The sequence below is a fragment of the Chromatiales bacterium genome (assembly GCA_020445605.1).
In the GTDB taxonomy this organism is placed as follows: domain Bacteria; phylum Pseudomonadota; class Gammaproteobacteria; order JAGRGH01; family JAGRGH01; genus JAGRGH01.
The window spans coordinates 1-56303 of record JAGRGH010000047.1 but is presented as its reverse complement, the minus strand read 5'-3'; the positions used below and the strand labels follow the sequence as shown (position 1 = coordinate 56303).

Below are 56303 nucleotides of genomic sequence, written 5' to 3'. Positions count from 1 at the left end.
TTCCGCCCGCTGCCGCGGGCCGCGCGCGGGTGATCGCGCGCGAGTCCGCCGTGGTCTGCGGCCGGCCGTGGTTCGACGGCGTGTTCGAGTATCTCGATCCGCGCGTGCGCGTCAGCTGGCAGATCGCCGAGGGCGAGTGGGCCGCGCCCGCTGCCTGCCTGTGTGAACTAACCGGGCCCGCGGCGAGTCTGTTGACCGGCGAGCGCACGGCGCTGAATTTCCTGCAAACCCTGTCGGCGACGGCGACCGTGACCGCCCGCTATGTCGAGCGGGTCGCCGGCACCGGCGCGCGCATCCTCGATACCCGCAAGACCGTCCCCTGCCTGCGTACGGCACAGAAATACGCCGTGCGGGTCGGCGGCGGCAGCAACCATCGCATGCGCCTGGACGACGCCATCCTGATCAAGGAAAACCACATCGCCGCGAGCGGCTCCATCGAAGCGGCCCTGGGTCGGGCGCTGGCGCACGGTCACGGGCTGGAGGTCGAGATCGAGGTGGAGTCCGTTGCCGATCTCGAGCGCGCGCTGGCCGCGGGTGCGGCGCGCGTGCTGCTGGACAATTTCAGTCTCGCCGATCTGCGCGCGGCCGTGGAACTGAACGCCGGGCGTGCGCGGCTGGAAGCGTCCGGTGGGGTGTCGCTGGACAATGTCCGCGAGATCGCGCTGACGGGCGTCGATGACATCTCGGTCGGCGCGTTGACCAAGAACGTCTCGGCGGTCGATCTGTCGATGCGTTTCCTGCCGGCGTGAGCGCGCGGCTCGAACCGGCCTATTCGCGTCGCGGCGGCACCGGCATCGGAAACGGTGTGACGTTGGATGTGGTGTCGCCCGCATCGCCGATGCGCGCGACGCCGGCTTTCTTGACCTCGTCGATGCGTACGACCGCGTGCATGGGCACCAGCGTGCGGTCGACACCGCTGAACTCGCGCTTGAGCTGTTCCTCGTGCGGATCGACCACGACGCGATCGGTCTCGCTGAAGCGCAGCCCCTCGATCGCGACAAAGCCGAACAGCTCGGCGCCCGTCACGCGGCTGGCATAGACTTCATAGACCTTGCCCTGGTTGTGGAAGATCACACGAAAAACGGGTTTCTTCGGCATCGGTCGGATTCAGGTCGACAGTCGCTGTCTGGCAGGCGGGACGGGGCGGCCGGGCATCCGGCTGCGCATGCAGGCCCGGCGTTCGGCGCCCTGAAGAATACCACCGCGGGCCGTGCGCGCGGATTCACCCTGATCGAGGTGATCGTCGCGATCGCGCTGTTTGCGACGCTCATGGTGATCGTCGGCAGCGGGCTTGCGCTGGCCATTCGTTCCGCCGAGCGGGTGGACACCCGCGCCGCGCGCAGCGAGGACCTGCGCATCGTCCAGCAGCTCGTGCGCCGGCAGCTCGCGCAGACGATGATCGCCTGGCGGACCGACGCCGACGACGGCCAGGTCTTCGCGTTCGAGGGGCGGCCCGATTCGATCGAGTTCGTTGCGCCGATGCTCACGCATCTCGATCTCGGCGGGCTGTACCGCCAGCGCCTGTGGCTCGTCGACGGTGACCATGGCGTCGAACTGCACATGGCCTGGCAGCCGCATTTCGCCTCCGACGCGAGCCTTAAGTTCGGCGACGACGACACGGATCAACCGTGGGATGCCGTCGTCATGGTCGAGTCCCTCGATGCCGGGCGCCTGGAGTACTACGGTCCGAAAGACCCGGGTGACGAGGATTCGGTCTGGCAGGACGAATGGCTGGAACGCGCCGAGCTGCCGCTCGCGGTGCGTGTGCAGCTGGGCGCCGACGGCGGTCCATGGCCCGAGGTCTACGTGGCGCTCGCCGGACGCGCGGTTTCATCCGTGCGGCCCGGCGCGAGCTTTCCGCGGCCCGGCGACCGCCAGCCGATCCCGCAGACCGACAGCGATGGGGGGACGCGCCGGTGAGCGACCGACTCGCGGAGCGCGGGGTGGCACTGCTGGCGGTGGTCTGGACCGTCGCGCTGTTGACCGTGCTGGCCGCCGCGTTTACCTCGACCACGCGCACCGAGACCCGGCTTGCGCGCAACGTCGTCGAACAGGCCCAGGCGCGTGCCGTTGCCCAGGCGGCGCTGAATTACGTTGCCTTCGACCTGCTGCGACCGGTCGACCAGCGGCGCTTTCCAGCCGATGGCACGGCCGTGCCTTGGACCTTTGCCGGGTTTGAGACCGTGCTGCGCATCAACGATGTGGCTGGGCGGATCGATCTGAACGCCGCGGACCGGGAAACGCTCAGTGGTGTGTTCGAGCAGGCCGGCGTCGAGGCGGGCGATCTCGATCGCGTGCTCGACGAGATCGAGGACTGGCGGGATGTCGATGACCTGCGGCGGCTCAGCGGCGCCGAGGATGAGGACTACCGTGCGGTCGGCCGGATGGCCGGCGCGAAGGATGCGCCCTTCGAGTCCGTCGACGAGCTGCAGCAGCTGCTGTCCGTGGATGCGCGGCTGGTCGCGCGGGTGCGCGACGCGCTGACCGTGTACTCGGGCAGTGCGAAGGTCTCCGCGAGTGTGGTCTCTCCCGGTGCGCTGCACGCGCTGCCCGGCGTCGACCACGAGCTGATCGACCAGTACCTCGAAGAGCGCGCAGCGGCGCACCGTGACGGGATCGAGGCGCCGCAGGTTCCCGTGGCCGGTCTGGGTTTGTCGGGTGCGGAAGGCAGAGCTTATATTGTGGAGATCAGCGCCCGTTCTCCGGGCGGCGTCAAGGGTTCGCTTGCGGTTACGCTGATGCCCGGTACCATCGACGGCTTCCTGCGCACGATCGAGTGGCGCGAACAAGGCATCTGAATGCACACCAGCGCCCGATCTGACCGACCCTCTGGCACGCGCGAAGCCGCGCGCCGCGAAACCGCAGTGACCGGAGTGAGCCGCCCATGGCATTAGGCGCGGGAGCCATCGGTCAAGCGCTGGGCGGACGCAATTCGACGCTCGCGCGCCTGTGGGGCTGGTGGCGCGAAGGCCTGGCCGGTTGCATTCCCGCAGCCGTGCGCACGCGCATCGCGGCGGGCGATGCACCGCTCGCGGTTCGCCGCAGCGGGGACGGCTGGCAGATCAACGGCGAGGCGGGCGATCCGCTGCGGACTGAAGAACTCGCGCTGCACCTCATCGAGCGAACCGCCGGTCGCCCGCGTGCGACCGTGCTTCAGCTGGAATCCGGCGAGGTTCTGGTCACCCGTGTGGTGCTGCCGCGCGCGGCCGAAGAGAACCTGCGCGAAGTGCTGGGCTTTGAAATGGAACGCCGCACGCCGTTTCGCGCCGAGCAGGTCTATTTCGACTACGTCGCCGAAACCGGCGAAGCCGACGCCCAGCATGTCGCCGCGCGCCTGTTCACAACGGCGCGTGCGGGTGTCGATGCGGCCATTGCGGAACTCGGCCGCGGGCATGTGGAGATCGCCGGGGTCAGCGTGGACGGTGCACCGCGCTCGCTCAACCTTCTGCCGGTCGAAAAGCGTCCGCGCGGGCGCTCGTCCGCGGGGCTGAATCTGCTGCTGGGGCTGGTGCTTCTGGGGCTTGTCGCCGCGGCGCTCGCCTTGCCGGTGCATCAGCAGGGCAAGGCGCTCGATGCCCAGGCGGCGCAGCTTGCGAAGGCACGCGAGCAGGCCGATGCGGTCATCAAGCTGCGCGAGGAGGCGAGTATTCTCGAGCGCGCGCAGCGGTTTGCAATCGAGCGACGCATTGCGGTTCCGCATGTCCCCGACCTGCTGCTCGAAGTGACGCACCTGTTGCCGGATTCCACCTGGGTGCAGCAGATCAGCTACGAGAAGGGCAGGCTCGAACTGCGCGGCGAATCCAGCGAGGCCTACGCGCTGATTCCGCTGCTCGAGGCCTCGCCGCTGTTCGAAGACGTCAAGTTTCGCTCGACCGTCACCCAGAACACGCGCACGAGTCGCGAGCGCTTCCATATCGAAATGCGCGCGCGCATGGGCGGCGAGCTGGCGCCGCCGGATGCGCCTGGTGCAACAGGCGACCCGCCAGGAGAAGGCCGTTGAAGTCGCGCATGGGACGGATCCTGCATTGTGGTGCCGCGCTGGCGCTGCTGCTGCTGCTGGTCGCGGCCGTGTATATCGTCGTCTACGATCCGCTGGTGACCGAGTATCGGGTCAATTCGCAACGCATCGACCAGCGCGCGCGCCAGATCGCCGCGACCCAGGGTGTGATCGATTCGGGGCCGGCGGTGCAGGCGCGCGTCGAGCGGCTGCGTGCCGATACCAGCTTCGCAACGCTTTATCTGCCGGACGCCTCGGATGTGCTCGCCGCGAACCGGTTGCAGCAGCAGGTCAAGGAAATCGTCGAGGCCGCCGGCGGCACCCTGCTGTCCTCGCAGAAGCTGCCGACCCGCGCCGAGTCGCCGTTCGAGGCCGTCGCCGTGCGCGTCAACATCAGCGGTGATACCGAGGCCGTCGCCTCCGTGCTGCACAGCATCGAGAGTCAGGCCGAGCCGCTGCTGATCCTTGACGAGTTGCAATTGCAGTCGCGAAACCGTCGGCAGACCCGGCGTGTGGACAACAAGCGCGTGGTCGAAAGCATCACGGACGTGACGGCGACCTTCGACATCACCGGCTATCGGCGCGAGGTGCCGTGACGTGAAACGCGCGCGTTCCACGAATCCGCTCACGGCGGCCCTGCTGGTCCTGATTGCCGTCGCGTGCGCGGTTACGCTCTACCACGTACTATGGCCGGTGCGTGCGCCGACCTTGCCGCCGACGCCACCAGAGGTCGAGGTGACACAGTCGGACGCGCCGATTCCCATCGCCGGGCTGGGCGTGCCGCCATTCGATCACTACGCGGAAATCGTCGATCGTACGGTGTTTCGTGAGGATCGCCGCAAGCCGCCGCCCGAGCAGACCGAGGTCAGCGAGGAGCCTGACGACGAACCGCCACCGCTCGAACCGCCGGCCTACGATCTCATCGGTGTGGTCACCACTCCGGATCGAAATCTTGCCCTGCTGCGGCCGCGATCGGGCGGCGACGTGGTACGCCTGCCGGTCGGTGCGGAACTGGAAGGCTGGCGGATCACGAACATCGACAACACGAACCTCAGCGTCGAAAATGCCGGCCGTACACTGAACATGGAGATCGACCGCACGTCGAAGCCGTCGGCGCCGGCGCGTCCCGCGTCGCGGGCCGCACCTGCGGTCCCCGGGGCCGCCAAGCCCGCCAGCGTCCCGGCCGGAATGCCGGCCAATCCGGCGGCGCCGAATGCCGCGGCGGAGGTGCGTCGGCGGGCACAGGCCGCCGCGCGCGCCGGACGCCGTAGCGCGAACCCGGCAGCCCCAACGGTCGAGCGCGAGTTTCGCTATCGCAAGTCGCCGTGGGCCGTGCAGGAAGAGGCTGCACGCAAAACCAAGTCGCAGTCCGATGGCGCATCCGACGCGGGCGGCTGACCGTGACCGGCGCGGGCTTGAACCACCGCCGCGGCCGACGTTCGAACTGGTACCGGTCTCAAGACGTGCGCACTGACAAGAACATCAATCGGGAACCCGAAAGCGTGATTGCAAAGCTCACTTCCGCCGTGCGTGCGCTCGGCGTCGCCGGCCTGGTCTCGATTGTCGGGGCCTGTGCCACGCCACCCGCGTCCGAAGGGCCGGCGGCCCCGCTGCCGCGCGAGCTGACCGGCACGACGGCGCCGCCGCCGGGACTGCCGGCGAGCGTTGACCTGTCCGACCGGGCTCTCGCTGCGGGTGATGATGAGTCTCGCGAGACACAGCTGTTTCCGGGCTCGGGCCGGTTTACCGCCGACCCGAAGGGCCCGCCCGGGCCGGGTCGTGATGCCGGCGGTGGCAAGGTCACGCTGAACTTCCAGAACACCGATGTGCGCGAGGTCGTGCAGTCGGTGCTCGGCGACATCCTGCAGGAGAACTTCGTGATCGACCCGGGGGTCGTCGGCGCGGTGTCGATCACCACGGGACGGCCGATCGCGCGCAACGACCTGCTGACCGTGTTCGAGGACCTGCTGCGTTTCTACGGCGTGGCCCTGGTCGCCGATGGCAAGCTCTACAAGGTCGTCATGCTGGACAAGGCCGTCGCGGGCAATCTGCGCCCGCAGGCCGGCGCGAACCTGTCAGCGATCGGCTACAGCGTGCGCGTGGTACCGCTGGCGTTCATCAGCGCCACGGAGATGGAAAAGCTGCTCAAGCCGTTCGCGCCGCCGTCCGGGATCCTGTCGGTCGACCCGGCGCGAAATCTACTGATGCTGGCCGGTACGGCGCGTGATCTGGCGCGCATGCAGGAGACGATCGACGTCTTCGACGTGAACTGGCTGGCGGGCATGTCGGTCGGCATCTTCCCGGTTCGCTTCGCCGACCCGCAGACCCTGGTCGGCGAGCTAGACAAGGTGCTCGGCGCGGGCTCGGAATCGCCGGTGTCCGGGCTGTTCCAGTTCCTGCCGATCGAGCGGCTGGAATCGGTGCTCGTCATCACCCCGCAGCCCGCGTACCTGGAACAGGCGCGCATCTGGATCGACCGGCTCGACTCGGGCGCCGGAGAGGTGCTCGGCGAACAGCGCCTGTACGTCTATCAGGTGCAGAACAGCGAGGCGGCGCATCTGGCCGATCTGCTGCAGGACGTCTTCGAGGTTTCGGGCGGCAGTTCGTCGAGTTCGACGCCGGCCGCACGCACGGCGCCGAATCGCCAGCAGACCAGCGTGAGCTCGACCAGCAAAGACAAAAAGGACGAAAAGAAAAACGACAAGACCACCCAGAACCGGCGTACGACCCGTGCGTCTGCGGATGGCGACAAGACCGGTGCGATCGACCGCGAACAGGTCCGGGTCATCGCCGACGAAGACAACAACGTGCTGCTGATCCTCGCCTCGCCGCGCGATTACCGCATCATCGAGGAGACGCTCAAGCGTCTGGATGTGCCGCGTCGCCAGGTGCTGATCGAGGCGACGATCGCCGAGGTCAGCCTGACCGGCAATCTCGAGTACGGCGTGCAGTGGTACTTCAAGAACAGCGGCATCAAGGCCTTCGGCGATGCTTACACCGGCACCGGTGCGGTGTCCGGCAACGTCGATTCGCTGTCCATCGGCCAGACCGGCGCGGCCATCGCCAACGGCTTCAGCTATGCGCTGACCGATGCCGGTGGCGTGGTCAGTGCGTTCCTGCAGGCGCTGGCGCGCGATTCGAAGGTGCGCATCCTGCAGGCGCCGCACCTGATGGTGCTCGACAACGAATCGGGCAACATCCGGGTCGGCAATCAGCAGCCGGTGTTCACCTCGACCACCCAGAACCTCGACCAGACCGGTGGTGTGACGAACAACATCGTCACCAACCAGATCCAGTTCAAGGACACCGGCATCTCCCTGGATGTCACCCCGCGCATCAACGCCGGCGGGCTGATCACCATGGAACTGACCCAGGAGGTCACCGACGTCGGCCAGATCGACACGGCCACGGGGCAGCGCTCATTCCTGCAGCGCACGATCGAGAGCGTGATCGCGGTGCAGTCGGGCCAGACCATCGTGCTCGGCGGCCTGATCCAGGACAACCAGACGCGTGGCAAGAGTGGCGTGCCGCTCCTGTACCGGCTGCCGGTGATCGGCAACCTGTTCGGATCGACCAACGACAGCCTGTCGCGCACCGAACTCATCGTGCTGATCACCCCGCGGATCATTCGCGACTCCGACGAGGCGAACAAGGTCACCGAGGAGATGCGCCAGCGCCTCAACCAGGCCTTCGGCATCTACGATTCCACGCTGCCGCAGATTCGCAACCTGACCCGCGAATCGTCGCCGTGACGGACGGCGCCGGGCGTCGGCTGATGGCTTACGACGCCCTGGCGGTGTCCACGCGGTAGTCCGCGCCGATCACAAAGCCAAAGGTCGAGCCACGGCCCGGGGCCGAGTCGATCGCAAGTTTCGCGCCGTAGCGATCGAGCACATGCTTGACGATCGCGAGCCCCAGTCCGGTTCCACCCGCCTCGCGCGAGCGGCCGGCGTCCACGCGGTAGAAACGCTCGGTGAGCCGGGCGTGGTGTGCCGCCGGGATGCCGGGCCCCGAATCCTTCACGCTGAACCGCACGCCGTCGCCGGTGGTCGCGAGACGGATCTCGATCGCGCCGCCGGCCGGTGTGTAGCGCACCGCGTTGACGAGCAGATTCGCCAGTGCAGCGCGCAACTCGTCGACGAAGCCGACGATCCGCACGCCGGATTCGATCCTTGCGTCGATGGCGTGCCCGCCCTCGCGGCGGCTGAGTTCGGTTGCCTCGTCCACGCAGGCGCGCGCGAGGCCCGACAGGTCCACCGGCTCGCCGGCCTCGCTCGCGTCGCGTGCGCGTTCGAGCCGGGCCAGCAGCAGCAGATCCTCGACGATGCGCGTCATGCGCTCGGTCTGGCGTTCCATCCAGCCCAGCGGCCGGGCCCAGGCGGGGTCTTCCGACGCCTGCATGCGCAGTTGTTCGATCGAGCCGGACAGCACGGTCAGCGGTGTGCGCAGCTCGTGCGAGGCGTTCGCGACGAAGTCGCGCTGTAACTGCTCGCTCCTGCGCTGCGCGGTGATGTCGCGGGCGGTCAGCAGGAAGGCGCGCTTGCCGTAGGGCACGGCGCGCAGCGCCAGCGCCGGGCGATCGAGTGTCGCGTCCACGGTGACCGGCTGGTTGAAATTTCGCTGTTGCAGATAGCGCGTGAACTCGGGCGCGCGCACGAGGTTTGCGATGGACTGGCCGGTGTCCTCGCCATGCAGGGCCAGGAGTTTCTTCGCGGCGGGATTCGACCACTGGATTTCGAACCGGTCGTTGAGCTCGAGCAGCGCGTAGGGCAGCGCGCGCACGGACTGGTTCAGGCGCTTGAGTCGCTTGCCGAGCTTGCGCTTGCGCTCGCGCGAGCGGCGCTCGCGCACGTCGACGCGGTAGAACACGAAACCCCACACGCCAAACGGATCGGGCGGCGGGGTGCGTCCCTCGCGACTGAGCCAGCGCAGCAGCCGGGCGAGGTTGTAGGCGTGCCAGACGAGGTAGGCAAGCCCGCCGACCGCCAGCGGCAACAGCCCGAGATCGTGGGTCTGGCCGATGATCAGCAGCGCCGCGCTCGCGAGCACGACCAGCCATAGTTCACTGCGCCATGGTGAGAGATGGCCCATGGCAGATCAGGCGGACATCGCGGCGGTGGTCGTGCTCAGCCCGCCGGCGAGAACCGGTACCCGGCGCCGCGAACCGTCTGTACCAGACTGTCGGCGCCGGTCGGCTCCAGTGCCTTGCGCAGCCGGCGGATGTGCACGTCGACGGTACGTTCCTCGACATACACGTTCGTGCCCCAGACCGAATCGAGCAGCTGCGTGCGGCTGTAGACGCGGTCAGGATGCTGCATGAAATGACGCAGCAACCGGAACTCGGTCGGTCCCAGATCCACGCCCTCGTCGGAGGCGGTGACGCGGTGGCTGGCGAGGTCCATGCGCACCGGGCCGATCTGCAGCACCTCGGTACCGCCGCCGCCGGTGCCGCGGCGCAGGTTCGCGCGCATGCGCGCGAGCAGTTCGCGCATCGAGAACGGCTTGGTCACATAGTCGTCGGCGCCATTGTCGAGCCCGCGCACGCGGTCGGTTTCCTCGCCGCGCGCCGTGAGCATGATCACCGGTGTTTCGGCCAGCCGCGGCTCGCGGCGCATCCGCCGCAGCAGCTCGACCCCGTTCAGGTCCGGCAGCATCCAGTCGAGCAGCACGAGATCCGGTGTCGTGTCGGCCATGCGGGCCCAGGCGCTGAGGCCGTCGGGCGCGGAGTCGACGGTATAACCCGCGGACTCGAGCGAAAACACCAGCATTTCGCGCAGGTCCGGCTCGTCGTCGACGACGAGCACCCGTGCGCCGGCGTCGTGCTCAAGGGTTCGCGAGTTCGCGTTCGAGCTCATCGATGGAGATATGCCGGACATCGCGGCCTCGCACGAGATAGATCACGTATTCGCAGATGTTCTTCGAGTGGTCGCCGATCCGCTCCAGCGAGCGCACCACCCAGATCAGCTGCTGGTAGGCGTCGGCGGCGGACGGCTCGGTCTTGATCTCGTCGCCGAGTTCGCCGAGCAGCGCGGCATAGCGGCTGTCGACGGCCTTGTCCTTTTTGGCCGCGGCGATCGCCGCGTCGACGTCCATGCGCACGAAGGCGTCCAGTGCGTCGCGCAGGCTCTCTCGCACCATCGCGCCGAGTTCGTTGATGTGCTCGATCAGCCGCTCGAAATGCGGCACCGTGGTTGCCGCGAGGCGGATCGCCATCTTCGCGATCTTCTCGGATTCGTCGCCGATGCGCTCGATGTCCGTGATCGTCTTGATGATGGCCATGACCATGCGCAGGTCGCCCGCGGCCGGCTGGCGCCGCGCGAGGATGTAGGTGCAATCCTCGTCGATGCTGACCTCCTGGGCGTTGACCCGGTGGTCGGTGCGTACGACGTAATCGGCGAGTTCGGTGTTGCGCTCGTTGAGTGCCGTCAGGGCGTCGCTGATCTGGCGCTCGGCGAGCCCACCCATCGCCAGCGCGCGCGAGCGCAGGCTTTCGAGTTCCTGATCGTAGCGATGGAGGATGTGGCGGCCAAGATTCATGCGGTTGGTGACCATGGAGTTCAGTGCCGGGCAGGGTAACCGAGGAAACGTTACATCTATATTACAGCCGGGGATCGGGTTTGCCTGTTCTGTCATCTGTCCGTCACCGGCGCAGCGGCGCGGTTTTTCCGGCCGGAGCGCCCGGCGCCTGGTGTCACACGGCTGTCACAACGCAGGGGTAGTCTTTCCGCCCGTCAACCGTCCCTGTTTGATTGGAGAATCTACTGTGTTGAAGAAGATCACCTTGGCCGTCGCGGCGCTGACCGCGGCCACCGCCGGGTCCGCCGCCCTGGCGCGCGACACCATCAATATCGTCGGTTCGTCGACGGTGTATCCGTTTTCCACGGTCGTCGCCGAGCGCTTCGGCCGCACCACCAAGTTCCCGGCGCCGAAGGTCGAGTCGACCGGTTCCGGTGGTGGCCTGAAGCTGTTCTGCGCCGGTGTCGGCGTCGAGCATCCGGACATCACCAACGCCTCGCGCCGCATCAAGTCTTCCGAAGTGAAGACCTGCGCCCAGAACGGGGTCAAGGAAGTCATCGAGGTCAAGGTCGGCTATGACGGCATCGCGATTGCGAACTCCAAGCAGCATCCGCGCTACAGCCTGACCCGCAAGGAGCTGTACCTGGCCCTGGCGAAGGAGATTCCGGATCCGAAACAGGGTGACGAGCCGTATGATGCCGGCCGCTTCATCCCGAACCCGCACAAGACCTGGAAGGACGTGAACCCGGCTCTGCCGGCGGAGAAGATCGAGGTGCTCGGTCCGCCGCCGACCTCCGGCACCCGTGACGCTTTCGTGGAACTCGTGCTCGAGCATGGCTGCGAACAGAAGAAGTGGGTCAAGGCCCTGGCGAAATCCGACAAGAAGCTGTTCAAGGAAAAGTGCTTCACGGTGCGTGAAGACGGCGCCTACATCGAGGCCGGTGAGAACGACAACCTAATCGTCGACAAGCTCGCGGCCAATCCGTCGGCGCTCGGCATCTTCGGTTTCAGCTTCCTCGACCAGAACCTGGACAAGGTGCAGGGCTCGCTGATCGAAGGCGTGGCGCCGGAATTCGACTCGATAGCCGATGGCAGCTACCCGGTCTCGCGTCCGCTGTACTTCTACGTGAAGAAGGCACACATCGGCGCCGTGCCCGGCATTGAGGAATACGTCGCCGAGTTCACCAGCGAGAAGGCCTGGGGCCCGGAGGGCTACCTCTCCGAGAAGGGTCTGATCCCGATGCCGGACGCCGAGCGCAAGAAGTTCTCGGCCGACGCCAAGTCGCTTGCGCCGCTGTCCATGTAAGGTGCGGGGAGCGCACGGGTTGTAATCTGACCCGTCACGAAACGGGCGGCCGGGACCCAACCCCCGGCCGCCCTTTTTCGCTCAACCGGTTAGCCATCCAATGCCCATTTCCACCCTGCTTCTCGTCATCGTCGGGCTGGCCGTGCTGGCGTTCGCCCTGGGGCGGCGGCGCGCCTTCGCCGTGGCCGGCGGTCGGCGCAGCCGGCTGCATTCGCTGCCCGCGCATTACGGCTGGATGGTGGCGCTGTGGGCGCTGTTGCCGGCCTTGCTGATTACCCTGATCTGGGCATTCGTCGGCGAGCGCGTGATCACCCAGATGGTGGTCGGCGATCTTCCAGCCGAAACGCGCGCGCTGGAGCCGTCGCGGCTCGGTCTGGTCCTGAACGACATCCGCAACGTGGCGACCGGCCGAATCACCTCGGCGACGCCCGATGCGATGACGCTGGAGGCGGCCGACAACTATCGGTCCCTGCAGTCCGGCGGCCAGATCATCCTGAGCGTGACCGTATTCGCGGTCATGATCCTTGGTGCGGCCCTGGCCTGGCGCCGCATCGATCCGCGGCTTCGTGCGCGGCAGTCCGTCGAATGGATCGTGCGCAGCCTGCTGATTGCCTGTTCATTGATTGCGATCCTGACGACGATCGGCATCGTGCTGTCGGTGCTGTTCGAGTCCATCCGCTTTTTCAATCTGGTGCCAGTCACCAATTTCGTGTTCGGCCTGGAGTGGAGCCCGCAGACGGCGATTCGCGAGGACCAGGTCGGCTCGTCCGGCGCGTTTGGCGCCATACCGCTGTTTGCCGGCACATTGCTGATTTCGGCGATCGCCATGCTGGTCGCGGCCCCGACCGGGTTGCTGGCGGCCATTTATCTTTCGGAATACGCCAGCGCGCGGGCACGCGCGATCTTCAAACCCGTGCTGGAGATCCTGGCCGGCGTGCCGACCGTGGTCTATGGCTTTTTTGCCGCCCTGGTCGTGGCCCCCACGATTCGGGGGTTCGGCGAGAGCATCGGTCTTGACGTCGCATCCGAAAGCGCGCTGGCGGCCGGACTGGTCATGGGCATCATGATCATTCCGTTTGTCTCGTCGCTGTCCGACGACGTCATCACCGCCGTTCCACAGGCGATGCGCGACGGCTCGCTCGCGCTCGGCGCCACGCGATCGGAAACCATTCGCCGCGTCGTCCTGCCGGCCGCCCTGCCCGGCGTCGCCGGCGGCATGTTGCTGGCGGTCTCGCGCGCGATCGGCGAGACCATGATCGTGGTCATGGCCGCGGGCCTGTCGGCGAACCTGACGGCGAACCCGCTCGAGGCGGTGACGACGGTAACGGTCCAGATCGTGACCTTGCTGGTCGGCGACCAGGAATTCGACAGCGCCAAGACCCTTGCGGCCTTCGCGCTCGGGCTGATGCTGTTCGTCGTCACGCTGATGCTGAACGTGATCGCCCTGCATATCGTGCGCAAATATCGGGAACAGTATGAGTAACAGCGAGAAGGCGCCGGCGATTGAACGCGTCAAGGCCGGCCTGCGCCGGCGTTACGCGGCGGAGCGTCGGTTCCGTCTGTATGGCCAGTTCGCCGTACTTTTCGCGCTTGCCGTGCTCTCGCTGCTGTTTGTCAGCATCTTCAGCAATGGCTATCAGGCGTTCGTGCAGACGCACCTGCGACTGGACATCACGGTCGATGAGGCGAAGATCGACCGCGACAATCTTCGCCGAAGCGATTTCGGCGGCATGGTCAAGGACGCCGTGCGAGACCTGTTCCCCGAGGTCACCTCGCGGCGCGACCGTCGGCAGTTGGCCAGCCTCGCGAGCCCCGGCGCGGAGTTCATGCTGGGCGACCTTGTGCGCGCCGACCCGTCCCTGGTCGGCACCACGCAGACGCTGTGGGTGCCGGTCGATGATGACTTCGACATGCTTGCCAAGGGCTACATCGATCGCAATGTCGCCGAGGGCGACCGGCGGCTGAACGATCAGCAGATCGCCTGGTTCGACAAGCTCGTCGCCGACGGCCGCATCGACAAGCGGTTCAACACCACGTTCTTCAACGCGGGCGATTCGCGCGAACCGGAGCTGTCCGGCATTCGTGGCGCGCTGACGGGTTCGATCCTGATGCTGCTGGTCACGCTGGTGCTATCGTTCCCGATCGGCGTTGCCGCGGCGATCTACCTTGAGGAGTTCGCGCCGCAGAACCGGTTCACCGACTTCATCGAGGTCAACATCAACAACCTCGCGGCCGTGCCGTCGATCGTGTTCGGTCTGCTCGGCCTTGCCGTGTTCATCAACTTCTTCGGCCTGCCGCGTTCCGCACCGATCGTCGGCGGCTTGGTGCTGACGCTCATGACCCTGCCGACGATCATCATCGCGAGCCGTGCGGCGCTGAAGGCCGTGCCGCCGTCGATCCGCGAGGCTGCGCTGGGCGTCGGCGCATCCAAGGTGCAGGCGATCTTTCATCACGTTCTGCCGCTGGCCTTGCCCGGCATGCTGACCGGCACGATCATCGGCATGGCGCAGGCGCTCGGCGAGAGCGCGCCGCTGCTCATGATCGGCATGATCGCGTTCGTCGTCGATATCCCCGGCGGCGTGTTCGATCCGGCGACGGCGCTGCCCGTGCAGATATACCTCTGGTCCGACAGCCCCGAGCGCGCGTTCGTCGAGCGCACCTCGGCCGCCATCATGGTGCTGCTCGGATTCCTGATCCTGATGAACGCTGCGGCCGTGATGCTGCGCAAACGTTTCGAGCGCCGCTGGTAGACCCGGCCGCTGCATTCCTTGGCGGAAATTGCCCATGACTACGATGACAGACGAAGTGCTTGATGACGCGCGGACCGCGAGCGAGGTCGACGACCCGATCGAGGTGCGCGGCCATGCCGTGGTCGATCGCGAGAGCCGCAAGACGGTCGGCACGGTGACCGTGCCGCATCCGCGCATGACCTGCCGCAACGTGCAGGTCTATTACGGCGACAAGCATGCGATCAAGGACGTGTCGATCGACATCGGTCAGCACGAGGTGCTGGCGATGATCGGCCCGTCCGGCTGCGGCAAGTCGACCTTCCTGCGCTGCCTGAACCGCATGAACGACACGGTGGCCAGCGCGCGGGTCGAGGGCGACATCAAGCTCGACGGCATGGACATTCACACCAGGGAAGTGGATGTCGTCACCCTGCGTGCCCAGGTCGGCATGGTGTTCCAGAAGCCGAACCCGTTCCCGAAATCGATCTACGAGAATGTCGCCTACGGACCACGCATTCACGGCCTGTCCGACAGCAAGGCGGAACTCGACGAGATCGTCGAGCAGAGCCTGCAGCGCGCCGGGCTCTGGGACGAGGTCAAGGATCGCCTGAATCACCCGGGCACGGGCCTGTCCGGCGGCCAGCAGCAGCGTCTGTGCATCGCGCGCACGATTGCCGTGCGCCCCGAGGTCATCCTGATGGACGAGCCGTGTTCGGCGCTCGATCCGATCGCGACTGCGCGCATCGAGGAACTGATCGACGAACTGCGTGAGAACTTCTCGATCGTGATCGTCACGCACTCCATGCAGCAGGCCGCGCGCGTATCGCAGCGTACGGCGTATTTCCATCTCGGCGACCTGATCGAGGTTGGCACGACCGACCAGATCTTCACGAACCCGCGCCATCGCCTGACGGAAGACTACATCACCGGCCGGTTCGGCTAGGCGATCGAACGTACCGCGGAGGCGGTATGCATCCGAAACTTGAAGGGCACACCGTTGCCCGCTACGACAGCGAGCTGTCGCGGCTGTTCGAATGGTTCCTGGAGATGGGCGGCTTCACGCTGCATCTCGTCGGTCGCGTGATCGGCGCCATGGAACACCTCAACGCCGAAGAGGCGCGCTCGGCGATGGTCGACGACGCGCAGATCAACGCGCTCGAACGTTCCGTGGACGAGGAGATCGCCAAGCTTCTCGCGCGCCGCGCGCCGCTCGCACACGATCTGCGCGTGGTGCTGGCCATCTCCAAGGCCGCATCCGACCTCGAACGCATCGGTGACGAGTGCAAGCGCATCGGCGAAGTCGTCGTCCACATCGTAGAAGGCAAGAACGGCGCTGAACCAAGCGCTTCGCTGCTCTACGACACCAAGCGCATGGGTGCGATGGTCTCCACCATGCTGCGTGGATCGCTCGAGGTGTTCGACAAGCTCGACGCCGACAAGGCCGCTGCGGTGCTGGTCGAGCAGCATGCGCTCGAAGAGCAGTTCGACGCCTCGCTGCGCCGGCTTGCGACCTTCATGCTCGAGGACGTGCGTTCGATCGGTCTGGTGATCGACGTGTTGCTGGTGACCAAGGCGCTCGAACGCATCGGCGACTATTCGAAAAACGTCGCCCAGCAGGTCATCTATCTCGGCCGCGGCGAGGACGTGCGACATCGCAGCCCGGCAAATGCCGGCCGATGAGCGAGGCGGACGCGGCAACCGCGCGCGAATGGTCACAGCTCAGCGACGACGAGCGGCTCAGACTGCGAATCGACTACGGCGCGTATCTCGACACCCTGCCGCCCACCTGTTCACTGGACGAAAAGCACACGCGCTTCGGCAACTGGCTGGCCGAGCGCGACATTCACTACTCTACATCTGACTAGGGCCTGTTCACACTACGCGTGGCGCAGCGACGGCGGCCGTTTTTTTGGCCAACAAGGCGCTGTGAGCGCGGTGTACTTGACGTACATAAGCGAGCAGCAACACCGTTGGGCGGAAAAACGGCCCCGTCCCTTCGGGTCGCGCCCCAAAATGCGTCATGCGGCGTCGCTCGTCGTTCATTTAGACTCACTAAACTTCTCTCCTCGCGCCTTGCCTGACACATTTTGGGGCAGCAACGCTGCGTCACGCGTAGTGTAAACAGGCCCTAACCAAGAGGTCGTTCATGCCTGTGCGAACCGCGATCAACGGCTTTGGGCGCATGGGGCGGCTCGCCCTGCGCGCGGCCTGGGACACGCCGGAGCTGGAGTTCGTTCATGTCAACGAACCGTCCTGTGATGCCGCTGGCAGCGCCCACCTGCTGAAGTTCGACTCCATTCACGGCCGCTGGGCGCGTGAAACCACTGCGACGGGTGACGCCATGGTCGTCGACGGTCGAACGCTCAGCTACAGTCGACTGCGCACCCCCGCCGAGGTGCGCTGGGCCGATGCCGGTGTGGAACTCGTGATCGAGGCCTCCGGGGCGTTCCGCAGCGTCGAGTCGCTGGCGCCGTATTTCGACCAGGGCGTGCGCAAGGTCGTGGTCGCGGCGCCCGTGAAGGGCGCGCTGAACATCGTGATGGGCGTCAACCACGACCGTTACGACGAGCGGCGCGATGACATCGTCACGGCTGCATCGTGCACCACGAACTGTCTGGCGCCGGTCGTCAAGGTCATGCACGAGCGGCTCGGCATCGTGCATGGTGCGATGACGACGATCCACAACATCACCAATACCCAGCGCATCGTCGATATCGGGCATCGTGACCTGCGCCGCGCGCGCGCCTGTGGCGAATCGCTGATTCCGACGACAACCGGTTCCGCCAAGGCCATCGTCGACATCTTTCCGGAACTCGCAGGCAAGCTGAACGGGCTCGCCGTGCGGGTGCCGCTGCTCAACGCATCCCTGACCGATTTCGTGTTCGAGAGCGCGCGGCCGACCACGCCCGAGGTGGTCAACGGGTACCTGAAGACGGCTGCCGAAGGTGAGCTCGCCGGCATCCTCGGTTACGAGGAGCGTCCACTGGTGTCGGTGGACTATCGTGACGATCCGCGCTCGTCGGTCATTGACGCGCTGTCGACCATGGTCATAGATTCCACCCAGGTGAAGGTCCTGGCCTGGTACGACAACGAGTGGGGATATGCCAACCGCCTTGCTGAACTCGCGCGCCTGGTGGCCCGGCAGATGACATGAACGGCGCCGCGCGGTCCTATGCCGTCGTCACCGGCGGCTACTGGGCGTTCACGGTCACCGACGGCGCGCTGCGCATGCTCGTCGTGCTGCATTTCCATCGCCTCGGCTACTCGCCGTTCGAAGTGGCGATGCTGTTCCTGTTCTACGAGTTCTTCGGCGTGGTCACGAACCTCGTCGGCGGCTGGCTGGGCGCGCGCATCGGGCTGAACCGCACCATGCATCTGGGCATGGCCTTACAGGTCGTCGCACTCGGGATGCTGGTCGTGCCGGCCGCGTGGCTCACGGTGCCCTACGTGATGGCGGCCCAGGCGTTGTCGGGCATCGCCAAGGACCTCAACAAGATGAGCGCCAAGGCGAGCGTCAAACTCATGGCGCCGGCCGGCGGCGACTCGCCGCTGCTGCGCTGGGTCGCGGTGCTGACCGGCTCGAAGAATGCGCTCAAGGGCGTGGGCTTCTTCGTCGGCGGCGCGCTGCTCGCGGCGATCGGATTTCGCGGCGCAGTGATTGCGCTGGCTGCGCTGGTGGCCGTCGCGCTCGTCGCCACCAGCTGGATGTTGCCTGGCGATCTCGGGCGGATGTCCGGCAAGCCGAAGTTCCGCGAGCTGTTTTCAAAATCGGCGGCGATCAACCAACTCAGTGCCGCGCGGTTTTTCCTGTTCGGCGCGCGCGATGTCTGGTTCGTGGTCGCCCTGCCGGTGTTCCTGTCGGCCGTGCTGGGCTGGAGTTTCACGGGCGTGGGTGCGTTTCTCGCGTCCTGGGTGATCGGCTACGGCGTCGTGCAGGCGCTGGCGCCGACGCTGCTGCGTCGCGGCGGACGCCAACCCGGCGGGGCTGCGGCGCGAGTCTGGGCGCTGGCCCTGATTCTCGTGCCGGTCGCGATGGCGGCCGCGCTCGGGACCAGGGCCGATCCGGCTACTGTGATGATCAGTGGGCTCGCTGCGTTCGGTGTGGTGTTTGCGATCAACTCGGCCCTGCACTCGTATCTGATCCTGGCGTATTCAGACCGCCACGGCGTGTCCATGAACGTCGGGTTCTATTACATGGCGAACGCCGGGGGTCGGCTCGCCGGCACCGTGCTGTCGGGCTGGGTCTACCAGCAGTTCGGCATGGTGGGCTGCCTGTGGGTGTCCGCGGCGTTTGTCCTCGTCACCTTGCTGCTGTCATTGCGGCTGCCGGCCGTCACGACTGCGTGAGTTGTTTCCGCCCATGAACGCAGGGCCGGCGATGCCGGCCCTGGGTGCCGCCGTTTGGACGGGGCTTACATCGCCAGCGGAATCGAGTGGATCGGCGTGGCCTTGCGCGGCGGCGTGAAAAAGGCCTTTTGCACAAATGGCATGCTCAACGGCTCGCGGCGGTTGAACGGCAGCAGCACCAGCATTCTGGCCATGATGCAGTAGCTGAACAGTACGCGCCCGAGCGTGCCGATCGCAGGAACCCAGAGAAACCAGCTCATGAAATCCGGAACGGTCATCAGCAGCACCATGAGGTAGCCGGTGCGAATCTGAACCGTCATGCTGGCGCGGCCGCGATCGCGAACCAGAAAGTGCAGCAACTGGGCGACGGCGATGGCGAGCGTGATCGGAAACGCCGGGTAGACGTTCAGCACGGTCAGCCAGAGGGTCGTGGTCGACGCAACCCAGTACCACCAGGCCACGCTCTTGTATTCCAGCATCAGGATGGAGTTGCTGTCGGTCTTGCAGCTCGCTCCCGGGTGGGTCTCGAGTTTCAGCAGGTCGGATTGGACGGCGGTCAGGGTCTGCATGGCGGTCTCCTCGTGTTCGGGTGAGTGCGATCGCGGTTGTGATCGCGTTGAGGAACAGCCTAGGCCGGTCGCGTCGGCGCCAATACTCACAAACCCGTAGCAGCGCACTACACAATCCGTAGCAAGCCACTACAGATTTTCGAGTACGGGGTGCTCCGCGTGTCCGCCGTTGGCTCGTGCGGGTCCCGCTCAGTTGGACCTCGGGCTCCAGAATCGCTCGAAGCTCTCCGGCGAAAAGCCGGTCAGTCGGCGCTGGCCGTGGACGAACAGGGGCAGGCCGCGGCCGCCGAGCCGTTCGAAGCGCCGGCGTGCGTCGGCGGATGCCTCGACATCGAGTTCCGTGTACGCAATGCCGTGTTCGCGCAGGTAGCGCTTGGCCGTCTGGCAGTGGCCGCACCAGGGCGCGCTGAACAGTAGCAGCTCCCCGGCGGCGAGATTCGCCAGCCCCGGGTCGATCGGCGCGGTCTCGACGATGGGCGGTGCCGTGTAGGTGTTGATCGGTCGCAGTTTCACCGGCTCGGCCGTCTCCCGCGCCGGTGGCCGGTCGCCGAAATGGACCTTGCCCTGGTCATCGGTCCATTTATAGATCGTGCCCGCGAACGCGGGCGCCGGCGTGACGCATAGCACGAACACCGTCAGCGCCGCCAAGGCCCGAAATGCGTCTTTCAGATTCATACTGCCGCCGTGCGTCCTGCCTGGCGGGGAAGCGTAGCGCGACTGGCGGAGCGGTGCCGTCTGCAATGGCCCGGTTGCTGGTGGCGACGCCCGGGCCGGGCCGGTATCATCGCCCGTCCGGATACCGTCCCCCCTGGGAGAGTCCCCGCCGCGCGCGGGGCGCCGAAGGCGCAACGTCCGCCCGGAATCGCTCAGGCCACCGGACCTCGGGGGAATCATCCGGCTCTGGAGAGCGGCCGTCATTGCGCGGCCCACCGAAGGGGGCGGCCGCGTTGCGGCCGGTACACTCTCAGGTCCAGGACAGAGGGGCGGCGTGGGTGCATCCCCGCACGGGTGCGTCCACGCCGCCCCTTTTTCGTGCTGGCCCTGGGGCCGGCGCGGGAAACCGATTTCGCCACCGAGAACGACGCTGATGGGCAAAAAGACGCCACTCCACGACACGCATGTCGCCGCCGGGGCGCGCATGGTCGACTTCGGCGGCTGGGACATGCCGCTGCACTACGGCTCCCAGCTCGAGGAACACCACGCCGTGCGGCGCGATGCCGGCATGTTCGACGTCTCGCACATGACTGTCGTCGACATGCGCGGGCAGGGCGTCGCGAGCTACCTGCGCCGCCTGCTCGCCAACGATGTGGCCAAGCTGCCCAAGGGCAAGGCGCTGTACTCGTGCATGCTCGACGAGAACGCCGGCGTGATCGACGATCTGATCACCTATCACGTCGAGGACCGGTTCTTTCGCACGGTCGTGAATGCCGCGACGCGCGACAAGGACCTCGCCTGGTTGCAGCAGCAGACCGACGGCTACGACGTCGAGATCAAGGAGCGTCCGGATCTGGCGATGGTCGCCGTACAGGGCCCGAACGCGCGTGAAAAGGCCACCGCGGCGCTCGGCGACCGCGCGGCGGTCATTGCCGACTCGCTCAAGCCGTTCACGGCCGTGGCCCTGGGCGACCGCTTCGTCGCACGTACCGGCTATACCGGCGAGGACGGTTACGAAATCATCCTGCCGGCCGCCGAGGCTCCGGTGTTCTGGGGGCATCTCGCCAAGGCCGGCGTCGCACCCTGCGGGCTTGGCGCGCGCGACACGCTGCGCCTGGAGGCCGGCATGAATCTCTATGGCACCGACATGGACGAGCGTTATACGCCGCTGCAATCCGGCCTCGGCTGGACGGTGGCCTGGGAACCGGAAGACCGCGATTTTGTCGGCCGCGCCAGGCTCGCCGCACAGAAGGCCGCCGGCAGCCCGCACCGGTTCGTCGGGCTGGTGCTCGAGGGGCGTGGCGTGCTGCGCAATCACCTGAAGCTGTTCGTCGGCGATCAGGAAGTCGGCGAGATCACCTCCGGCGGTTTTTCGCCGACACTGGAGCGATCCATCGCGATGGCGCGCATCGACGCCGATGCGGACAACGCTGCCCTGCAGGTGGACCTGCGCGGCAAACGCCTTCCAGTGCGCGTCGTGCGTCCGCCGTTCGTGCGCAACGGCAAAGCCCGCATTGAACTGTAGTCTCTTGTTTGGTTTCGTTGCGCTGGCAATCCGGGACGGATTGATCAGAGCTTCCCTGATATCTGTCGAGGCGTGTGAACCATGAGTGATATTCCCAACGATCTGCGCTACACCGAATCGCATGAATGGCTGCGTGTCGAAGACGACGGCACCATCACCGTCGGCGTCACCGACCATGCGCAGGCCGCGCTCGGTGATCTCGTGTATGTGGAACTGCCCGAGGTCGGCGCCGATTTCGCCGCCGGTGCCGAGTGCGCGGTGGTCGAGTCCGTAAAGGCGGCCTCGGATGTGTATTGCCCGCTGACCGGTGAGATCGTCGCCGTCAACGAAACCCTGAACGATGCGCCGGAGACGGTGAACCAGGATCCATACGGCGACGGCTGGCTGTTTCGCATCCGCGTCGCGGACGCCGATGCGGTCAACGATCTGCTCGATGCCGAGGCCTACGGCGAGGTCGCCGAAGCCGACTCGCACTAGCCAGCCGTCGAGGTTCTGCCGGGACGGCGCGATCGCGTCTTCCCGCAGAGTTCTTCTCCAAGCTGTCAGCACTGCGACCCACGGAGTTCGCTGCATGCCATTCATTCCGCATACCGAAGCCGAAGTCCGGGCGATGCTCGATACCGTCGGCGCCGCCTCGATCGACGATCTGTTCGACGAGATTCCACGTGAGCTGCGCTGCGGGCCGCTGGACGCCGTGCCACCGGCGGCCACGGAAATGGAAATCATGCGCGAGATGCAGTCGCGCGCGCGCCGTGACGGCCAGCCGATGCTGTTTCTCGGTGCCGGCGCCTACGAACACCACATCCCCGCAGCGGTCTGGCAGATCGCCACGCGCGGCGAGTTCTACAGTGCCTACACGCCGTATCAGGCCGAGGCCAGCCAGGGCACGCTGCAGGTCATCTACGAATTCCAGTCGATGATGACGCAGCTCACAGCGCTGCAGGCCGCGAACGCGTCGCTCTACGACGGTGCGTCGGCGCTGGCCGAGGCCGTGCTGATGGCAGTGCGCGCCAACCGCAAGTCGAAATCCCGTCGCGTACTGATGCCGCGCACCGTGCACCCGTTGTGGCGGCGCGCCGTGCATTCGATCGTGCACAACCAGGACATCGAACTCGTCGAGCTGGACTACGACCGCAGCACTGGCCGCGTCGACCCGGCAACCGTGTCCGCGTACGCCGGGCAGGACTTCGCGGCACTCGTGGTTCCGCAGCCGAACGTCTTCGGCATGCTTGAAGAGGTCGACGCGCTGACCGATCTCGCGCATGCCAACGGCTGGCTCGCGATAGCCGCCGTCAATCCCGTTGCCATGGCGCTGATCGAGGCGCCGGGCCACTGGGGCGAGACCGGTGCCGACATCGCCGTCGGCGAGGGTCAGCCGCTCGGTGTGCCGCTGTCGTCCGGTGGTCCGTATTACGGCTTCATGTGCACGAAGCTCGACCACGTCCGGCAGATGCCCGGGCGCATCGTCGGGCGCACGGTCGATCTCGATGGCAAGCCCGGATTCACGCTGACGCTCCAGGCGCGCGAACAGCACATCCGGCGTTCGAAGGCCACGTCCAACATCTGCACGAACCAGGGTCTGGCGGTGACCGCATCGACGATCCACATGTCGCTGCTCGGCGCCGAGGGACTGCGCCGGGTGGCTGCCGTGTCCCACGCGAATGCCGCCGCGCTGGTCGAGCGACTCACCAGCATTGACGGGGTCGAATCCGTATTCGACGGGCCGTCCTTCCATGAACGCGTCCTGCGCCTGCCGGTCGAGGTCGATTCCGCCCTGCGCGCACTGGCCGCCGACAACGTCATCGGCGGTTTTGCGCTCGGCGCCGACTACCCGGAACTGGCCGACTGCGTGCTCGTGTGCGCGACGGAAACGCGCACGCCGGCCGATATCGAACACTACGGCGAACTGCTCGGTCGCATCGTTTCGCGCTAGCCACCCGCCGTTCTAATGAAGCTGTGACCGATCAAGCGAATTCAGGAGATAAACATGGCCAAGATCACGCTGCACGGTAACGAGATCAACACCAATGGCGATCTGCCCGCCGTCGGTTCAACGGCGCCCGGCTTCTCGCTGGTCGACAAGAATCTGAATAATGTCGGCCTCAAGGAATTCCCCGGCAAGAAGAAGCTGCTGAACATCGTGCCCAGCCTGGACACGGGCGTGTGCGCGACGTCCACGAAGCGCTTCGATGCCGAGGCGCCGAAACACACCGATACGGTGTTCATGATCATTTCGTCCGACCTGCCGTTTGCCCAGGCGCGTTTCTGCGGTGCCGAGCACACGGCGAACGTGGTAACGCTGTCGCTGATGCGTGACCGCAGGTTCGCCAAGGATTACGGCGTGCTGATCACCGATGGCGCGTTGGCCGGTATCACCGCGCGTGCGGTCGTGGTGCTGGATGCCAACGACAAGGTTCTCTATACCGAAATGGTTCCGGAAATCGGCCAGGAACCCGATTACGACAAGGCCCTTGCCGCGCTGTAAGCCAAAGAAAATCACATCAGGTGCAAACAACGTGCTGATCTTCGAGCAATCCGTCGACGGCCGCCGCGCGAGTGCGCAGGCGCCGGCGGCAACGGTCAAAACGCCGGATCTTCCCGAGCGCTTCTTGCGCAAGCGGCCGCCGGCGCTGCCCGCGGTGTCCGAAATGCAGGCGGTGCGCCACTACACCCGGCTGTCACAGAAGAACTTCTCGATCGATACCGAGTTCTATCCGCTCGGCTCGTGCACGATGAAGTACAACCCGCGTGCCTGCAACGCCGCGGCCCTCCTGCCCGGCATGATCGACCGGCACCCGCTGGCGCCGGTCACGCACAGCCAGGGCTATATGGGCTGTGTTTATGAACTGCAACAGATGCTGATTGCGGTGACCGGCATGCGCGCGGTGTCGCTGGCGCCGGCCGCCGGTGCGCAGGGCGAGTTTGCCGGCGTTGCGATGATCCGCGCCTATCACGACGCACGCGGTGACGAGGCACGCACGGAGATCCTGGTGCCGGATGCCGCGCACGGAACGAATCCCGCGACGGCGGTGATGTGCGGCTACAAGGTGCGCGAAATCCCGACCGACGCCAACGGCGATGTCGAACTCGAAGCGCTGCGCGCGGCCGTGGGGCCGCAGACCGCCGGAATCATGCTCACCAATCCGTCCACACTCGGCGTGTTCGAACGGCGCATCAAGGAGATTGCGCGCATCGTCCACGAGGCCGGCGGGCTGTTGTATTACGACGGCGCGAACCTCAACGCGATTCTGGGCAAGACGCGTCCGGGCGACATGGGCTTCGACGTCGTGCACATCAATCTGCACAAGACGTTTTCGACCCCGCATGGCGGCGGCGGACCGGGCGCCGGGCCGGTCGGCGTCAGCGAGCGACTGAAACCGTTCCTGCCGGTGCCCATGGTCGGCCGTGGTGATGACGGCGAGTACCACTGGATCACCGAGGCCCAGCGGCCGCAGACGATCGGCCGGCTGCTGGCGTTCGCCGGCAACGCCGGCGTGCTGCTGCGCGCCTATGTCTATGCGCGCATGCTCGGCCGCGAGGGCATGCCGCGCGTCGCCGAATATGCGACGTTGAACGCGAACTACATGCTCAAGCGCATGCAACAGGCCGGATTCACGGCGGCTTTTGCCGGCCGGCGTGCCACCCACGAGTTCATCATCACGCTCAAACGTGAGGCGAAGGAACTCGACGCCACGGCCATGGACTTCGCCAAGCGTCTGCTGGACTACGGCATGCATGCGCCGACGACGTATTTCCCGCTGCTCGTGCCGGAGTGTCTGCTGATCGAGCCGACCGAGACCGAATCCAAGGACGTGCTGGATCGCTTCGTGGACGCGATGAGCGCGATTCGCGCCGAGGCGCAGGCCGACGTGCAGCAGCTCAAACTCGCCCCGCACACCCTGCCGGTGCGCAGGCTCGACGACGTGAAGGCCGCGCGCGAACTCGACATCGCCTGGCGGCCCGCTGAACCGGCCGCGACGCCAGTCGCCGCTGCCGCGGGGGCCTAGACACCCATGTCCGCGCTGATCTGCGGGTCTTTTGCATTCGACTCGATCATGGTGTTTCCGGATCGGTTCCGCAATCACATCCTGCCGGACCAGGTGCACATGCTGAACGTCTCGTTCATGGTGCCGAAGATGCGCCGCGAATTCGGCGGTTGTGCGGGCAACATTGCCTACAACCTGAAGCTGCTCGGCGGCGAAGGCAAGCCCATGGGCACCGTGGGCACCGACTTTGCACCGTACGCGCAGTGGCTGGACGCCAACGGTGTGGTGCGTGACCACGTGACCGAGGTCGATGGTTTTTATACGGCGCAGGCCTTCATCACCACCGATCAGGACGACAACCAGATCACCGCGTTTCATCCGGGTGCAATGGGCGAGGCGCACCGCAACGCGGTGCCGACCGATGCCGGCATCACGCTCGGCATGGTTTCGCCCGATGGTCGTCAGGGCATGCTCGATCACACGCGCCAGTTTGCCGAGGCCGGCATTCCGTTCGTGTTCGATCCGGGCCAGGGCCTGCCGATGTTCAACGGCACCGAACTGCTGTGGTTCATCAAGCACGCGAACTACATCGCCGTGAACGACTACGAGGCGAGCCTGCTCGCCGAGCGTACGGATCTGTCTCTCGCGCAGATCGCCGCGCGCTGCGAGGCGATGATCGTCACGCGCGGCGGCGAGGGCTCGACGATCTACGCCGGAAAAAAGGTGTTGCAGATTCCGGTCGCGCCGATCCGCAATGCCGCCGATCCGACCGGCTGCGGCGATGCCTATCGCGCAGGTCTCATCTACGGGCTCATGAACGGCATGGACTGGGAAACCACCGGTCGCATCGCCGCGCTCATCGGTGCGATCAAGTTCGAGAGCCCCGGCACGCAGAATCATCGTTTCACCCGCGATGAGTTTCACGATCGCTTCGTCGAGGCCTTCGAATACAGCTTCTGATCAACTGCCTGGGGAAGCTCTGATCAATCCGTCCCGGATCGCCAGCGCAGCGAAAACGAAAAAGTGTGATTTTTCGTTTTCTTTCATTTTCAACGGCGTGCAGCCGTCGTTGTGGCGGCACTTCCCTGTGCCGCGGGAAGCTCTGACAATTCAGAGTTTCCTTAGATTGTGGCCCGGGCGATCTCCCGGCCCTTCGCATCTGAACGGTTGCTGATCGTGGAGCCAGCGGAGGCCAGAACACCGGAGACCGCGCGGCATTCCGGGCGCTGGCGTGCGTTCTTCTGGGAGCGACATCCAAAGTACTGGCTGATCGGCAGCGTACTGTTCCTCGGGCGCCTGTCCGCGCTGTTGCCGTTTCGCTTGATGCTGGCCCTGGGCTGGCCGCTGGGCATGGCGTTTTATGTGCTCAATCCGCGCCTGCGGCGGGTGGCAACCCTGGACATCGCGCGCTGCTTTCCGTGCCTCACGCCGCGCCAGCGAACGCGCCGCGTGCGCGCGAGTTTTCGCGAACTCGGTTATTCGATCATGGAGACGCAGCTCGCCTGGTATGGAAACCTGCGTGCGTTCTGGGACAAGCGCGTGGTCGTGGACGGACTCGAACACTGGCAGGCGGCGCTTGCGACCGGCCGCGGCCTGATCCTGCTCTCAAGCCACTTCGGTTCGCTGGATCTCAACGCCGCGCTCGCGGGGCAGTTGGCGCCCGCCGGGCGGCGTTCGATCGGCAGCTACCGGGCGCCGGCCGATGCCGTCGTGGACCGCTTTCTGCGCAGCGTTCGCGCTCGTTATGGCGGCCCGCTGTATGCAACTGAATACCTCCGCCCGCTGCTGCGCGAACTCAAGTCCGGGGCGGCGTTGTGGTATGCCCCGGATCTGGACGCGCCGTTTCGCGTGAATGTATTCGTGGACTTCTTCGGCGCCCCGGCTTCAACGAGCACCATCACCGGCCGGCTCGCGCAGAGCAGCGGCGCCCTCGTCGTGCCCATGGCGCACTATCGCGAGCAGCGGGGTCGGCGTTATCGCGTGAAGTTCTGGCCGGCGCTGGAGCGGTTCCCGAGTGGCGATGAGGTGGCCGATGCACGAGCCGTCAATGCCGCCGTCGAGCGCATCATCGAGCCGTACCCGGAGCGCTACTGGTGGATGCTCAAACGCTTCAAGCGCCTGCCCGACGGCACCAAACGCGACTATTCGCGCGAGCGCCTTGCGGATGAATGACCTGGTGAATGGGGTGTCGGCTGGTATTCATTCGTCGTCATGCTGTGAGCACCACTGACGGCCCTTGTCGGTCAAGCGGTATTTCTGCGAGCGGCTGTTCGGTTTTTCCGGGATGGTCATCTCGATCAGACCATCCGCCAGGGCCGGCTTGAGGTAGCGATCGCGGAACGACTTGCGGTCCGAGAGACCCAACGCGGCTTGCAGCGCCTCGCGGCTCATCTTGCCCCGGATCACCTTCAACAGCGCGTCGACTTGGGGGTTGACATGGGGGTCGGCTTGGGGGGTGGCGTTGGTCACGGCGTCCAGGATCATGCGCAACATGAAGGCGACGAAGGGGGCGCAGTCGGTCCGGCGCGTGCTGTCCTGGATGGCCCGGTAATACTCGTCCTGGTGCGCGTGGATCAGGCTTTCGACCGGGAGTTCCGCGAACAGCCGGTTCCAGCGGGCCAGGATCAGGCTTTGCCACAACCGCCCCATGCGGCCATTGCCGTCGGCAAACGGATGGATGAATTCGAACTCGTAGTGGAACACCGAACTGGCGATCAGCGGATGCGCGTCGGTCGCCGTGAGCCAGTCGAACAGATCGGCCATCAATCGCGGCACCCGCTCGGCGGGCGGGGCCATGTGCACCACGCGACTGCCCGCCATCACCCCCACACCGCCGCGCCGATAAGCCCCGGCCTCGTCGATCAGGCCGGCCATCAACAGCCGATGCGCGGCCAGCAGGTCCTTTTCCGCGCCGGGCATCCAGGTCTCGAAGCGGTCGTAAGCGTCCAGCGCGTTGCGCACCTCCTGGACTTCCCTCGGCGGGGCGATGACCCGCTTGCCCTCCAGAATCGCGGTGATCTGCGCCTCGCTCAGGGTATTGCCCTCGATGGCCAACGAGCCGTGAATGCTGCGGATACGGTTGATGCGCCGCAGCCGTAAGGCTCTCGCCTGATCGGTGAGCAAGGTCAACCGCCCTAGGCCAAAGCTGATCGCGGCGACCCGGTTCAAGATTTCGGGGGTGATGGTGTAGGGCGGTTGGTAGGTGGATTTCGTCATGCCGCCCTCACAGATACTTTTTCATCACTGCCTCTTTGCGGCCGGGCGCAGCTGTTCGACGAAGTCGCTGAGCGAATCGACCGGCGCCAGGCATGCGCGGCCGGTGCACACATACGCGGTCACTTCGTCGCGCGGCGTGCGCGCGACGATCAGCTCGGGCAGATCGGCGGCATCGTCCGGGATCGCGAATGCGAGCCGCCGCGGGTGATACCCCTCGAAGGCATGATGCAGCCAGGGGAGCATTGCGGCCTGCGCACCGCGGATCACGCAGAGCGTCGGCGGATACAGCAGTTCCTCGAGCGCGTTCAGCAGCGCGTTGTGCGCATGCGGCGTCTGCTCCATGCCTTCCCAGCCGGCCCTGATCGCGCGTTCGGCCGCATCGGTAAAACGCTGATCGCCCACCAGATGCCCCAGGCGCGCGAGCGCAAACGCCGCCACGCCATTGCCGGCCGGCGTCGCGTCGTCGGTGAACGGCTTGGGCCGCTGGATCAATTGTTCGTGATCGTGTGCGGTGAAAAAGAACCCGCCGCTGGCCGGGTCCTCGAACCGTGCGATCAAGGTCTCGGCCAGCGCGATGGCGAACGTCAGCCAGTCGTCGCGCCAGCGCACCTGCAACAGTTCCAGGACGGCGTCGAGCAGAAACGCGTGGTCGTCGAGGTAGGCCGGCAGGCGAACCTCGCCGTCTTTCGCGGTCGCGTACAGGCGGCCGTCGCGCCACATCCGTGCGTGCAGGAATTCGAGCGCGGCGCTCGCCGCGTCGATCCATTCGCGCTCGCCGAACACGCGCGCCGCACGCGCCAGGCCGCGGATCGCCAGCGCATTCCAGGCCGTCAGAATCTTGTCGTCGAGCCCGGGACGCACGCGCGCGGCGCGGGCCTCTAGCAGTCGTTCGCAGGCTGAATCGATCCGGGACTGGACGTCCTGCACCGTGAGTCCGAAGCGCTGGGCGAGGCTGTCGAGCGAAGTGAACACGTGCGCATGCCAGTGGCCTTCGAAGTTCGCGTCGCGGTCGAAGCCGAAGCGCGCGGCGACGAGTGCGAAGTCATCGCCGAGCAGCTGCGCGAGTTCAGCGCGGGACCAGACATAGAACCGGCCTTCTTCGCCCTCGCTGTCGGCGTCGAGCGCGGAATGGAACGCGCCGTCGGGGCCCTGCATCTCGGTCAGCATCCAGCCGATGGTCGCGCGCACCGTGCGCTCGAACAGCGGCTCGCGGGTCAGCGCCCAGGCGTCCGCGTAGAGCGCGAGCAGCAGGCCGTTGTCGTAGAGCATCTTTTCGAAGTGCGGGATCATCCACAGGTCGTCGACGGAATAACGGCAGAAGCCGCCGCCGATCTGGTCGTTCATGCCGCCTTCGGCCATGCGCACTAGGGTCGTCAGGGCCATCGCCAGCGATTTGCGGTCGGCCTCGCCGCGGTCGCGGGTGTGGGCGTGAAAGCGCAGCAGGCTGTCGATGCTCATCGGGTGCGGAAACTTCGGTGCGCGGCCAAAGCCGCCGTGGCGTGCATCGAAGCTGGATTCCAGCGCGCGGCGGTTGGCGTCCATCGGTCCGGCATTCGGCGCGCCGGCGAGCGGCTCGGCGCCCAGCGCGATCGCATCCAGCGCCGCCTGCACGGAGCGGTTCTGGCGCTCGATGTCGCCGCGCCGCTCGCGCCAGATTTCGTCGATGTTCAGCATCAGGTCGCGAAACGACGGCAGGCCATGTCGCGACTCGGACGGAAAATACGTGCCGGCAAAAAACGGCAGGTGATCGTCGGGGCTCAGGAACACCGTCAGCGGCCAGCCGCCCGCGCGACGCGCGAGCAGGTGGTGGGCGGTCTGGTAGATCTTGTCGAGGTCCGGGCGTTCCTCGCGGTCGACCTTGATGTTCACGAACAACCGGTTCATGAGCGCGGCGGTGTCGTCATCCTCGAACGACTCGTGCGCCATGACATGGCACCAGTGGCAGGCCGAGTAGCCGATCGACAGCAGGATCGGGCGCCCCTCGGCGCGGGCGCGTTTCAGCGCCTCCGAGCCCCACTCATACCAGTCGACCGGGTTGTCGGCGTGCTGGCGCAGGTACGGACTCGTGGCGTGCTGCAGGCGATTCATGGGCGGATGGCTGGGGGGCGCGGCGGGCGCGCATTGTTACACGCGGGGGCCGATCCGGCGTCGGCTATACTTTCGCGCCCGTTCACCCGACCCGCCCGATGTCCGCCACCGACCGAGCTCCGCTGCGCCTGAAACCCCGCGAGGACCGCCGCCTGCGCGCCGGCCACCTGTGGGTCTATTCCAACGAGGTCGATACCCAGGCGACCCCGCTGACGGCGCTTGCGCCCGGCGATCCGGTGGACATCATCGCGGCCTCCGGTCGCTGGCTCGGCTGGGGCTATGCGAACCCGCACACCCTGCTGGCCGCGCGCGTGCTCGGCCGCGAACGCTCCGGCCGGCTCGACCCGGCCTGGCTCGAGGCGCGCATCCGCCAGGCCCTGGCACTGCGCGTGCGCCGGTATGAAGGCACTGCCTACCGGCTGGTGTTCGGCGAATCCGACGGTCTGCCGGGCCTGGTCGTGGACCGCTACGGGGCCGTGCTGGTCGTGCAGATCACCACGGCCGGGATGGAGCGCGTGCGCGAACTGGTCTTCGATGCCCTCGAAGCGGTGCTCGCGCCCGCGGCAATCGTCGTGCGCGGCGATTCCGGCCTGCGCGCGCTCGAGCACCTCGACGAAACCAGCGGCGTGGTGCGCGGAAAGCTTGCGGAACCGGTCGTGATCGAAGAGCACGGCGTGCGGCACGCGATCGACGTGCTGCATGGTCAGAAGACCGGCTGGTTCTTCGATCAGCGCGACAACCGGGCCGCGATGCTGCCGTATGCGCGGGATGCGCGCGTGCTGGATGTGTGCAGCTATATCGGCGCCTGGGGGCTCGGCCTCGCGCAGGCCGGTGCGCGCGAGGCGCTGCTGGTCGACAGCTCCGCCGTGGCGCTCGGTCAGGCGCGCGTGGGCGCGGCCGCGAACGGGCTCGACGAACGAGTGTCGTTCGTGCAGTCCGACGCGTTTGACGCGCTGCAGTCGTTCGCAGCGGACGGCCAGTCGTTCGACATCGTCGTGCTCGATCCGCCGGCGTTCATCAAGCGTCGGAAGGACGCGAAGGCCGGCACGGCCGCCTATGCGCGACTCGCCCAGGCGGGGCTTCGCGTGCTCGCGCCCGGCGGCATTCTGGTGAACTGTTCGTGTTCCTATCACCTGCCGGCCGATGAACTGCTTGCACTGACGCAGAACGCCGCGCAGCGCGCGGAGCGCACGCTGCAATGCATCCATCGCGGCGGCCAGGGCGCGGATCATCCCGTGCATCCGGCGATGCCAGAAACCGCCTATCTGAAGTGTTTCGCACTGCGCGCCCTGGACCTCGCCTGAGCGCCGATGCTGTTTCCGAACTTCGATCCCGTTGCGTTTCACCTCGGGCCGCTGGCGGTGCGCTGGTACGGGCTCATGTATCTGCTCGGCTTCGTGGGTTTCTGGCTGCTGGGACGCCGGCGTGCGCGGCAGGGTTTCCGCGGCATTTCCGCGCCCATGGTCGACGACCTGATCGTCTGGGGCGGGTTCGGCGTGATCCTCGGCGGTCGCATCGGTCATGCGCTGTTCTATGGTTTCGACCGCGTGCGCGACGACCCGCTGTCGCTGCTGCGCATCTGGGAAGGCGGCATGTCGTTTCACGGCGGGCTGCTCGGTGTCATCGTTGCGATGGCCCTGTATGCGCGCGTGCGCCGGATCGAATTCTTTCGCGTCGCGGACTTCGTCGCACCGCTGGTGCCGATCGGGCTGTTTGCGGGCCGCATCGGCAACTTCATCAATGGCGAACTGTGGGGGCGGGTGTCCGACCTGCCCTGGGCCATGGTGTTTCCGTACGCCGGGCGCGAACCGCGACATCCGTCCATGCTCTATGAGGCGCTGCTCGAGGGCGTGCTGCTGTTCGCCGTGCTGTGGCTGTATTCGCGCCGGCCGCGTGCGCTGGGTTCGGTCAGCGGCCTGTTCCTGATCGGCTACGGGCTGTCGCGGTTCCTGGTCGAATTCGTGCGCGAACCGGATCGCCACATCGGCTTCCTGGCATTTGACTGGCTGACCATGGGCCAGTTGCTGTCGTTGCCGATGATCGTTTTCGGGCTCGCATTGATGTGGCTGGCGCAGCGTCGGCCCGCCACGGTGGCCGGCGCGTGAAGCAGTACCTCGACCTCATGCGCCATGTGCGCGACCACGGCACGCGCAAGGAAGACCGCACGGGCACCGGCACGCTGAGTGTGTTCGGTCACCAGATGCGCTTCGATCTGGCCGATGGGTTTCCGTGTGTGACGACCAAGAAGCTGCACCTGCGTTCGATCATCCACGAGCTGCTGTGGTTCCTGCGTGGCGACACCAACGTCCGGTATCTGAACGACAACGGCGTGACGATCTGGGACGAGTGGGCCGATGGGCAGGGCAACCTCGGGCCGGTCTATGGTTATCAGTGGCGGTCCTGGCCCGCGCCGGACGGCCGGCACATCGACCAGATCAGCGACGTCGTCGAGTCCATCCGCCGCAATCCGGATTCGCGCCGGCTCATGGTCAGCGCGTGGAACGTCGCCGATGTCGAACGCATGGCACTGCCGCCGTGCCATGCGCTGTTCCAGTTCTATGTCGCCGGCGGGCGGCTGTCCTGTCAGCTGTATCAGCGCAGTGCCGACATCTTCCTGGGCGTGCCGTTCAACATCGCCTCGTATGCGCTGCTGACCATGATGATCGCGCAGGTCACCGGTCTGGAACCGGGTGATTTCGTGCACACCTTCGGTGACGCACACCTGTATCTGAACCATCTCGATCAGGTCGAAACCCAGCTCGCGCGCGAGCCGTTCGCACTGCCGACGATGCGCATCGATCCGTCCGTGCGCAGTCTGTTTGATTTCCGGTTCGAGCACTTCACGCTCGAGCGCTATCAGTGCCATCCGGCGATCAAGGCGCCGGTGGCCGTATAACTCCAGCATCAGGGAGCCAGCAATGGATCTGAAACTTGTCCACGCCGTGATCGCCGCCGCCTCGGTGCTGCTGTTCGTGATACGCGGGCTTTATCTCATCGCGAGCATGGGGCGTGCACGCGGCTTCGCGATGCGCGCACTGCCGCCGATCGTCGACACGCTGCTGCTCGCGAGCGGCATCTGGCTCGCCGTGAAGATCGGCTTTGATCCGGCGCGTGACACCTGGCTGGATGCAAAGCTCGCCGGTGTCGTCGCCTACATCGTGCTGGGCATTCTGGCCTTCCGCGGACGTACCCGCGGCGCGCGTGTAACGGCCTTTGTTCTGGCGCTCGTTGCCGTTGCCTACGTCTACCTGACCGCAATGCACCGGACGCCGCTGCCGCTGGTATGAGCGAACGTTTGCCGCGGGTCGGATTCGTCAGCCTGGGCTGTCCGAAGGCGCTCGTCGATTCCGAGCGCATCCTGACGCAGTTGCGCACGGATGGTTATGAGATCGCGCCGGACTACGCCTCGGCCGATCTCGTCGTCGTCAATACCTGCGGCTTCATCGATGCGGCGAAGGCCGAGTCGCTGGAGGCCATCGGCGAGGCGCTCGAGGAGAACGGCCGCGTCATCGTCACGGGTTGTCTGGGTGCGCATGCCGACGAAGTGCTGGGCGCGCATCCGAATGTGCTCGCAGTGACCGGGCCGCATGCGACCGACGCGGTCGTCAGTGCGGTGCGCCTGAACCTGCCGCCGCCAGCGCCGGACGCATTCACGTCACTCGTTCCCGCGCAGGGCATCAAGCTCACGCCGCGACATTACGCGTATCTGAAGATCTCCGAGGGCTGCAATCATCGCTGCAGCTTCTGCATCATTCCGCAGCTGCGCGGCGATCTGGTCAGCCGGCGCATCGACGATGTCATGGTCGAGGCCGAGCGACTCGTCGCCGCGGGCGTGAAGGAACTGCTCGTCATTTCGCAGGACACCAGCGCATACGGCGTGGACCGGCGCTATGAACGCGCGTTTCATGCCGGGCGGCCGCTGCGCACCAATCTGCATGACCTGTGCGATGCGCTCGGCGGTCTCGGCGTGTGGGTGCGACTGCACTATGTCTATCCGTATCCGCACGTCGACGACATCATTCCGCTCATGGCCGCCGGCCGCGTGCTGCCGTATCTGGACATCCCGTTCCAGCATGCCAGCGCGCGCATCCTCAAGGCGATGAAGCGTCCGGCGGCTGCCGAGAACACGCTCGCGCGCATCGCCGCATGGCGCAGGCAGGTGCCCGAGCTCACGCTGCGTTCGACCTTCATCGTCGGCTTTCCGGGCGAGACCGACGCCGAGTTCGAGGAACTGCTCGCGTTTCTGCGCGAGGCGCGGATCGATCGCCTTGGCTGCTTCGAGTATTCGCCGGTCGAGGGTGCGCCCGCGAACATGCTCGCGAACCCCGTGCCGGACGAGATCAAGCGCGAACGCTATGATCGGCTCATGCAGTTGCAGGCGCAGATCAGCGCCGCGCGGCTCGGCGAGCGGATCGGCTCGGAGATCGAGGTGCTGATCGACGACTGCGATGCCGAGGCCGCGATCGGCCGTGGCCCGGGCGATGCGCCGGAGATCGACGGTCGTGTTTACCTGCCGGGCTACGAGGCTGCGCCCGGCAGCGTGGTGCGCGCGCGCATCATCGATGCCGATGCGTACGATCTTTTCGCCGAACCGATCAACTGAACGCGGGGACGAACATGGCGAGGGTCAAGGTCTACTCCACCGGACAATGCCCGATGTGCGCACGCACGAAGGCGCTGCTCGCGAAATGGAACATCGGATTCGATGAAGTGCGCGTCGACGGGGATCGTTCGGCATTGCGCGAGTTTGCGAAGATCACCAACGGCGCGCGCACGGTGCCGCAAATCACCATCGACGGGCGCTGGATCGGCGGCTTCAGCGAACTGACCGAACTGCACATGGGTGGCGAGCTCGACGCGCTGGTCGGCGCGTGATCGAAGGCCTGCGCCTGCTGACGATTGATCTGGACGACACCCTGTGGCCCTGCTGGCCGACCATCGAGGCCGCAGAGCAGAGCCTGAAACGCTGGATCGGGCAACACGCCCCGCGTGCCGCGCATGACTACGATCCGCTCGCGATGCGCACCGGTCGGCGGCTGATCGTTCGCGACTGTCCGCATCTGGCGCACGATCTCACCGCACTGCGGCTCGAGGCGTTGACCCGTCTGTTCGCCGCGCATGGCTATGACGCGGAGCTTGCAAGCGCCGCATCCGAACACTTCGTCAACGAGCGTCAGAAGGTCGATCCGTATCCCGAGGTCATCGACACCCTGCGTGCGCTGCGTCGGCATGTCGTGCTTGCGTCGGTGACCAATGGCAACGCGGCAATCGAACGTACGCCGCTGGCCGGGCTGTTCGAGCTTTCGCTGACTGCGGCGGAGGTCGGCGCCATGCGTCCTGATCCGGCGCTGTTCAACGCCGCGCTCACGCATTTCGGCGTAAGTCCAGACGAGGCCGCGCATGTCGGTGACGATCCGGTGCTCGATGTCGGCGCGGCGCGTGCCGTCGGCATGCGCGCGATCTGGCTGGACCGGTTCGGGCGCGACTGGCCCGCGGAGCACATCGCGCCGGACGCGCGTGTCACGACGCTTGCCGACCTGCTGCCCTGACTTCCGCGCAGGCCGCCACCCGATTCCATTGACCGCCGCACGGGCGCGGTCGTAGCCTCTGCCGATCGGGGCCGGTCGGTTCAAATCACCATGAGTGCCAGGAAGATTCTTGTTGTGGTCGGTGCGACCGGCGCACAGGGCGGCGGTCTCGCGCACGCCGTGCTGTCCGATCCGCAGTCCGGTTATCTGGTGCGTGCACTGACGCGCAAGCCGGATTCCGCGCGCGCACAGGCACTTGCCGCACAGGGCGCGCAGATCGTCGCGGCCGATCTGGACGACGCAAACTCGCTGCGTGCGGCGTTTGCAGGCGCCGATGCGGCATTCTGCGTGACGAACTTCTGGGAGCACTTCTCGCCCGAGCGCGAGATCGCGCAGGTCAGGAACATGGCCGAGGCCGCGGTGTTCGCCGGGCTCCGGCATGTCGTCTGGTCGACGCTCGAAGACACCCGCCGCTGGATGTCACTCGACGACCCGCGCATGCCCACGCTCATGGGCCATTACAAGGTGCCGCACTTCGACGGCAAGGGGGAGGCCGACGCGGTGTTCGCCGCGCTGGGCGTGCCGACCACCCGTCTTCTGACCTCGTTCTACTGGGACAACCTGATCCATTTCGGCATGGGGCCGAAGCGCAACGCCGCCGGACGACTGGTGTTCGCGCTGCCGATGGGCGATGCGCGCCTGCCGGGAATCGCGGCCGCGGACATCGGCCGCTGCGTCCTCGGCCTTCTGCGCCGTGGCGACGATTTCGTCGGGCGCATGGTGGGTATTGCCGGCGAGATGCCCACCGGGGCGGAAATGGCCGGTGTTCTGGCCGATGGACTCGGCGAGCCCGTCGACTATCAGGCGATGGAGCCGGCGGCCTATCGCGCGCTCGGATTCCCCGGCGCCGAGGACCTCGGCAACATGTTCCAGTTCAAGCGCGACTTCAATGCCGGTTTCTGCGCCGCCCGCGATCCGCAGCTGGCGCGCGTGCTGAACCCGGAGCTGAAAAGCTTTCGGGACTGGGTGGCCGAAAACGCCGGCGCGCTGCGTTGAGTGAGTCGTCTCGGTCCGGACCCGTACGATAGTTACCCGATGGCGCGCGCCAACCCGGTGTGCGCCGCACCCTACCCAACCAATAGGAGTTTGCTTCGTATGAATCGCAGAGGTTTTGTGCGCATGGCGTTTGCCGGGGCCGCCGCCGGAATCGTGTTGCCGCGTCAGGTGCTGGCCGAGGGCATGCCAGGCATGGCCGGTGGCGTCTATTACACCAAGGATGCCCCGGGCCGCTGGAGCAAGAAGGTCGCCGGCCATCTGCCGCAGATCGAGGCGCAGAAGGGTGCCGCCGGGGTTACGATCCAGGTGGTCACGCCGCACGAGATGAAGGGCTTCGAGCACTACATCGTCAAGCACACGGTCCTGAATCAGGACTTCGGCTTTGTAAACGAGACGATGTTCGATCCGAACAAGGACACGACGCCGCTGTCGCGCTACGAACTCGGCGCTTACAGCGGCCGCATCTACGTGCTCAGCATGTGCAACAAGCACGACGTCTGGCTGAACGCAGCGGACGTCTGAGCTGCGGAAACGCGAACGCCGCCCGCAGGGGCGGCGTTCAGGTCTGGATGGGTTGCGTTTTCCGGTCGAGCGCTGTTTGCGGGCGGACGCGCCAGCGTGGTCAGTTCGCGCGCCATCGCCTCAGCAGGGGTAACGAAAGCGCAATCAGTGTCAGGCTCGCCGGTGCCGGAACACTCGCGAAGCGGATGCGCCAGACGTTCTGGCTGCTTTGTTCCGAGATGTACAGATCGCCCGTGGCGGGATCGATCGCCAGTCCGGCCGGTTCGTTGAAACCCGTCGCAACGACCTGCTCGTTGCCGTTGGCGTCATAACGCAGCACGCGGCTCAGGCCGATGCCAGGATCCTCCGTTACATACAGCCAGCCGCCGAATCCGAATTCCAGATTGTCGGGGTGAAACAGCGTCGAGCCGGGCGCGAGCGCGAACACGCTGGTCGTCCCGTTCCCCGCGACCCTGAGAATGCGGTCGTTCAGCGTTTCCGAGACATACAGGGCCGGGGTGGCCGCGCCGCCAAAGTCTCCGAACGCCATGCCTTCGGGTCGCTGGAGCCCCGCGCCTGCGCCGACCAGTATCGTGGGGGTCGCGTTGTTTCCGGCCAGTTCCAGTTTCAGCAGGCGGCCGTTGCTGAGGTCTTCGCTGATGAGCAGGTCGCCCGCGTTGCCGTACGCATTTGAACCGGTCAGCGTAACCAGGCCCTCGACGTTGCTGGTCGGCGTGGCACCCGTGGAAATACTGGTTGCTGTCGCCGACTGCGGGGTGTTCGAGCCGTCATAGGTCACGTCCATGCGATATACGCGACCGGTGGTCTGTGCGGGTGTGAGTTCCACCGTGAAATGAAACGCGCCCGACGGGTGCGAATCGATCTGGTCCACGCCGGAGATGTTGCTGATCAGGCGCACCACGGTGCCCGTCGTCTTGTCGATGTACGACACACCGCCGTTGCCGATGACCTCGAGCGCGGCGAACAGGTTGCCGTGGCTGTCGAACGTGAGTCCGTCGACCCGCAGCAGGTTCAGCGGATCGTGCGCGACCAGCTCCAGCGTGCCGAGCGCGGTGTCGGCGAGCATCGGCACCGCGCGGCTCGAAGCGGAAATCAGGGCGGCGAGCGCGAACACGAGGCCCGCACCGGCACGTTTCAGGGATTGGCGGCCTGGCGTCTGGTGCATGGTTGAGGCTGAGTGCGTCGGATCACGACGGCGAAGCTGGAATGTAAGCGCAAACGGCGCTGGCGTCGCGGACCTGGTTCGCGATTGTCTACGGTGTCCCTTGAGCAGCCAGGCGTGGCCGCAGCCAGTCGACCGCGTCGGCCAGATCCCGGTCGAGTTTCCACGGCGGATTGATCACGAGCACGCCGCCGCCGGTTAGGCCGCGCGCCGAACCGGCCGCGCGCGGCTCGAGCTGGATGCGCAGCGGCGAGCCGGGTGCGGCGCGCTCGACCGCGCGCAGCATGCGTTCGACGGGTGCGCCCGCGAGGACCGGGTACCAGAGCAGGTACACCCCGGTCGCGAAACGCTTGAGTGCGTCCTCCAGCGCCCGCGGCACGTCCTGATAATCGCGATCCAGTTCATAGCTCGGGTCGATCATCACCAGTGCGCGCCGCTCCAGCGGCGGCAGCCGTGCGCGCAGCCCGGCGAGCCCGTCGGACTGCTCGATCTGCACGCGTCGGTGTGCCGGTGGTGCCGCGCCAAGCCGTGCGCAATCGTCCGGATGCAGTTCGTAGAGCGCCATGCGATCTTCGCCACGCAGCAGGCGTGCGGCGATCGCGGGCGAGCCCGGATACCAGCGCAGCTCGCCGTCGCGGTTTTCCGCGTGAATGCACTTGAGGTAGCGCGCGACGGCCGCTGGCGCGTCCTGCGCCTGCCAGATTCGTTCGACTCCGCTCGCCGCCTCGCCGGTCTTGCGGGCCTGCTCACTGGCGAGGTCGTAGCGGCCGGCCCCGGCGTGGGTTTCTAGATACAGCAGCGGCCTGGGTTTCTCGACCAGGCGCGCAAGCGTCGCGGCCAGCGCGACGTGCTTGAGCACATCGGCATGGTTGCCGGCATGAAACGCGTGGCGGTAGCCGAGCATGCGTTCTAGAACATCCAGTGATGCAGCAGGCCGGCCGCAGCGCAGGCCGCGAGCACGGGCATGATGCCGATTTTCCAGCGCCACAGGGCCAGGAACGCCGCAACCGAGATGGCCAGCGCGAACCATTCGAACCGGCCGCTGAACGGCGCATCGGTGCCCGCATCCGGCCACAGCACGTGCCAGGCGAAGAACACGGCGAGGTTCAGGATCACGCCGACGACGGCCGCGGTGATCGCGGTGAGCGGCGCGGTGAACTTGATGTCGTGGCGCGTCGCCTCGACCGCCGGTGCGCCGATCAGGATGAACAGAAACGACGGCAGGAACGTGAACAGCGTCGCGACCGCCGCGCCCGCCATGCCGGCCGCGGCCAGCAGGTCCGGCCCGAACAGCGCCTTGGTCCAGCCGCCGACGAAGCCGACGAACGCGACGACCATGATCAGCGGTCCGGGCGTGGTCTCGCCGAGCGCCAGCCCGTCGATCATCTGCGGACCGGTCAGCCACTGATAGGTCTCCACGCCGCCCTGGTAGACATACGGCAGCACCGCATACGCGCCGCCGAAGGTCACCAGCGCCGCCTTGGTGAAGAACCAGCCCATCTGCGTGAGCGTGCCGTCCACGCCCCAGCGCAGGTACAGCGCCGCTTCCACGGCCACCCAAAGGCCGAGACCCACGGCGCCGATCGCAATCGTTCGCGGCCAGCTGAACCGGCCCCAGGCCGGCGGTGGTGTGTCGTCGTCGATCAGGGCCGGACCGCTGCCGGCGTGGCCGCCGCCATGGCCGCCGCCGCCGCGGAACCGCTCGGGGGTGATGCGGCCGCCGACGAGCCCGATCACCGCCGCGCCGACCACGATCAGCGGGAACGGCACGTGCAGCGCGAAGATCGCGACGAACGCGGCCGCCGCGAGCGCCCAGAGCAGGCCGTTGCGCAGCGCGCGCGAGCCGATGCGCCAGGCCGCATGCACGACGATGGCCGTGACCGCGGGCTTGATGCCGTAGAGCACGGCGGCGACCGCGGGCACATCCCCGAAGGCCAGATAGATCCAGGTCAGCGCGCCGAGGATCACCAGCGACGGCAGCACGAACAGCGCGCCGGCGGCGATGCCGCCGCGTATCCCGTGCAGCAGCCAGCCGATATAGGTCGCCAGCTGCTGCGCCTCCGGTCCCGGCAGCACCATCGTGTAATTCAGGGCGTGCAGGAAGCGCCGTTCGCTGATCCAGCGCCGGCGCTCGACGAGTTCCTGGTGCATCATCGCGATCTGCCCGGCCGGACCGCCGAAGCTGATGAAGCCGAGCTTCAGCCAGTAGCGCAAAGCGGTGGTGAACGCGACCGGAGCCGGTCGCGACGGCGTGGTGTCGGCGTGGTCCATGGGGCGGTCGGTCAGTGGCGGGCGGGCCGCGCATCATACGCCGCAGCACCAGTAGCGACCCCTGCGATAATCGCCGGCATGACGACTGCGGCTGAACTGACAGGGCTGGGATTCGCGCTGACACCCGCGCAGGCCGCGGCGCTGGACGCCTATCTCGACCTGCTCGAGAAGTGGAACCGCGTGCACAATCTCACCGCCGTGCGCGACCGCGCGCAGATGGTCACCCGGCATCTGGCCGACAGCCTCAGCGTGCGCGAGTGGATCGCAGGTCAACGCGTTGCGGATGTCGGGTCCGGGGCCGGGCTGCCCGGGGTGCCGCTGGCGATCGTGCTGCCCGAAACGCACTTCGCCCTGGTCGAACCGCGTGCCAAGCGTGTGCGGTTCCTGCGCCAGGTCGCGATCGAGCTTCGATTGCACAACGTCGAGGTCGTCGCGAGCCGTGCCGAGGATCACCAGCCGGCCGTGCCCTACGACTGCGTGGTCACCCGGGCGTTCGCGGCGCTTTCTGATATGCTCGCCGCGACCCGGCACCTGCTGCGCCCGGGAGGGCTCTGGGTCGCGATGAAAGGGCGCATCGACAATTCCGAACTCGCCACGGTCGCCCCGGGCCTCGCGCCGCGCATCGAGCGCCTGAACGCCGCGGGAACGGCGGCCGAGCGCCACGCGGTTCTCCTCACCCGTCCGGTCTGAACATGGCACGCACCATCGCCGTCACGAACCAGAAAGGCGGGGTCGGCAAGACGACGACCAGCGTGAACCTCGCTGCGGCGCTGGCCCTGAGCGGCCAGCGCGTGCTGCTGGTCGACATGGACCCGCAGGGCAACGCAACGGTCGGTTCCGGCGTCGCCAAGAATGACCTGAACACCACGGTGCTGGACGTGCTGCTCGGCGAAGCGGCGGCCGCCTCGGCACTCGTCACGCCCGCTGAGGCCGGCTTCGACGTGCTGCCCGCCAACGGTGACCTCACCGCCGCGGAGGTCGAGCTGTTGCAGATCAGCGGCCGCGAGCGGCGGCTGCGCTCGGCGCTGGAAGGCGTGCGCGATCGCTACGATTTCATACTCGTCGACTGCCCGCCGTCGCTGAACATGCTCACCGTGAATGCGCTGGTTGCGGCCGACGGTGTGCTGGTGCCGCTGCAGTGCGAGTACTACGCGCTCGAGGGCCTGACGGCGCTCATGACGACGATTGATCGGGTGCGCGAGCAGGCGAACCCGGCGCTGCGCATCGACGGCATCCTGCGTACCATGTACGACCCGCGCAACAACCTCGCCACGCAGGTCTCGGCCCAGTTGATCATGCATTTCGCCGACAAGGTCTACCGCACCGTCATCCCGCGCAACGTCCGGCTCGCCGAGGCGCCGAGCCACGGCGTGCCGGTCACGCTGTACGACCGCGCCTCGCGCGGATCGCTTTCTTATCTGGCGCTGGCCAGCGAGATGCTGCACCGCTACCGGCGCGAGCCGCAGGCGCAGCCGGCTTGAGCACGCGCAAACGCGGACTCGGCCGCGGGCTCGACGCACTGCTCGGCGGCGCGGTGGCGGCCAGCGCGCCGACGCCGGCGGCCGGCGAGCGGGTCTTGCAGCTCGGCGTCGACCAGCTCAGACGCGGCCGGTTCCAGCCGCGCGGCCATTTCGACCAGGAAGCGCTCGAGGAACTTGCAGAATCCATCCGCGCCCAGGGGCTGGTGCAGCCCATCGTCGCGCGACCGGTCGACGCCGACCGCTACGAGATCATCGCTGGGGAACGTCGCTGGCGCGCCGCGCAGATCGCCGGCCTGAAAGACGTGCCCGTCGTCGTGCGTGATGTGCCGGACCAGGCCGCCATGGCCATGGCGCTGATCGAGAACATCCAGCGCGAGGACCTCAACCCGTTGGAAGAGGCCACGGCCCTGAGCCGCCTGCAACGCGAATTCGAGCTGACCCACCAGCAGATCGCCGAGACCGTGGGCAAATCCCGTGCGACCGTCACCAACCTGCTGCGGCTGCTGGAACTGAACCTCGACGTCAAGGAGCGGCTGGACCGCGGCGACATCGAGATGGGTCACGCGCGCGCACTGTTGGCGCTCAACGGGCAGGCGCAGAGCGATGCGGCCCGGCATGCGTCCGAGCAGGGCCTGAGCGTGCGTCAGACCGAGGCGCTGGTGCGCCGGCTCGCCAATCCGCAGCCGGCAGCCGCGAAGCCCGCGCGCGATCCGAACGTCGAGCGGCTGCAGCACGATCTCGGCGAACGGCTCGGCGCGAAGGTCGAGATCAGCTCGGACCCGAAGGGCCGCGGGCGGCTCGTGATCGGCTTCAACAGTCTCGACGAACTCGACGGCATCCTCGCGCACATCCGCTGACGGCCCCGGGTTGGGGATGTGGCGCAGATCACAGTGTTGTTGTTTGCCCGTTGTGGCCTGCCGCATAATAGCCGCAATTTTCACAAGGGAGGCCCAGGGACATGAATCGATCTCTCCTCGCGGCTGCCGCACTGCTGGCATCCGCTTCCGCGCTCGCCGACGAAACCATCACTTTGAATAGTGGTGTGGCGCCGGTGACCGTGCTGGCCGGCCCGGCCGATACGCCGTTCGCTGCATCGTTCGTCGCGGCCGACTTCACGGCCGCTTCGAGCGGGCCGGCGGCCACCGTCGACCTGACGCCGGCCGGGGCTTGGATCGCTGCGCTACCCGCCGACGCGGCCGCGGAGTGGATTGGCGCCTCGGCCGATCCTGGTACCGCAGGACCCTCGGGTCTCTATGCATTCCCGTTCACGATCACCGAGACGGCGATCGGGTCGGTCACCCTGACGGTCGCGTTCGCGGCCGATGATGCGCTCGGTCACGCCGCTGCGCCCAACCAGGGTGTGTTCGTCAACGGCACGCCGCTTGCCGGCACGACCGGTGGCGGGTTTGCCGCGCAGACGACCTACGGCCCGACCGACATCACGGGGCTGGTTTCGACCGGCGCGAACACCGTCTATCTGTACGCGCCTGACGTCGCGGGTGGCCCGTCGGGTCTGATTGCGAACGTCGTGGTCGCAGTCGAAACGGCCGATGCCGATCTGACGCTCGTGAAGACGGCGTCGGCGCCGACCGTGCAGACGAACGCGGCATTCAGCTACTCGCTCGTGGTCTCGAATGCCGGTCCGGATGCCGCCACGAACGTCACCGTGACCGACACGCTGCCTGGCGGTGTGGGCTACGTGTCCGCCTCGGGTAGCGGCTGGTCCTGCGGTCATGCCGCCGGAATCGTGACCTGCACCCGGGCGAGCATCGCCAGCATGTCCGCCGCGCCGACGATCACGATCAACGTGACCGCGCCTGGTTCGCCCACGAACACCATCAACAACGCCAGTGCCAGCTCCGATTCGGACGACCCGGATGGCGCCATGGATTCCGCGACCGTGAACGTCGTGGATCCGCCGCCGGTGGACGAAGAGCCGCAGCACGTGCCGACGCTCAATGTGTTCGGCATCGCCGGCCTGATCGCCCTGATCGGTCTGGTGGGCGGCCTGCGTCGCCGTCGCGGCTGACCGCAGCCTGCATCGGCCGCCGGAGCGCGTTGCGTTCCGGCGGCTTTTTTTCGCCCGTGGGCATGATCGTTTTCAATAGTCTGGATCAAGCCTCGCCGCTGCGGCGCAATTCCCAGTAAAAACCACGCATCCCGTAGTTCGCCGGTGTGGGTTGCGCATTGACCGCCATCGGGTCGCTCCGTAGAATCCCCGGGTCTTTGGCAGGCGGTTTCGGGCGTGAAGCCCACACGCGACGACTCGATCGATGACGGCAGCGGATCGACAACGCATCATCCGCGCCACGCTGATCCAGATCGCCATCGGGCTGGGTGTGGCGGGTCTGCTCCTCGTGAGTGTGGATCGCATCGCCGCGATGTCCGCGCTGGCGGGCGCGGCGATCGCCCTGGCCGGAAGCCTGCTGTTCGCGCTGGTCGTGTTCGCGCCTTACCGCGCCGCCGACCCGGGCGGCTTGACGCGCCGGCTGTATGTGGCGGAGTTCGCCAAGCTGGCGCTGATCGCGGGCATGTTCGCATGGCTGTTCGACGGCTGGCAGGGGCTGAACCCGGCGCCGTTGTTCGTGACGTTTTTTTTGGCTTATCTCGTGCCGTGGATGGTCGCCGGCAGCGGTTCGACCACGGCTAGGTAACGGTTCGCATGTCTTCGGAAAGTACGCTGACCTCGGGTGAGTACATCAAGCACCACCTGACCAACATGACGTTCGGAAAGCTTCCGGACGGCAGTTGGGGGATTGCGCACGACCAGGCCGAGGCGGCCCAGATGGGGTTCTGGGCGATCCACGTCGACACGATGTTCTGGTCGATCACGCTGGGCGTGCTGTTCCTGTGGCTGTTCGGCAAGGTCGCGAAGTCCGTCACCACGGGCGTGCCGGGCCGTCTGCAGAACTTCGTCGAGATCATCATCGAATTCATCCAGACCAGCGTGAAGGGCTCGTTCTCGGGGCACAATCCGCTGGTCGCGCCACTGGCCCTGACGATCTTCATCTGGGTCTTCCTGATGAACCTGATGGACCTGATCCCGGTCGATCTGATTCCGCTCGCGGCCGGCAAGATCGGCGAGTGGGTGTTCGGCGCCGATCCGCACCACGTCTACTGGAAGGTCGTGCCGTCGACTGATCCGAACGCGACCTTCGGCATGTCCATCGGCGTGTTCATCCTGATCCTGTACTACAGCCTGAAGAACAAGGGCGTCGGCGGCTTCGTGCACGAACTCACGGGCATGCCGTTCCAGTCCGACAACCCGGTGATGAAGGTGCTGTTCATCCCGGTCAACCTGTTCCTGGAAGGCGTGAACCTGCTGGCGAAGCCGGTTTCGCTGTCGCTGCGACTGTTCGGCAACCTGTATGCCGGCGAGATGATCTTCATCCTGATCGCGCTGATGTACGGCTCGAGCTTCGTGCTGTCGACCTTCGGCGGCGCGTTGCAGTTTGTCTGGGCGGTGTTCCACATCCTGGTCATCACCCTGCAGGCGTTCATCTTCATGACGCTGACCATCGTCTATCTCGAAATGGCCAGCCACGAACACTGATTCCTACTCTGATCCATCTCTAACGAAAGACTTCACGGGAGACCCTCATGGAAATGGCAAGTGCATTGCTCGTTATTGCCGCGTCCATCATGCTCGGACTCGGCGCCGTCGGCGCCGCGGTCGGCATCGGTGTGCTCGGTGGCCGGTTCCTGGAAGGCGCGGCGCGCCAGCCGGAACTGATCCCGATGCTGCGTACGCAGTTCTTCATCGTCATGGGTCTGACCGACGCGGTGCCAATGATCGCCGTCGGTCTGGGCATGTACGTGCTGTTCGCGCTGGCCTGAAGACGTCGCCTGCGGCCGCAGCCGCAATCGTCCAGCGGGAGAATCCGGCATGAACATCAACCTGACACTGATTGGGCAGATGCTTTCGTTCGTGGTGTTCGTATGGTTCACCATGAAGTTCATCTGGCCGCCGATCGTCAAGGCGCTCGAAGAACGCAAGGCGAAGATCGCCGAGGGTCTGGCGGCCGCCGAACGTGGCGTGCACGAGCAGGAACTTGCGCAGAAGCGCGCGACTGAAACGCTTCACGAGGCCAAGCAGCAGGCCGCCGACATCATCGGCCAGGCCAACAAGCGTGCGGGCGAAATCGTCGAAGAGGCCAAGGTCGCGGCGAAGAGCGAAGGCGAACGCCTGCTGCACGCCGCCCAGGCCGCGATCGACCAGGAGGTCGCGCGTGCCCGTGAGGAGCTGCGCGGCAAGGTCGTCGAACTCGCGGTCGCGGGGGCTGCAAAGATCCTCGAACGCGAAGTGGACGCCGAGACGCATCGCGGCGTGGTCGACAAGGTCGCGGCGGCGCTGTAGCACAACGCCATGGCCGAACTCACAACCCTTGCCCGTCCTTACGCCGATGCGGTGTTCGCGCGTGCGCTCGAGACCGACAAGCCCGATCTGTGGTCGGAAGTGCTTGCGCTGCTGGCCGCGGTCGTTGACGACCGCCAGGTCCGCGCGCTGATCGGTCGCCCCGATCTGGGCGCCGAACGGCTTGCGGATTTTCTGCTCGACATCGGCGGTGGGCGCATCTCCGAAGAAGGGCAGAATCTCGTGCGGCTGCTCGCGCAGAATGGTCGCGTCGCGCTGTTGCCCGAGATCGCACGCCTGTACGAGGTGCTGCGTTCCGAACACGGCGGCGCAATCGACGTGGAGCTGACCGCGGCCTATCCGGTCAACGACGCTCAGCGTCAGTCGCTGGCGGCGGCGCTGGGCAAACGGCTGGGTCGCGAGGTGCGACTGAGTGCAAGTGAAGACAAATCCCTGATCGGCGGCGTGAAGATTCGCGCCGGTGATCTGGTCATCGACGGCTCGGTGCGCGCTCGACTTGAAGCGCTTGCCAGTCAATTAGGTACTTAAATGAACATGCAATTAAACCCCTCCGAGATCAGCGAACTCATCAAGAGTCGCATCGCCAAGTTCGACCTCAAGACCGAGGCCCATACCGAGGGCACGGTCGTGAGCCTGACGGACGGCATCACGCGTATCCACGGCCTAGCCGATGCGATGCAGGGCGAGATGCTCGAGTTTCCGGGCAACACCTTCGGGCTCGCGCTGAACCTGGAGCGTGACTCCGTCGGCGCCGTTATTCTCGGTGAGTACAAGCACATCTCCGAGGGCGACAGCGTCAAGTGCACGGGTCGCATCCTCGAAGTGCCGGTCGGCGAGGCGCTGCTCGGGCGTGTGGTCAACTCGCTGGGCATGCCGATCGATGGCAAGGGGCCGATCGACGCGCAGGGTACGGCGCCGATCGAGAAGGTCGCCCCGGGCGTCATCTGGCGCAAGTCGGTCGATCAGCCGGTGCAGACCGGCCTGAAGGCCATCGACGCGATGGTCCCGGTCGGTCGCGGTCAGCGCGAGCTGATCATCGGCGACCGCCAGACCGGCAAGTCCGCGGTGGCGATCGACACGATCATCAACCAGAAGGGCACCGGCATCAAATGTATCTACGTCGCGATCGGCCAGAAGGCCTCGTCGGTCGCCGGCGTGGTGCGCAAGCTCGAAGAGCATGGCGCGATGGAACACACCATCGTGGTTGCGGCCACGGCCGCCGAGTCGGCCGCGATGCAGTTCATCGCACCGTACTCCGGTTGCTCGATGGGCGAGTACTTCCGCGATCGTGGTGAAGACGCACTGATCATCTATGACGACCTGACCAAGCAGGCCTGGGCGTATCGCCAGGTCTCGCTGCTGCTGCGTCGTCCGCCGGGCCGCGAAGCCTATCCCGGCGACGTGTTCTACCTGCACTCGCGCCTGCTCGAGCGTGCCGCGCGCGTGAACTCGGACTTCGTCGAGCGCGCGACCAACGGCGAGGTCAAGGGCAAGACCGGTTCGCTGACCGCCCTGCCGATCATCGAGACCCAGGCCGGCGACGTGTCGGCCTTCGTGCCGACCAACGTGATCTCGATCACCGACGGTCAGATCTTCCTCGAGACCGACCTGTTCAACGCCGGCATCCGCCCGGCCATCAACGCGGGCCTGTCGGTATCGCGTGTCGGTGGCGCGGCGCAGACGAAGATCATCAAGAAGCTCGGCGGCGGCGTGCGTCTCGCGCTCGCGCAGTTCCGCGAACTCGCGGCGTTCTCGCAGTTTGCATCCGACCTCGACGAGGCCACCCGCAAGCAGCTCGACCGTGGCCAGCGCGTGACCGAACTCATGAAGCAGCCGCAGTACACGCCGCTGACCGTGGCGGAAATGGCGCTGTCGCTGTTTGCCGCGAACGAGGGCTATCTCGACGACGTGGATACGAAGAAGATCGTCGAGTTCGAGCATGCCCTGCATGCGTTCGCCAACGGCAGCCACAAGGCGCTGCTCGATGAGGTGAACAAGAAGGCCGGCTGGGACGACGACACCGCCGCCAAGTTCCACGACGTGCTCAAGGCATTCAAGGCCAACGGCGTCTGGTAAGCGGCTGACGGAATCAGACAATGGCCGGCGCAAAAGAGATTCGCACCAAGATCAAGAGCGTGCAGAGCACGCAGAAGATCACCGCGGCCATGGAAATGGTCGCCGCGAGCAAGATGCGGCGCGCGCAGGAACGCATGCGTGCGGCGCGCCCGTATGCCGAGAAGATGCGTGTGGTCATGACCCACCTCGCGCAGGCGCATCCGGAGTACAAGCACGTGTACCTGCAGGAGCGCGCAGAGATTCGTTCCGTCGGCTACATCGTCGTGTCGTCGGATCGCGGTCTTGCCGGCGGGCTCAACAACAACCTGTTCCGCAGCATCGTGCGGCAGATGCGCGAGCACGAACGTGGCGGACGCAAGTTCGCGATGTCGCTGATCGGTTCCAAGGCCGAGGGCTTTTTCAACCGGCGCGGCGCGAACGTGCTCGGGCAGATCACGCACATCGGCGACGCGCCGAAGGTCGAGGACCTGATCGGCACGGTCAAGACCATGCTGGATGCGTTTGCGAGCGGCGAACTCGATGCCGTGTATCTCTGCTACAACGAGTTCGTGAACACCATGACGCAGCGCCCGACCATCGAGCAGCTGCTGCCGATCGCGGGCGCGGAAGCCGACGCCGGCAAGAAGCAGCACTGGGACTACATCTACGAGCCGGATGCGCGCGAGGTTCTTGATGGCCTGCTGACGCGTTATGTCGAATCCATCGTCTACCAGAGCGTGGTCGAGAACCTCGCCTCGGAGCAGGCCGCGCGCATGGTCGCGATGAAGGCCGCGACCGACAACGCCGGCAAGATGATCGACGAATTGAAGCTTATCTATAACAAGGCCCGCCAGGCCTCGATCACGCAGGAAATCTCCGAGATCGTCGGCGGCGCGGCAGCGGTCTGATCGAAGACCGCCAACCAGAATTTCAGATCAAGAGGTTCGGATTATGAGCAGCGGAAATGTCGTGGAAATCATCGGCGCGGTCGTCGATGTCCAGTTCCCACGCGACGCGATGCCGAAGGTCTACGATGCACTGCGCATCGACGGGTTTGGAGACGACGGGCTGACGCTGGAAGTCCAGCAGCAGCTCGGCGACGGCGTCGTACGCACGATCGCGATGGGTTCCACCGACGGTCTGCGTCGCGGCGTCGATGTCGCGAACACCGGCACGCCGATCCAGGTGCCGGTTGGCAAGAAGACCCTCGGTCGCGTCATGAACGTGCTGGGACAACCCGTCGACGAGGCCGGCCCGGTCGGTGCCGAGGAGACCTGGCCGATTCACCGTTCGCCGCCGACCTACGCGGAGCAGGCCGCCAGCGTTGAGATTCTTGAAACCGGCATCAAGGTCATCGACCTGATCATGCCGATCGCCAAGGGCGGCAAGATCGGCCTGTTCGGCGGCGCGGGCGTCGGCAAGACCGTCACGCTCATGGAGCTGATCCGTAACATCGCCATCGAGCACTCGGGCTTCTCGGTGTTTGCGGGCGTCGGCGAGCGTACGCGCGAAGGCAACGACTTCTATCACGAGATGAAGGACGCCGGCGTTCTCGACAAGGTGGCGCTGGTGTACGGCCAGATGAACGAGCCGCCGGGCAACCGTCTGCGCGTGGCGCTCACGGGCCTGACCATGGCCGAGTACTTCCGCGAACAGAAGGCCGACGTGCTGCTGTTCGTCGACAACATCTATCGCTATACGCTGGCCGGTACCGAGGTGTCCGCACTGCTCGGCCGCATGCCGTCCGCGGTGGGTTACCAGCCGACGCTGGCCGAGGAAATGGGCGTTCTGCAGGAACGCATTACCTCGACCAAGACCGGTTCCATCACCTCGTTCCAGGCCGTGTACGTGCCCGCGGACGACCTGACCGACCCGTCGCCGGCCACGACCTTCGCGCATCTGGACGCAACGCTGGTGCTGTCGCGTCAGATCGCCGAGCTTGGCATCTACCCGGCCGTGGACCCGCTGGATTCGACCTCGCGCCAGCTCGATCCGCTGATCATCGGTCAGGACCACTACAACACCGCGCGTGCCGTGCAGAGCACGCTGCAGCGTTACAAGGAGCTCAAGGACATCATCGCGATCCTGGGCATGGACGAGTTGTCCGAAGACGACAAGCTCACCGTGTCGCGTGCGCGCAAGATCCAGCGCTTCCTGTCGCAGCCGTTCTTCGTCGCCGAAACCTTCACGGGCTCGGCCGGCAAGTACGTGTCGCTGGCCGACACGATCCGCGGTTTCAAGATGATTGTCGAAGGCGAGATGGATCAGTATCCGGAACAGGCCTTCTACATGGTCGGCTCGATCGACGAAGTCGCCGAGCGGGCGAAGTCGGTCTGAGGCCGGCTGACCAGTCACGGCCATGGCAATGACCATCCATGTCGACATCGTCAGCGCCGAGAAGAACATCTTCTCGGGACTGGCGGAAATGGTGTACGCACCCGCGGTGATGGGCGAGGTCGGCATTGCGCCGCGCCACGCGCCGCTGATCACGCGCCTGAAGGCCGGCGAGGTGCGGGTGGAGACCACGCCCGGCACCCAGCAGTCGTTCTTCATCTCCGGCGGCATCCTCGAGGTGCAGCCGGACGTGGTGACGGTGCTGGCCGACACGGCCGTGCGGGCCGCCGATCTCGATGAAGCCGCGGCGATCGCCGCGCGCGAACGCGCCGAACGCGCACTGGCCGATGCAAGGACGGAGTTCGACACTGCCCGCGCCCAGGCCGAACTGGCCGAGCGGGCCGCGGAGCTGCGCGCAATCGACCGAATCCGCAAGCAGGCCAAGCGCTAGACCTGTCGACCCATTGCCGGCAGCCGCGCGCCAGCCGGACCGCACCGGGGGCCCGATGGCCGACACCATCCGCAAGGGCAAATACGTTCGGTTCACCTACCGCGTGAGCGACGAAACCGGACAGGTCGCCGAACGGAGCGATCAGCCCGTGCCCTATGTACACGGCGAGGGCGGCGTTCTGCTGCCGAAGATCGAACTCGCGCTGGCCGGCAAATCCGTCGGCGACGTGGTCACCGTCGACGTACCACCCGAAGAAGGCTTCGGCCCGCATAACCCGGACCTTGTCTTTACCGACGATATCGAGAAGGTCCCCGCGGAATTCTCCTACCTCGGGGCGGCGGTCACGATGCAGAGCGATCGTGGCGAGACGATGATCTTCCACGTCACCAGGATCGAAGACGGTCAGTTGACCGCCGACGGCAATCATCCGTACGCGGGCCGGACTCTCCGGTTCCGGCTGGAGATCGTCGAGGTGCGCGATGCCACCGATGACGACCGCCGCATGGTCGCCGAACTGCGCTCCGCCATCCCGCTGAAGGCCCCGCATTGAGCCCGGCGCGATGAGCCTCGCTGTCGTCATCCTCGCCGCCGGACAGGGCACGCGCATGCGCTCGCGTCTGCCCAAGGTGCTGCACCCGATCGGCGGCCAGCCCATGCTCGTGCGCGTGATCACCGCGGCGCGCCAGCTCGAAGCGAACACCATCTGCGTCGTCTACGGTCATCACGGCGCGCAGGTGCAGGCCGCGGTGGCCGGCCACGCATCGGTCGACTGGGTCGAACAGCTGGAACAGCTCGGCACCGGCCACGCCGTGCAGCAGGCCATACCGAACATTGCCGGCCATGATCACACCCTCGTGCTGTACGGCGACGTGCCGCTGATCGAGGTGCCGACCCTGCAACGCCTGCTCGCCGAGCTCGAACACGCGCCACTGGCGCTGCTGACGATGTTTCCCGATTCCGCGCAGGGCTATGGCCGGATCGTGCGTGGCGATGGCGACATGGGCGCAATCGAGCGCATCGTCGAAGAGCGTGACGCCACGGATGCCGAACGCCGGATTCCCGAGTGCAATTCCGGCATCCTCGCCGCCCGGACCGACGCCCTGATCGGCTGGCTTGAACGTCTGCGCTCGAACAACGCGCAGCACGAGCTGTACCTGACCGATGTCGTCGGGCTTGCCGTCGGTGACGGCGAACGCGTGGCGAGCGCCCAGCCCGACCGCATCGAGGAGGTGCTTGGCGTGAACGACCGTGTGCAGCTCGCCAGACTCGAACGCGAACACCAGCGCCTGGAGGCCGAGGCCCTGATGCGGGCCGGCATCACGCTCGCGGACCCCGACCGTTTCGATCTGCGCGGCAGCCTGACGGCGGGTTCCGATACCTCGATCGATATCGACTGCGTGTTCGAGGGGCGGGTGGTGCTCGGCGAGGGCTGCCGGATCGGACCGCACTGCGTGATTCGCGACGCGGTGATCGGCGAGCGCGTCGAGATTCGCGCCTTCAGCGTGATCGAGGGCGCCGAGATCGGCGACGACTGCATCATCGGGCCTTATGCGCGGCTGCGCCCCGGCGCCGTGCTGGCCGAACAGGTCCACGTCGGCAACTTCGTGGAGATCAAGAATTCCCGGTTGGGTGTCGGCGCCAAGGCGAATCACCTGAGCTACCTCGGTGACGCCACGGTGGGGCGGCGCGTGAACGTCGGCGCGGGCACCATCACCTGCAATTACGACGGCGCCAATAAACACCATACGACCATTGGCGACGACGCCTTCATCGGCTCGAACACCGCCCTGGTCGCGCCTGTCACCGTCGGCGAGGGCGCGACCATTGGCGCCGGCTCGACCATATCCGCCGACGTTCCGCCGGGTACGCTCGCGCTGACGCGGCCCGAGCAACGTTCCCTTAAGCACTGGAAACGCCCGAAAAAGGACGCGGCCAAGACCTGACCCGCCCGCGGCAGGCGAGCATTCGGGAGCATCCCTCCGCCGCTGCGCTACGATAGCGCCCACCGGAACTACTGCGGAGCCGAAAACCGCCATGTGTGGCATCGTAGGTGCGGTCGCCCAGCGCGACGTCGCCCCCATCCTGATCGAAGGCCTGCGCAGGCTCGAATACCGCGGTTACGATTCGGCCGGTCTTGCCGTACTCGACGCCGCCGGCTGCATCACCCGTCACCGCACCGAGGGCAAGGTGGCCCGGCTTGCGGGGATTGTCGAAGAACACCCGCTTGGCGGCGGAACCGGCATCGCCCACACGCGCTGGGCCACGCACGGCGCGCCGTCCACCCGCAACGCACATCCGCATGTCTGCCGTGACACGGTCGCGGTTGTGCACAACGGCATCATCGAAAACTTCGCGGAACTGCGCGAACAGCAGTCCGCGGCCGGTCACCGTTTCACCTCGGATACCGATACCGAGGTCATCGTCCACGCGGTGTTCGACCGCATCGAAGCGGGAGGCGATCTGCTGGAGGCCGTGCGCGGTGCCACCGCTTCGTTCGACGGTGCGTATGCACTCGGGGTCGTCAGCCGTAACGAACCGGACCGGCTCGTCGCCGCGCGACGCGGCAGTCCGCTGGTGATCGGGCTGGGAATCGGCGAGAACTTCGTCGCCTCCGACGTCTACGCGCTACTGCCCGTCACGCAACGGTTCATGTTCCTCGAAGAAGGCGACATCGCCGATGTACGCCGCGACTCGATCGTTGTCTACGACGCATCCGGCACCCGGGTCGAGCGTGCCGTGCGCACCAGCGAACTGTCGCCCGAGGCGGCCGAACGCGGTGGCTACCGCCATTACATGCTCAAGGAGATTCACGAGCAGCCGCGCGCGATCATCGATACGCTCGAAGGTCGCCTGGTCGGCGACGGCGTGTCGCCCGAGGTGTTCGGCGCGAACTCCCAGTCGATACTCGCGGGCGTGCGCGCGGTGCAGATCGTCGCCTGCGGCACCAGCTACCACGCCGGGCTGGTGGCCCGCTACTGGCTCGAGAGCCTCGTCGGCATTCCCTGCAACGTCGAGGTCGCAAGCGAATATCGTTACCGACCGCATGTGGTGGCACCGGACACGCTGTTCGTAACCGTATCGCAGTCCGGCGAAACCGCCGACACGCTCGCGGCATTGCGACTTGCCAAAACGCTTGGCTACCGTGCGAGTCTCACGATCTGCAACGTACCGGAAAGCTCGCTGACCCGTGAGTCCGATCTGGTGGCGCTCACGCGCGCGGGGCCGGAAATCGGCGTTGCATCGACCAAGGCGTTCACCACCCAGTTGACGGTGCTCGCGCTGCTGGTTGCGCTGCTTGGGCGCGAGACTGCGAATGGAGCGGACATCGAGACAGCGGTCGTCCGGCAACTGCGCGCGCTGCCGTTGCTCTGCGAGCGTGCGCTTGAACTGGACCCGGCCATCGAACTGCTCGCACAGCACCTCGCCGACAAGTCGCATGCGCTGTACCTCGGTCGCGGCGCGCACTACCCGATTGCGATGGAAGGCGCGCTGAAGCTCAAGGAAATATCGTATATCCACGCCGAGGCGTATCCGGCCGGCGAATTGAAGCATGGTCCGCTGGCGCTCATCGACCGCAACATGCCGGTCGTGGCGGTGCTGCCCGACGATGACCTGCTCGACAAACTCAAATCCAACCTGCACGAAGTGCGCGCGCGCGATGGTCAGCTGTTTGTCTTTGCGGACGAGGATGCCGCGTTTGAAGAGGATGCCGGCGTTGAACTGATTCGTGTGGGTCATTCGTCCGGCGTCGCCGCGCCCATCGTCGCGACCATCCCGCTGCAACTGCTCGCCTACCATGTCGCCATCGTCAAGGGAACCGACGTCGATCAGCCGCGCAACCTTGCAAAGTCGGTCACTGTTGAGTGAACACCTTTGGTTGAGTGATTGTTGTGGTCTGTCGGAATAAAGTCTGTACATTAGGAATATAGTCCGTACAACTAAGAAGAGTCTGTACAGAAATAGCCCTTAGGAAAAAAGTCTGTACAAATTGGACCTGTTGGCAGTGTTGAGGGGCGAAGCGGATTGGGCTTGGTTTCCGCTTACGTCCAGACTTCGACTGTTGTAGGCGGGTGCGGCTGATCGGTGTTGACCGATAGACGCGTCCAGCCATCCGGGCCTGAAATGGTCGCTGATT

The 56303-nt window shown here is 66.3% G+C and carries 58 protein-coding genes and 1 riboswitch (1 of these 59 running past the window's edge); of the genes, 47 read left to right on the top strand and 11 right to left on the bottom strand.

Annotated elements, in window-relative coordinates:
• Positions 1-749, top strand: partial view of a carboxylating nicotinate-nucleotide diphosphorylase gene (gene nadC / locus KDG50_09945; protein MCB1865741.1) — the 3' portion only. It extends 85 nt beyond the left edge of the window; only the last 749 of its 834 coding nucleotides appear in the window; the start codon falls outside the window, past its left edge; its stop codon occupies positions 747-749.
• Positions 750-768: 19 nt separating this feature from the next.
• On the opposite strand, the gene KDG50_09940 is transcribed toward nadC, so the two are convergent.
• Positions 769-1098, bottom strand: coding sequence for a DUF1820 family protein (locus KDG50_09940; GenBank protein ID MCB1865740.1), 330 nt, complete (start codon positions 1096-1098; stop codon positions 769-771).
• Positions 1099-1236: 138 nt separating this feature from the next.
• Between KDG50_09940 and KDG50_09935 the strand changes: the two genes are divergently transcribed.
• The 6 genes from KDG50_09935 to gspD all read left to right on the top strand — a co-directional run bounded on the left by KDG50_09935 (position 1237) and on the right by gspD (position 7749).
• Positions 1237-1920 carry a hypothetical protein gene (locus KDG50_09935; protein ID MCB1865739.1) on the top strand — a complete coding sequence of 228 codons (684 nt, stop codon included), beginning with the start codon at positions 1237-1239 and terminating at the stop codon, positions 1918-1920.
• Positions 1917-2798 (top strand): general secretion pathway protein GspK, encoded by an 882-nt coding sequence (locus KDG50_09930; protein MCB1865738.1) that lies wholly within the window; start codon positions 1917-1919, stop codon positions 2796-2798. The genes KDG50_09935 and KDG50_09930 overlap by 4 nt, the downstream gene beginning before the upstream one ends.
• A gap of 86 nt (positions 2799-2884) precedes the next feature.
• Positions 2885-4000, top strand: coding sequence for a PilN domain-containing protein (locus KDG50_09925; GenBank protein ID MCB1865737.1), 1116 nt, complete (start codon positions 2885-2887; stop codon positions 3998-4000).
• An 8-nt stretch (positions 4001-4008) separates the two neighbouring features.
• Entirely contained in the window at positions 4009-4593 is a 585-nt protein-coding gene (locus KDG50_09920; GenBank protein MCB1865736.1) for a type II secretion system protein M, read from the top strand.
• 1 nt (position 4594) lies between these two features.
• Positions 4595-5395 carry a hypothetical protein gene (locus KDG50_09915; protein ID MCB1865735.1) on the top strand — a complete coding sequence of 267 codons (801 nt, stop codon included), beginning with the start codon at positions 4595-4597 and terminating at the stop codon, positions 5393-5395.
• Positions 5396-5460: 65 nt separating this feature from the next.
• Positions 5461-7749 carry a type II secretion system secretin GspD gene (gspD, locus tag KDG50_09910; GenBank protein MCB1865734.1) on the top strand — a complete coding sequence of 763 codons (2289 nt, stop codon included), beginning with the start codon at positions 5461-5463 and terminating at the stop codon, positions 7747-7749.
• 28 nt (positions 7750-7777) lie between these two features.
• Here gspD and phoR read toward each other — a convergent pair whose 3' ends face one another.
• Genes phoR through phoU (KDG50_09895) form a run of 3 tightly spaced genes read right to left on the bottom strand, consistent with a single transcriptional unit; the run spans position 7778 to position 10549 of the window.
• On the bottom strand, positions 7778-9088 hold the full coding sequence (gene phoR / locus KDG50_09905; protein ID MCB1865733.1) for a phosphate regulon sensor histidine kinase PhoR: 1311 nt from the start codon (positions 9086-9088) through the stop codon (positions 7778-7780).
• A 35-nt stretch (positions 9089-9123) separates the two neighbouring features.
• Positions 9124-9852: a phosphate regulon transcriptional regulator PhoB gene (phoB, locus tag KDG50_09900; protein MCB1865732.1), complete on the bottom strand. Its 729-nt coding sequence runs from the start codon at positions 9850-9852 to the stop codon at positions 9124-9126.
• Positions 9821-10549 (bottom strand): phosphate signaling complex protein PhoU, encoded by a 729-nt coding sequence (gene phoU, locus KDG50_09895; GenBank protein ID MCB1865731.1) that lies wholly within the window; start codon positions 10547-10549, stop codon positions 9821-9823. The genes phoB and phoU (KDG50_09895) overlap by 32 nt, the downstream gene beginning before the upstream one ends.
• On the opposite strand from phoU (KDG50_09895), the gene KDG50_09890 reads away from it, so the two are divergent.
• The 8 genes from KDG50_09890 (at position 10548) to arsJ (ending at position 18895) form a co-directional block, all read left to right on the top strand.
• Positions 10548-11819, top strand: a complete 1272-nt coding sequence (locus tag KDG50_09890; GenBank protein ID MCB1865730.1) for a PstS family phosphate ABC transporter substrate-binding protein — start codon at positions 10548-10550, stop codon at positions 11817-11819. The two genes, phoU (KDG50_09895) and KDG50_09890, sit on opposite strands and share 2 nt — an antisense overlap.
• Before the next feature lie 100 nt (positions 11820-11919).
• Complete coding sequence (pstC, locus tag KDG50_09885) at positions 11920-13302, top strand: phosphate ABC transporter permease subunit PstC (protein ID MCB1865729.1); 1383 nt, start codon at positions 11920-11922, stop codon at positions 13300-13302.
• On the top strand, positions 13295-14569 hold the full coding sequence (pstA, locus tag KDG50_09880) for a phosphate ABC transporter permease PstA (GenBank protein ID MCB1865728.1): 1275 nt from the start codon (positions 13295-13297) through the stop codon (positions 14567-14569). Before pstC ends, pstA begins: the two co-directional genes overlap by 8 nt.
• Before the next feature lie 43 nt (positions 14570-14612).
• Positions 14613-15491: a phosphate ABC transporter ATP-binding protein gene (locus KDG50_09875; GenBank protein ID MCB1865727.1), complete on the top strand. Its 879-nt coding sequence runs from the start codon at positions 14613-14615 to the stop codon at positions 15489-15491.
• 26 nt (positions 15492-15517) lie between these two features.
• A complete protein-coding gene (phoU, locus tag KDG50_09870; protein MCB1865726.1) occupies positions 15518-16228 on the top strand; it encodes a phosphate signaling complex protein PhoU in 711 nt (236 codons plus the stop codon).
• Positions 16225-16413 (top strand): hypothetical protein, encoded by a 189-nt coding sequence (locus tag KDG50_09865; GenBank protein ID MCB1865725.1) that lies wholly within the window; start codon positions 16225-16227, stop codon positions 16411-16413. The genes phoU (KDG50_09870) and KDG50_09865 overlap by 4 nt, the downstream gene beginning before the upstream one ends.
• Positions 16414-16694: 281 nt before the next feature.
• Complete coding sequence (locus KDG50_09860) at positions 16695-17702, top strand: ArsJ-associated glyceraldehyde-3-phosphate dehydrogenase (GenBank protein ID MCB1865724.1); 1008 nt, start codon at positions 16695-16697, stop codon at positions 17700-17702.
• Positions 17699-18895 carry an organoarsenical effux MFS transporter ArsJ gene (arsJ, locus tag KDG50_09855; protein MCB1865723.1) on the top strand — a complete coding sequence of 399 codons (1197 nt, stop codon included), beginning with the start codon at positions 17699-17701 and terminating at the stop codon, positions 18893-18895. Before KDG50_09860 ends, arsJ begins: the two co-directional genes overlap by 4 nt.
• Before the next feature lie 65 nt (positions 18896-18960).
• Here the strand turns inward: arsJ and KDG50_09850 are convergent, their stop codons facing one another.
• Both KDG50_09850 and KDG50_09845 read right to left on the bottom strand, forming a co-directional pair.
• Complete coding sequence (locus tag KDG50_09850; protein ID MCB1865722.1) at positions 18961-19464, bottom strand: hypothetical protein; 504 nt, start codon at positions 19462-19464, stop codon at positions 18961-18963.
• Positions 19465-19653: 189 nt separating this feature from the next.
• A complete protein-coding gene (locus KDG50_09845) occupies positions 19654-20139 on the bottom strand; it encodes a DUF4124 domain-containing protein (GenBank protein ID MCB1865721.1) in 486 nt (161 codons plus the stop codon).
• 124 nt (positions 20140-20263) lie between these two features.
• A riboswitch (glycine riboswitch) is annotated at positions 20264-20356 on the top strand.
• 195 nt (positions 20357-20551) lie between these two features.
• On the opposite strand from KDG50_09845, the gene gcvT reads away from it, so the two are divergent.
• The 7 genes from gcvT to KDG50_09810 all read left to right on the top strand — a co-directional run bounded on the left by gcvT (position 20552) and on the right by KDG50_09810 (position 27801).
• The gene (gene gcvT / locus KDG50_09840; GenBank protein ID MCB1865720.1) at positions 20552-21643 is read left to right on the top strand and encodes a glycine cleavage system aminomethyltransferase GcvT; all 1092 of its coding nucleotides are present in this window, start codon (positions 20552-20554) and stop codon (positions 21641-21643) included.
• Between the two features lie 81 nt (positions 21644-21724).
• Positions 21725-22120: a glycine cleavage system protein GcvH gene (gcvH, locus tag KDG50_09835; protein ID MCB1865719.1), complete on the top strand. Its 396-nt coding sequence runs from the start codon at positions 21725-21727 to the stop codon at positions 22118-22120.
• A 94-nt stretch (positions 22121-22214) separates the two neighbouring features.
• Positions 22215-23576 (top strand): aminomethyl-transferring glycine dehydrogenase subunit GcvPA, encoded by a 1362-nt coding sequence (gcvPA, locus tag KDG50_09830; GenBank protein ID MCB1865718.1) that lies wholly within the window; start codon positions 22215-22217, stop codon positions 23574-23576.
• A 54-nt stretch (positions 23577-23630) separates the two neighbouring features.
• Positions 23631-24128, top strand: a complete 498-nt coding sequence (gene tpx, locus KDG50_09825; protein ID MCB1865717.1) for a thiol peroxidase — start codon at positions 23631-23633, stop codon at positions 24126-24128.
• A 31-nt stretch (positions 24129-24159) separates the two neighbouring features.
• Positions 24160-25650 (top strand): aminomethyl-transferring glycine dehydrogenase subunit GcvPB, encoded by a 1491-nt coding sequence (gcvPB, locus tag KDG50_09820; GenBank protein ID MCB1865716.1) that lies wholly within the window; start codon positions 24160-24162, stop codon positions 25648-25650.
• A 6-nt stretch (positions 25651-25656) separates the two neighbouring features.
• Positions 25657-26589, top strand: coding sequence for a carbohydrate kinase family protein (locus tag KDG50_09815; protein ID MCB1865715.1), 933 nt, complete (start codon positions 25657-25659; stop codon positions 26587-26589).
• 216 nt (positions 26590-26805) lie between these two features.
• A complete protein-coding gene (locus KDG50_09810; protein MCB1865714.1) occupies positions 26806-27801 on the top strand; it encodes a lysophospholipid acyltransferase family protein in 996 nt (331 codons plus the stop codon).
• A gap of 27 nt (positions 27802-27828) precedes the next feature.
• Here the strand turns inward: KDG50_09810 and KDG50_09805 are convergent, their stop codons facing one another.
• Both KDG50_09805 and KDG50_09800 read right to left on the bottom strand, forming a co-directional pair.
• Complete coding sequence (locus KDG50_09805) at positions 27829-28845, bottom strand: Fic family protein (GenBank protein MCB1865713.1); 1017 nt, start codon at positions 28843-28845, stop codon at positions 27829-27831.
• Between the two features lie 24 nt (positions 28846-28869).
• Entirely contained in the window at positions 28870-30933 is a 2064-nt protein-coding gene (locus KDG50_09800; protein MCB1865712.1) for a thioredoxin domain-containing protein, read from the bottom strand.
• Between the two features lie 98 nt (positions 30934-31031).
• Between KDG50_09800 and KDG50_09795 the strand changes: the two genes are divergently transcribed.
• The 9 genes from KDG50_09795 (at position 31032) to KDG50_09755 (ending at position 38039) form a co-directional block, all read left to right on the top strand.
• Positions 31032-32237, top strand: coding sequence for a class I SAM-dependent rRNA methyltransferase (locus KDG50_09795; protein ID MCB1865711.1), 1206 nt, complete (start codon positions 31032-31034; stop codon positions 32235-32237).
• 6 nt (positions 32238-32243) lie between these two features.
• Positions 32244-33038, top strand: coding sequence for a prolipoprotein diacylglyceryl transferase (locus KDG50_09790; GenBank protein MCB1865710.1), 795 nt, complete (start codon positions 32244-32246; stop codon positions 33036-33038).
• Complete coding sequence (locus KDG50_09785) at positions 33035-33829, top strand: thymidylate synthase (GenBank protein ID MCB1865709.1); 795 nt, start codon at positions 33035-33037, stop codon at positions 33827-33829. Before KDG50_09790 ends, KDG50_09785 begins: the two co-directional genes overlap by 4 nt.
• 22 nt (positions 33830-33851) lie before the next feature.
• On the top strand, positions 33852-34220 hold the full coding sequence (locus KDG50_09780) for a SirB2 family protein (protein MCB1865708.1): 369 nt from the start codon (positions 33852-33854) through the stop codon (positions 34218-34220).
• Entirely contained in the window at positions 34217-35536 is a 1320-nt protein-coding gene (gene rimO / locus KDG50_09775) for a 30S ribosomal protein S12 methylthiotransferase RimO (protein ID MCB1865707.1), read from the top strand. Before KDG50_09780 ends, rimO begins: the two co-directional genes overlap by 4 nt.
• Before the next feature lie 14 nt (positions 35537-35550).
• Positions 35551-35808: a glutaredoxin gene (locus KDG50_09770; protein ID MCB1865706.1), complete on the top strand. Its 258-nt coding sequence runs from the start codon at positions 35551-35553 to the stop codon at positions 35806-35808.
• A complete protein-coding gene (locus KDG50_09765) occupies positions 35805-36482 on the top strand; it encodes an HAD family hydrolase (GenBank protein ID MCB1865705.1) in 678 nt (225 codons plus the stop codon). The genes KDG50_09770 and KDG50_09765 overlap by 4 nt, the downstream gene beginning before the upstream one ends.
• Before the next feature lie 90 nt (positions 36483-36572).
• Complete coding sequence (locus KDG50_09760; protein ID MCB1865704.1) at positions 36573-37517, top strand: NmrA family NAD(P)-binding protein; 945 nt, start codon at positions 36573-36575, stop codon at positions 37515-37517.
• Positions 37518-37616: 99 nt separating this feature from the next.
• A complete protein-coding gene (locus tag KDG50_09755) occupies positions 37617-38039 on the top strand; it encodes a hypothetical protein (GenBank protein ID MCB1865703.1) in 423 nt (140 codons plus the stop codon).
• 100 nt (positions 38040-38139) lie between these two features.
• Here KDG50_09755 and KDG50_09750 read toward each other — a convergent pair whose 3' ends face one another.
• From KDG50_09750 to chrA, 3 genes are all read right to left on the bottom strand, one after another.
• Positions 38140-39204, bottom strand: a complete 1065-nt coding sequence (locus KDG50_09750; protein ID MCB1865702.1) for a hypothetical protein — start codon at positions 39202-39204, stop codon at positions 38140-38142.
• An 88-nt stretch (positions 39205-39292) separates the two neighbouring features.
• Positions 39293-40105 carry a 23S rRNA (adenine(2030)-N(6))-methyltransferase RlmJ gene (locus tag KDG50_09745; protein ID MCB1865701.1) on the bottom strand — a complete coding sequence of 271 codons (813 nt, stop codon included), beginning with the start codon at positions 40103-40105 and terminating at the stop codon, positions 39293-39295.
• A gap of 5 nt (positions 40106-40110) precedes the next feature.
• The gene (chrA, locus tag KDG50_09740; protein MCB1865700.1) at positions 40111-41472 is read right to left on the bottom strand and encodes a chromate efflux transporter; all 1362 of its coding nucleotides are present in this window, start codon (positions 41470-41472) and stop codon (positions 40111-40113) included.
• A gap of 78 nt (positions 41473-41550) precedes the next feature.
• Here chrA and rsmG point away from each other — a divergent pair, with 78 nt between their 5' ends.
• From rsmG to glmS, 16 genes are all read left to right on the top strand, one after another.
• Positions 41551-42162 (top strand): 16S rRNA (guanine(527)-N(7))-methyltransferase RsmG, encoded by a 612-nt coding sequence (rsmG, locus tag KDG50_09735; GenBank protein MCB1865699.1) that lies wholly within the window; start codon positions 41551-41553, stop codon positions 42160-42162.
• A 2-nt stretch (positions 42163-42164) separates the two neighbouring features.
• Positions 42165-42953, top strand: coding sequence for a ParA family protein (locus KDG50_09730; GenBank protein MCB1865698.1), 789 nt, complete (start codon positions 42165-42167; stop codon positions 42951-42953).
• A complete protein-coding gene (locus KDG50_09725) occupies positions 42950-43810 on the top strand; it encodes a ParB/RepB/Spo0J family partition protein (GenBank protein MCB1865697.1) in 861 nt (286 codons plus the stop codon). Before KDG50_09730 ends, KDG50_09725 begins: the two co-directional genes overlap by 4 nt.
• A gap of 101 nt (positions 43811-43911) precedes the next feature.
• Complete coding sequence (locus KDG50_09720) at positions 43912-44982, top strand: DUF11 domain-containing protein (GenBank protein ID MCB1865696.1); 1071 nt, start codon at positions 43912-43914, stop codon at positions 44980-44982.
• 244 nt (positions 44983-45226) lie between these two features.
• Entirely contained in the window at positions 45227-45607 is a 381-nt protein-coding gene (locus KDG50_09715) for an ATP synthase subunit I (GenBank protein ID MCB1865695.1), read from the top strand.
• An 8-nt stretch (positions 45608-45615) separates the two neighbouring features.
• Entirely contained in the window at positions 45616-46506 is an 891-nt protein-coding gene (gene atpB / locus KDG50_09710) for a F0F1 ATP synthase subunit A (protein ID MCB1865694.1), read from the top strand.
• A gap of 47 nt (positions 46507-46553) precedes the next feature.
• Positions 46554-46790 carry a F0F1 ATP synthase subunit C gene (gene atpE, locus KDG50_09705; protein ID MCB1865693.1) on the top strand — a complete coding sequence of 79 codons (237 nt, stop codon included), beginning with the start codon at positions 46554-46556 and terminating at the stop codon, positions 46788-46790.
• A gap of 49 nt (positions 46791-46839) precedes the next feature.
• Positions 46840-47310, top strand: a complete 471-nt coding sequence (locus tag KDG50_09700; protein ID MCB1865692.1) for a F0F1 ATP synthase subunit B — start codon at positions 46840-46842, stop codon at positions 47308-47310.
• A gap of 9 nt (positions 47311-47319) precedes the next feature.
• Positions 47320-47856 carry a F0F1 ATP synthase subunit delta gene (locus tag KDG50_09695; protein ID MCB1865691.1) on the top strand — a complete coding sequence of 179 codons (537 nt, stop codon included), beginning with the start codon at positions 47320-47322 and terminating at the stop codon, positions 47854-47856.
• A 6-nt stretch (positions 47857-47862) separates the two neighbouring features.
• Positions 47863-49404 carry a F0F1 ATP synthase subunit alpha gene (atpA, locus tag KDG50_09690; protein ID MCB1865690.1) on the top strand — a complete coding sequence of 514 codons (1542 nt, stop codon included), beginning with the start codon at positions 47863-47865 and terminating at the stop codon, positions 49402-49404.
• A gap of 20 nt (positions 49405-49424) precedes the next feature.
• Positions 49425-50291, top strand: a complete 867-nt coding sequence (gene atpG, locus KDG50_09685) for a F0F1 ATP synthase subunit gamma (GenBank protein MCB1865689.1) — start codon at positions 49425-49427, stop codon at positions 50289-50291.
• A 43-nt stretch (positions 50292-50334) separates the two neighbouring features.
• A complete protein-coding gene (gene atpD / locus KDG50_09680; GenBank protein ID MCB1865688.1) occupies positions 50335-51720 on the top strand; it encodes a F0F1 ATP synthase subunit beta in 1386 nt (461 codons plus the stop codon).
• A gap of 22 nt (positions 51721-51742) precedes the next feature.
• A complete protein-coding gene (locus tag KDG50_09675; protein ID MCB1865687.1) occupies positions 51743-52168 on the top strand; it encodes a F0F1 ATP synthase subunit epsilon in 426 nt (141 codons plus the stop codon).
• 55 nt (positions 52169-52223) lie between these two features.
• Positions 52224-52718 carry an FKBP-type peptidyl-prolyl cis-trans isomerase gene (locus tag KDG50_09670; GenBank protein MCB1865686.1) on the top strand — a complete coding sequence of 165 codons (495 nt, stop codon included), beginning with the start codon at positions 52224-52226 and terminating at the stop codon, positions 52716-52718.
• Between the two features lie 10 nt (positions 52719-52728).
• On the top strand, positions 52729-54111 hold the full coding sequence (gene glmU / locus KDG50_09665; GenBank protein ID MCB1865685.1) for a bifunctional UDP-N-acetylglucosamine diphosphorylase/glucosamine-1-phosphate N-acetyltransferase GlmU: 1383 nt from the start codon (positions 52729-52731) through the stop codon (positions 54109-54111).
• A gap of 91 nt (positions 54112-54202) precedes the next feature.
• Positions 54203-56035, top strand: a complete 1833-nt coding sequence (gene glmS, locus KDG50_09660; protein MCB1865684.1) for a glutamine--fructose-6-phosphate transaminase (isomerizing) — start codon at positions 54203-54205, stop codon at positions 56033-56035.
• Positions 56036-56303 lie beyond the last annotated feature (268 nt).

Bases quoted from the DNA above. Each gene is read 5' to 3' on its own strand.
- KDG50_09940 (MCB1865740.1), bottom strand. From the start codon at position 1,098: ATGCCGAAGAAACCCGTTTTTCGTGTGATCTTCCACAACCAGGGCAAG.
- KDG50_09925 (MCB1865737.1), top strand. From the start codon at position 2,885: ATGGCATTAGGCGCGGGAGCCATCGGTCAAGCGCTGGGCGGACGCAAT.
- KDG50_09920 (MCB1865736.1), top strand. From the start codon at position 4,009: ATGGGACGGATCCTGCATTGTGGTGCCGCGCTGGCGCTGCTGCTGCTG.
- phoR (MCB1865733.1), bottom strand. From the start codon at position 9,088: ATGGGCCATCTCTCACCATGGCGCAGTGAACTATGGCTGGTCGTGCTC.
- phoB (MCB1865732.1), bottom strand. From the start codon at position 9,852: ATGAGCTCGAACGCGAACTCGCGAACCCTTGAGCACGACGCCGGCGCA.
- KDG50_09890 (MCB1865730.1), top strand. From the start codon at position 10,548: ATGGAGTTCAGTGCCGGGCAGGGTAACCGAGGAAACGTTACATCTATA.
- phoU (MCB1865731.1), bottom strand. From the start codon at position 10,549: ATGGTCACCAACCGCATGAATCTTGGCCGCCACATCCTCCATCGCTAC.
- pstC (MCB1865729.1), top strand. From the start codon at position 11,920: ATGCCCATTTCCACCCTGCTTCTCGTCATCGTCGGGCTGGCCGTGCTG.
- pstA (MCB1865728.1), top strand. From the start codon at position 13,295: ATGAGTAACAGCGAGAAGGCGCCGGCGATTGAACGCGTCAAGGCCGGC.
- KDG50_09875 (MCB1865727.1), top strand. From the start codon at position 14,613: ATGACAGACGAAGTGCTTGATGACGCGCGGACCGCGAGCGAGGTCGAC.
- phoU (MCB1865726.1), top strand. From the start codon at position 15,518: ATGCATCCGAAACTTGAAGGGCACACCGTTGCCCGCTACGACAGCGAG.
- KDG50_09865 (MCB1865725.1), top strand. From the start codon at position 16,225: ATGAGCGAGGCGGACGCGGCAACCGCGCGCGAATGGTCACAGCTCAGC.
- KDG50_09860 (MCB1865724.1), top strand. From the start codon at position 16,695: ATGCCTGTGCGAACCGCGATCAACGGCTTTGGGCGCATGGGGCGGCTC.
- arsJ (MCB1865723.1), top strand. From the start codon at position 17,699: ATGAACGGCGCCGCGCGGTCCTATGCCGTCGTCACCGGCGGCTACTGG.
- KDG50_09850 (MCB1865722.1), bottom strand. From the start codon at position 19,464: ATGCAGACCCTGACCGCCGTCCAATCCGACCTGCTGAAACTCGAGACC.
- KDG50_09845 (MCB1865721.1), bottom strand. From the start codon at position 20,139: ATGAATCTGAAAGACGCATTTCGGGCCTTGGCGGCGCTGACGGTGTTC.
- gcvT (MCB1865720.1), top strand. From the start codon at position 20,552: ATGGGCAAAAAGACGCCACTCCACGACACGCATGTCGCCGCCGGGGCG.
- gcvH (MCB1865719.1), top strand. From the start codon at position 21,725: ATGAGTGATATTCCCAACGATCTGCGCTACACCGAATCGCATGAATGG.
- gcvPA (MCB1865718.1), top strand. From the start codon at position 22,215: ATGCCATTCATTCCGCATACCGAAGCCGAAGTCCGGGCGATGCTCGAT.
- tpx (MCB1865717.1), top strand. From the start codon at position 23,631: ATGGCCAAGATCACGCTGCACGGTAACGAGATCAACACCAATGGCGAT.
- KDG50_09815 (MCB1865715.1), top strand. From the start codon at position 25,657: ATGTCCGCGCTGATCTGCGGGTCTTTTGCATTCGACTCGATCATGGTG.
- KDG50_09805 (MCB1865713.1), bottom strand. From the start codon at position 28,845: ATGACGAAATCCACCTACCAACCGCCCTACACCATCACCCCCGAAATC.
- KDG50_09800 (MCB1865712.1), bottom strand. From the start codon at position 30,933: ATGAATCGCCTGCAGCACGCCACGAGTCCGTACCTGCGCCAGCACGCC.
- KDG50_09795 (MCB1865711.1), top strand. From the start codon at position 31,032: ATGTCCGCCACCGACCGAGCTCCGCTGCGCCTGAAACCCCGCGAGGAC.
- KDG50_09790 (MCB1865710.1), top strand. From the start codon at position 32,244: ATGCTGTTTCCGAACTTCGATCCCGTTGCGTTTCACCTCGGGCCGCTG.
- KDG50_09780 (MCB1865708.1), top strand. From the start codon at position 33,852: ATGGATCTGAAACTTGTCCACGCCGTGATCGCCGCCGCCTCGGTGCTG.
- rimO (MCB1865707.1), top strand. From the start codon at position 34,217: ATGAGCGAACGTTTGCCGCGGGTCGGATTCGTCAGCCTGGGCTGTCCG.
- KDG50_09770 (MCB1865706.1), top strand. From the start codon at position 35,551: ATGGCGAGGGTCAAGGTCTACTCCACCGGACAATGCCCGATGTGCGCA.
- KDG50_09760 (MCB1865704.1), top strand. From the start codon at position 36,573: ATGAGTGCCAGGAAGATTCTTGTTGTGGTCGGTGCGACCGGCGCACAG.
- KDG50_09755 (MCB1865703.1), top strand. From the start codon at position 37,617: ATGAATCGCAGAGGTTTTGTGCGCATGGCGTTTGCCGGGGCCGCCGCC.
- KDG50_09750 (MCB1865702.1), bottom strand. From the start codon at position 39,204: ATGCACCAGACGCCAGGCCGCCAATCCCTGAAACGTGCCGGTGCGGGC.
- KDG50_09745 (MCB1865701.1), bottom strand. From the start codon at position 40,105: ATGCTCGGCTACCGCCACGCGTTTCATGCCGGCAACCATGCCGATGTG.
- chrA (MCB1865700.1), bottom strand. From the start codon at position 41,472: ATGGACCACGCCGACACCACGCCGTCGCGACCGGCTCCGGTCGCGTTC.
- rsmG (MCB1865699.1), top strand. From the start codon at position 41,551: ATGACGACTGCGGCTGAACTGACAGGGCTGGGATTCGCGCTGACACCC.
- KDG50_09730 (MCB1865698.1), top strand. From the start codon at position 42,165: ATGGCACGCACCATCGCCGTCACGAACCAGAAAGGCGGGGTCGGCAAG.
- KDG50_09720 (MCB1865696.1), top strand. From the start codon at position 43,912: ATGAATCGATCTCTCCTCGCGGCTGCCGCACTGCTGGCATCCGCTTCC.
- KDG50_09715 (MCB1865695.1), top strand. From the start codon at position 45,227: ATGACGGCAGCGGATCGACAACGCATCATCCGCGCCACGCTGATCCAG.
- atpB (MCB1865694.1), top strand. From the start codon at position 45,616: ATGTCTTCGGAAAGTACGCTGACCTCGGGTGAGTACATCAAGCACCAC.
- atpE (MCB1865693.1), top strand. From the start codon at position 46,554: ATGGAAATGGCAAGTGCATTGCTCGTTATTGCCGCGTCCATCATGCTC.
- KDG50_09700 (MCB1865692.1), top strand. From the start codon at position 46,840: ATGAACATCAACCTGACACTGATTGGGCAGATGCTTTCGTTCGTGGTG.
- KDG50_09695 (MCB1865691.1), top strand. From the start codon at position 47,320: ATGGCCGAACTCACAACCCTTGCCCGTCCTTACGCCGATGCGGTGTTC.
- atpA (MCB1865690.1), top strand. From the start codon at position 47,863: ATGCAATTAAACCCCTCCGAGATCAGCGAACTCATCAAGAGTCGCATC.
- atpG (MCB1865689.1), top strand. From the start codon at position 49,425: ATGGCCGGCGCAAAAGAGATTCGCACCAAGATCAAGAGCGTGCAGAGC.
- atpD (MCB1865688.1), top strand. From the start codon at position 50,335: ATGAGCAGCGGAAATGTCGTGGAAATCATCGGCGCGGTCGTCGATGTC.
- KDG50_09675 (MCB1865687.1), top strand. From the start codon at position 51,743: ATGGCAATGACCATCCATGTCGACATCGTCAGCGCCGAGAAGAACATC.
- KDG50_09670 (MCB1865686.1), top strand. From the start codon at position 52,224: ATGGCCGACACCATCCGCAAGGGCAAATACGTTCGGTTCACCTACCGC.
- glmU (MCB1865685.1), top strand. From the start codon at position 52,729: ATGAGCCTCGCTGTCGTCATCCTCGCCGCCGGACAGGGCACGCGCATG.
- glmS (MCB1865684.1), top strand. From the start codon at position 54,203: ATGTGTGGCATCGTAGGTGCGGTCGCCCAGCGCGACGTCGCCCCCATC.